We start from the raw sequence: 47,063 nt of genomic DNA, 5'->3' as shown, positions 1-47,063 counted from the left end.
CTGAGCGGCTACCTGCTGGCCAATACCTCGCCCGCCAACACCGTCACCTACGTTGCGACGATGACCATGATGGTGGCGCGCCTGCTGCGCGAAGAACGCTTCCTGTCCACCGACGTGCGCTATCGCGTCTACATGCGCCAGGTGAAGTACCGCCTGCTGCCTTTCATCTTCTGACATCCGGCCACCCGAACAAGGAGTACCTATCATGCCTGACACTTATCCAGAACGCAGCGACGGCGGCGGCATCGAGCCGGCGGCCAGGCGCGCGCCACGCACGGTCGAAGAAACAGGATTGCCTTTCCTGTTCCTGGTCGAACTGCTGGTCAAAATACTCTTCCTGCGCGGCCAGATCGGCCTGCCCGCCCTGTCGACACACGTCAAGCTGGGTGCCGGCGTGCTCGAGCCGCTGCTGACCTTCATGCGCGCCGAAAAGCTCTGCGAAGCGCGCCGCAACGGCGGCAGCGGCACCGACGCCGACCTGTATTACCTGCTGGGCGACCAGGGCCGCCTGCGCGCCGCCGAGTACATGCGCCGCAATGCCTACAGCGGCCCCGCCCCCGTCGCCCTGGCCGATTACAGCAACCAGGTGCTGGCGCAAAGCGTGGCCGACATGCAGGTCACACGCGACGAGGTACAGCGCGAGTTCCGCGACGTGGTCGCCAGTTCGGCCGTGCTCGACCAGCTGGGCGCGGCCATGAATTCCGGGCGCGCCCTGTTCTTCCACGGTCCCGCCGGCAGCGGCAAGAGCTACCTGGCCGAGCGCCTGAATGGCCTGCTCAGCGGTGCCATCGCCCTGCCGCATGCCGTGATGGTCGACGGCGAAGTGCTGCCGTTCCTCGACCCCATGCTGCATACCCTTTCGCGCAGCGGTTCCGTGCCGCCCGACCCACGCTGGGTACGCGCCGAGCGCCCCGCCGTGCTGACGGGCGGCGAGCTGACGCTCGACATGCTGGACCTGCAATTCGACCAGGGCACGCGTTTGTACCAGGCGCCGCCGCACCTGAAGGCCAACAACGGCATCTTCATCATCGACGACCTGGGGCGCCAGCGCTGCTCGCCAGTGGAGCTGATGAACCGCTGGATCGTGCCGATGGCACGCCATATCGACTACCTGTCGCTGCACACGGGCTACAAGTTCCCCGTGCCCTTCGATGTCATCGTCGTATTTTCCTCGAACCTGGCGCCGCAGCAGCTGGCCGACGACTCCTTCCTGCGCCGCATCGGCTACAAGATCCATGTTGGCCCCCTGAGCGCCTACCACTATCTGGCCGTGTTTCGCAGCACCTGCGCCCAGCTGGGCATCAATTTCGACGAAGCCTCTTACACCTATCTGCTGCACCTGCACAACCAGTACCAGCGGCCCTTGCTGGCCTGCTACCCGCGCGACATCCTGGCGCAGGTGTGCGACCAGGCGCGCTATGAAGACCACGCGGCGCAGCTGTCTCCGGAAGTGCTGCTGTGGGCCTGGAAAAACTATTTCGGCAGCGATGACGACCTTGCAAGCACACATAACGGACCGGTAGCGGTCCAGCACAAAGGGGAAGCAAAATGAGAAACGCACGCGCTCTGACGATGATGGCCATTGCGGTCATCCTGGCGTTCGCCGCGGTCATCGTGGCCGCGCGCTGGATCAATGCCCAAGCCTCGGGCAATATCAACAAGGTGGCCGTGGCCCAGGTCGACATCAGCCTGGGCGCGCGCCTCACGCCCGACATGGTACGCATGGTCGACTGGCCATCGAACGCGCTGCCACCGGGCGCCATCAACGATCCGAAACTGCTGGAAACGCGCGTCACGCGCACCAGCATCCAGCACGGCGAACCTATCATGGAAGGCAAGCTGGCGCCTCCCGGCACGCAAGGCGGCCTGTCGGCCGTCGTCGCCGAGGGCAAGCGCGCCATGACCGTGCGCGTCAACGATGTGGTGGGCGTGGCCGGCTTCGCCCTGCCCGGCAACTTCGTCGACATCCTCGTCAACACCCAGGGCGAAGGGGCACGCAAGACGCCGGACCGCGATCCGAATATTTCCAAGATCGTGCTCGAACGCATACTCGTGCTGGCCATTGCCCAGGAATCGAGCCGCGACGATACCAAGCCCAAAGTAGTCAATGCGGTGACCCTGGAACTGACGCCGGAACAGGCGGAAAAACTCGATCTGGCGCGCAGCGTGGGCACCCTGTCGCTGGTGCTGCGCAACCAGGTCGAGGACAAGCCCGTCAATACGGAAGGCGCCACCAAGTCCAGTTTGCTCGATGAAAAAGTCGCCATTGCAGCCCCCGCCGCCATGGTGCAAGCCAGGCCGCTGCCACGCCGCCGTCCTGCCGCAGCTGCGCCACAAGTCGGGCCACGCGTCGAAGTCATCAAGGGGCTGGAACGCAGCTCCCAACAATTCTAACCTGCACCAGAGGAGTCACGCCATGAGCACATATTGCACAGCAAGCGGAAGCCGGGTACTCAGCCTGGCGCTTGCCCTCGCCATGATCGGCGCCCTGGCGCCCCAGGCCCGCGGCGAACCCGTCGCCGCCACCGCCGTTGCCGCCGACACCGGCGCGGCGCGCAGCAGCCGGCCAGCCACCCGTCCCAAGTCCACGCCGCCGCAAAGCGAATCGCGCGCCGGGCGCACCGAGATGGCGCCGCAAATGAGCCTGGCCGAAGGCAAGTCGACCCTGATGCGCCTGCCGTTCGCCGCCAGCCGCATGTCCGTCGGCGATCCGCGCATCGCCGACGTCATCCTGCTCAATCCCAACGAGGTGTACCTGCTGGGACGCTCCGTCGGCACCACCAACCTGATCCTGTGGAACAAAAGCAATGACGCCACCATCATCGACCTGGCCGTCGGCATCGACAGCAGCAGCCTGCAGGCACGCATGGCCGAACTGCTGCCGAACGAAAAAATCCACGTCACGGTGGCAGGCGACACCCTGATCCTGTCGGGCATGGTCAGCGACGTCGTCAAGGCCGACCAGGCCCTGTCGCTGGCCAACGCCTATGTGCAGCGCAGCGCCCGCAGCGGCAGCGCCCGATGCTGGCATGCCGCGCGTGATCAACCTGCTGTCGATCGCCGCACCGCAGCAGGTGATGCTGGAAGTGAAGGTGGCCGAGGTGTCGAAGGTGCTGGTCGACCAGCTGGGCGCCAGCCTGGGCATCAACAAGACCATCGGCAGCTGGTCATACTCACTGCTGTCCAGCCTGCTTAGCAATAATCCCAGCGGCTTGAGCGGCGCCAGCAAGAATAACTTCTTCAATCTCGACGCGCAGAAGCGCGATGGCTTGATCAAGGTGCTGGCCGAGCCGAACATCATGGCCATCAGCGGCCAGGAGGCGAGCTTCCTGGCCGGCGGCAAAATCTTCATCCCCGTCAGCCAGACCAACAATGGCGGCGTGCCCACCATAACGCTGGAAGAGAAGGAATTCGGCGTGGCCGTGAAATTCACGCCCACCGTGCTCGAAGGGGGACGCATCAACCTGAAGGTGGCGCCGGAAGTGTCGGACCTGAACAAGGATGGCATCGGCATCACGGCCACCGGCATCTCGGCGACGGCCGTCCTGCCCTCGTTTACGACGCGGCGCGCCACCACCACGGTGCAGCTGTTCGACGGCCAGAGCTTCGCCATCGGCGGCCTGATCAAGAACAATGTGACCAGCAATATCAAGGCCCTGCCTGGCTTGGGCGAAGTGCCCGTGCTGGGCGCCCTGTTCCGCAGCACGGACTTCCAGACGGACCGTTCGGAACTGGTCTTCATCATCACGCCGCACCTGGTCAAGCCGCTGCCGGCCGACTACAAGCTGCCCACCGACGGCTACATCGAGCCGACGCGCGGCGACATCTTCATGCAGGGAAAAATGGAAGGCAGCGCGCCTGCTCCTGCTCCCGCAGCGCCAGCAGCGCCCATGCAGCCGCAAGCGGCCGCGCCCCAGTCCGCCGCCGGCTTCGACCTCAAATAGGAGAACACCATGAAAACCGCACATTGCCTGCCTTGCGCCGCCCTGCTGTCGCTATTGCTGCTGGCCGGCTGCGCCGCCACCACCACGCCCGTGCTCGATGCACACTTTGGCGAATCGGTGGCCTTGCTCAAGGCGCAGCAGATCATGTATCCGGACGCCTACCGCAATACCAACCCGGTCAGCGGCATCGACGGCAAGGCCGGCGCCAGCGCCTACCAGCGCTACCAGAAATCGTTCGCGGCGCCGGAACCGCAACCGAATGTCTTCACCATCGGCGTGGGCGGGCGCCAGTAGGCGCCAGTCCCACGATGCACTCCCCCCAGGCCACCAGGAGACAGCTATGAACACCGCATTTCGCAGGCACGACAAGCAGCAGGGCGCGATCGCCATCGTGCTGGGGCTGACCCTGGTGGTGCTGTTTGCCATGGGCGGCCTGGTGCTGGACCTGGGCCACCTGTACATCGCCAAGACGGAATTGCAGAACGGCGCCGACAGCTCGGCGCTGGCAGGCGCCGTGGAACTCAATCAAAGCGCCACCGGCATCGACAACGCACAGGCCAAGGCCATCGCCATCGCGCAAAAGAACCGCTACGATTTTTCCACCACGCTGACCCTGACGGCCGCCAACATCAGCTTCGGCCCCAGCCCCGACGGTCCCTGGTCGTCCGGCGCCAGCGCCCGCACCAGTCCCCAGGGCCAGACCTTCATCCGCGTCGACACGGGCAGCAAGACCTTCGCCACCTACCTGATGGGCATCGCCGGCATCGCCAGCACCAGCACCTCGGGCGTGGCCGTGGCGGGCCGCTTCGTCAACGACGTCACGCCGATCGGCGTGTGCGCCGTCGATCCGGCCAACAAGACGGCGCAATACACGTATCCGGCCGCGCCTGCCGGCACGGGACTGACGGAACTGGTCGAATTCGGCTTCCGCCGTGGCGTCACCTACAATCTGTTCGGCCTCAATCCGCTGGGCGGACCATCCGATCCCTACCTGATCAACCCCGTCGATGCGCCGCCCGGCAGCTGCAGCGCCTCGCATTCGAGTGCCGCCTCCACCGCGCCGTTCATGTGCACGGGCAGCAGCGCCGTCATCACCAGCGGCTCGGGACAGGTTTACACGAACACGGGACTGACGGCTTCGCTGGCCGCCTCGCTCAATTCGCGCTTCGACGACTACGGCGGGCCCTCCGTGTGCGACCCCGTGTCGGCCCCTCCGGATACCAACATCAAGGAATACCCATGCGTGGGCGGCGCGTCGCCCTGCGCCGCCAGCGCCGCCAACTCGCCACCCACCGGCTGGATGCAGCCGGGCGCCAGCACCCTGCCCAGCCAGCAGTCGGTCAGCCTGGCTGGCAACAAGCCGAATTACCAGCTGCCGCCCGCCGGCACGGTTCCCGCTCCCTCGGCCGCGTTCGCCCAGTTCGCCGGCTACGGCGTGCTGTGGTCCTACGGCCCCGCCTACCAAAGCAATGGCGCCACCCCGGCCAAGGCCGGCACGGCCTATAGCGTCACGGACGGCAACGCCAATCCCATGTACAGCACGGCCAAGGCGAATTACTTCGACACGGCCAGCTACCCCGTCAGCGCCGGCGCTGGCTTTCCTGCCAGTACGCCGCCTTCGCCGTACAACCAGACCAGCGGCCCCACGTTCCAGGCGCCGTCGGTGGCCCATCCGGGCCAGCGCAACCGGCGCATCCTGAACGTGGTGCTGGTCGATTGCCGCACGGCGCCCGTGGGACCGGCTTCGTGCGGCACCATGAACGCGGTGGGCATCGGCAAGTTCTTCATGACGATGAAAGCCGATTTCACCGGCGGCACCAAGCGCCTCGACGTCGAGTTCGCGGGCCTGATCGAACCGGTGCCGAATTCCGAAATCAAACTCTACAAGTGAGGCCGCCATGCATAAGCACCTGTCCCATGCCAGCCAGCGCGGCGGCGCCGCCGTCGAATTCGGCATCGTGCTGGCCCTGCTGGTCACCCTGCTGGCCGGCATCTTCGGCTTCGGCCGCGCCTTCTGGTACTACGACGCGCTGACCAAGGCCACGCGCGACGCGGCGCGCAATATGTCCGTCAAGGCCAAGGCCGGCATCGCTTCGCAGGGCGTGCCGGCGGCCCGGCAGACGGTGGTCGATGCGGCCACCAGCGCCGGCATCAGCAACTTCACCACGGCCAACGTGACGGTCACCTGCCTGGATGCGGCGTTCAACGACAGCAGCTGCACCGACGGCACTGCGCCGGGCGGCATCCGCGTCGAAGTCGTCAACTACACGCTGTCGGTGGGCCAGTACCTGCCCTTCGTGATCGGCGCGGCCAGCAGCTATGCCACGCCGCTCTCGCCGCGCACCACCATGCGCTACATGCTGTAAGGAGAACGCCATGCGCCACCGCCTTTCATCGCCCCCCACGAGCAGTCGCCAGCGCGGCGCCGCCGCCGTCGAATTCGCCCTGGTGGCGCTGCTGTTTTTCACCCTGCTGTTCGGCATCCTCGAATTTGGCCGCATGCTGTATCTGTACAACACGGTGCAGGAGGTGAGCCGCCGCGCCGCGCGCGAGGCGGTGGTGCGCTGGATCGACCAGGCCGACGCCGTCAAGACCCTGGCCCTGTTCGGCGGCGCGGCCCTGCCTGCGGCGCCCGAAGTCACGGCCGCGAATATCACCATCAGCTACCTGAACAAGAGCGGTGCCGAAGTGACCTTGCCGCCGCTGGACCCGGGCGACAACCTGTCGGCCTGTGGCGACAACACGCGCACGGCCAGTTGCATCGACAGCGTACGCGTGTCGATCGACAACGTCAGCTATACGCCGATGGTCAGCCTGTTCGGCTTTCTCAATATCGCCGTGCCCGCCTCGGTCGTGGTCATGCACGCCGAAAGCCTGGGCTTCCAGATCAACTGAACGCCTTTACCGGGGAGTACCAAGTGAATATCGTCATCGTCTCGAAAAATGAAGCCCAGCTCAAGCGGCTCACCCGCCTGCTGCGCGAACGCAGCGCGGCCGACCGCGTCGCGCTGCTGGCGAGCATACCCGATGTGTTCGACAACGGCGTCACGCCGGACTTGCTGCTACTGGAACAGGAGCAGACGGGCGAAGCAGAGCTGGAACGGCTGGAGCTGCTGGGGGGGCGCCATCCGCAACTGGCCATCATCGTGCAATGTCCGCAGCAAAGTCCGCAATTCCTGCTGCGCTCGATGCGCGCCGGCGTGCGCGAAGTGCTGCCGCCCGACGACGATGCGGCCCTGTGCGCAGCCCTGCGCCGCATCGAGGACAAGCTGCAGAAACAGGTCACGCGCAAGGGCCAGGTGCTGGCCTTCGTCTCGTGCAAGGGCGGCAGCGGCGCCACCTTCATCGCCGCCAATCTCGGTTACGCACTGGCTGCAGGCGAGCAGCGCAAGGTGGCGCTGCTCGACCTGAACCTGCAATTCGGCGACGCCGCCCTGTTCGTCTCGGACCACAAGCCGGCCACTACCCTGTCGCAGCTGTCGCAGCAGATCGTGCGCCTGGACGCGTCGCTGCTCAGCGCCAGCATGATACAGATCACGCCCTCGTACAGCGTGCTGGCCGCCGCCGACGATCCCGCCCATGCGGCCGACGTCGAAGCGGAGCATATCGACCGGTTGCTGACCCTGGCGCGCAGCCAGTACGACTATATCCTGCTCGACGTGGGGCGCGGCCTCGACCCCGTCAGCGTGCGCGCGCTGGACCGGGCCGACCTGATCTTCCCCGTGCTGCAGGCAACCTTGCCGTATGTGCGCGACGGCAAGCGCCTGCTCGACGTGTTCCGTGGCCTCGGCTACCGCGAAGACAAGATCCGCCTGATCCTGAACCGCTATGCCAGCAGCGACAACATCCGCGTGGCCGACCTGGAAGCGGCGTATGGCAAGCACGTCTACAAGTCCATCCCCAACCATTACGAGGCGGTGGCGGCCTCCGTCAGCCAGGGCGTGCCCATCCTCAAACTGACGCCGCACAATCCCGTTTCGCGCGCCCTGCAGGCACTGGCCGCCAGCCTGGCCGGCGAAACCCCGCCAGCCGCGCAAGGCTGGGTGGCGCGGCTGCTGGCGCGTGCCTGAGGCTCCAGCCAGATACCCCCCATTCACAGGAGACCGACCATGACTGCCGAAAAACTTACCCTGCGGGACCGCCTGGGCTATGCTCAGGATGACGCCAGCCTGAATGACGATGCCGCGCACCAGGGCGCAGCCAGCCAGAGCTACCAGCAACTCAAGCACCGCACCCACCAGGCGCTGCTCGACCGCGTCGACCTGGAAGGCATGCAGCGCCTGTCGCGCGAACAGATCCGCGAAGAACTGAAGATCCTCGTCAGCGACGTGCTCACGGAAGACAATGTGGTGATCAACGAGCTGGAACGGCGCTCGCTGATCCGCGACATCCAGGATGAAGTACTCGGCTTCGGCCCGCTCGAACCGCTGCTGGCCGATCCCGGCGTGTCCGACATTCTCGTCAACACCTGCAGCCAGGTGTATGTCGAGCGCCATGGCCGCCTGGAACTGAGCGACATCCGCTTCACCGACGACGCGCACCTGATGAAGATCATCGACAAAATCGTCTCGCGCGTGGGTCGGCGCATCGATGAATCGAGCCCCATGGTCGATGCGCGCCTGCCCGACGGTTCGCGCGTCAACGCCATCATCCCGCCGCTGGCCATCGACGGCCCCGTGATGTCGATACGCCGCTTCTCGGCACAGCCCCTGCGGCTGGCCGACCTGATGCTCAAGCACAGCCTGACCGAGGAAATGAGCACCACCTTGCAGGCGCTGGGCAAGGCCAAGGTCAACATCCTGATCTCGGGCGGCACGGGCAGCGGCAAGACCACCATGCTCAATGCGATTTCCGGCTTCATCAGCACGGCCGAACGCATCGTCACCATCGAGGACGCGGCCGAACTGCAGATGCAGCAGCCGCACGTGGTGCGCCTGGAAACGCGGCCCGCGAACATCGAGGGCAAGGGCGAAGTGACGCAGCGCGCGCTGGTGCGCAACGCGCTGCGCATGCGCCCCGACCGCATCATCCTCGGCGAGGTGCGCGGCGCCGAAGCGCTCGACATGCTGGGCGCCATGAACACGGGCCATGAAGGATCGATGGCCACCATCCACGCGAACACCCCGCGCGACGCGCTGACGCGGCTGGAGAACATGATCAGCATGGCCTCGGCGGGCCTGCCCGTCAAAGCCATGCGCCAGCAGATCAGTTCAGCCATCAGCGTGGTGGTGCAGGTGGCGCGCCTGACGGACGGCAAGCGCAAGATCATTTCGATCCAGGAAATCACGGGCATGGAAGGCGAGATGATCACCATGCAGGAAATCTTCACCTTCCGCCAGACGGGCATCGGCGAGGACGGCACGGTACAGGGACATTTCCATGCCAGCGGCGTGCGGCCGCATTTCCTGGAACGCCTGCGCGCCTTCGGCATCAGCCTGCCGGAAACCCTGTTCGATCCCGCCCGCCAGTACCACTAAGGGGAGCATCATGGACTATCTCTATTACGTATTCGCCATCTTCACCTTCATCGCCGTGGTGCTGCTGATCGAGGGACTGTACCTGGCGTGGAATACCTCGCGCGGCCCGGAAGCGGAAAGGGTCGCGCGCCGCCTGCGCATCATGTCGGCCGGCGCGCATGGCGCCACGGGCAGCTCGATGATCAAGAAGCGCCTGCTGAGCGACACCCCGGCCCTGCAGCGCGTGCTGCTCGGCGTGCCCCGCGTGCATGCGCTCGACCGCCTGCTGGAACAGTCGGGCCTGAGCTGGAGCGTGGCCAGCTTCGCCGGCGTGATGCTGGCCACGGCCGGCGCCGCGTTTTTTCTGCTCAGCTACTTCGGCGTGCCGTGGATGCTGCGCCTGCCGCTGGTGGCCGGCGCAGCCCTGTTGCCGCTGCTGGTGGTGTTGCGCGCCAAGACCAAGCGCCTGCAGCGCATCGAGCAGCAATTGCCCGATGCGCTGGACCTGATGGCGCGCGCCCTGCGCGCCGGCCATGCCTTTCCGACCGCCCTGAAAATGGTCGGCGATGAAATGAACGCGCCGCTGGCCGTGGAATTTCGCGCCACCTTCGACGAAGTCAATTTCGGCATCGCCATGCAGGACGCCCTGATGAACCTGGCCACGCGCGTGCCCAGCACCGACTTGCGCTACTTCGTCATCGCCGTGCTGATCCAGCGCGAAACGGGCGGCAACCTGGCGGAACTGCTCGACAGCATCAGCCGCATCATCCGCGAGCGCATCAAGCTGCTGGGACAGGTGCGCGTACTGTCGGCCGAAGGCAGGCTGTCGGCCTGGATACTGTCGCTGCTGCCCTTCGGCGCGGCGGCCATGATCCACCTGACCAATCCGCAATTCCTGGAAATGCTGTTCGTCGACCCGGGCGGACGCAAGATGCTCGCCGGCGCCCTGCTGATGATGGTGTGCGGCGTCTTTGTCATGCGCAGCATCATCCGCATCCGTGTCTGAGCCCGCAAGGAGAATCCTCATGAATCCCGTCCATTTCGCCTTTCTCGCCCTGCTCTTCATTGCCGTCTTCGGCACCGTGCTGGTGGCCATGCGCAGCCTTGCCCCCGATCCCTTGCGCCAGCGCATGGACAACGCCACCGGCAAGAGCACGGCAGCGCCAGGCGCCTCGGCACCCAGCCCCTGGCTGGCGCGCATGGTACGCCTGAGCGGCCCGCTGGCCAAACTGTCGCTTCCCGACCAGGGCTGGGAAGGCTCGGCGATGCGCCGGCGCTTCATGAATGCCGGCTTGCGCCAGGCCTCGGCGCCCATCCTGTTCTTTTCCGCCAAGACCATGCTGGCCATCGGCTTGCCACTGATGCTCTTCCTGGGACTGAGCGCCTCGGGCAGCCAGATGGCGGGCAAAGCTCTCCTGTTCTGGCTGCTGATCGTGGCCGCCATCGGCTACTACCTGCCCAACTTTGTCCTGCAACAAATGATCAAGCGGCGCCAGCGCGATATCTTCGAAAGCTTTCCCGATGCGCTCGATTTGATGACGGTGTGCGTGGAAGCGGGCCTGGCCATGGATGCGGCGCTGGCCCGTGTAGCGGCCGAGATCGCCCTGAAAAGCACGGTGCTGGCGGAGGAATTGCACCTGGTGATGCTGGAACTGCGCGCCGGCAACACCAAGGAACGGGCACTGCGCAACCTGGCCTTGCGCACGGGCGTCGAGGATGTCGACGCGCTGGTGGCCATGCTGATCCAGGCCGAGCGCTTCGGCACCAGCATCGCCGCCTCGCTGCGCGTGCAGTCGGACCAGCTACGCACGAAACGCCGCCAACTGGCCGAGGAAGAAGCGGCGAAGATCGCCCTCAAGCTGCTGTTCCCGCTGATCTTTTTCATCTTCCCTTCGCTGCTGGTCGTCCTGATGGGACCAGCCTTCCTGCAAATCTACCGCGTGCTCCTGCCCAGCATGGGCGGCGGCAATTGACCGGAGAACCGCCATGTCACAGCACACCACACTGATGCTCATGCTCGCTTGCGCCGGCCTGCTGCCCGCCTGCGGCCACCTGCCCGGCCCGGCCAGCCAGGGCGATCACCGGGCGCCACCTCAGGCGCGCATCGATGACAGTCCCGCCACCCGCACTGCGGCGTTCTGCAAGCTGGGCAAGCGCATGCAGGAACTGGGCGATCCGCGCGCGGCGCTGGCGGCCTACCGCGAAGCCCTGCTGCTGGACCCTGCTTCGACCGACGCGCGCAATGGCGCCGCCGTGCTGCACGCGCAGCTGGGCCAGCTGGAGACGGCGCGCAGCATGCTGCAGGCGCTGGCGCAAGAAACGCCGACGGCCAGGACTTACAACAATCTCGGCTACGTGCTGTATCTGCAGGGCGATTACGACAAGGCGGCAAGCATGCTGCGCCAGTCCTTGCAGCTCGACAATGGCCAACAGCCGGCGCGCGCCAACCTGGACCTGGCCATCGCGGCGTTGGCGCGCAGCGTCGGCACAGTCGATGCGGTCGATGGCAGCGCGGCAGCCGTCGCGCCCGACCTGGCGCCCGCAGCGCTGACAACAGCGACCGCCAGCCGCTTGCAGCTGACGCAATTGCAGCCGAATATCTTCGCGCTGAGCTGGCGCGACGCTCCTGTGGCGGCGCACGCCATGCCGGCAGCCTTGCCCGCCCCGGAAAAGCAGGCGCAGCAGCCGCCACGCCTGGAAGTCATCAACGGCAATGGCGTCACGGGGATGGCGGCGCGCATGCGCGACATGCTGGGCAGCATGGGCATCAGCGTGCGGCGGCTGGGCAACCAGCGGCCATACGGTGTCCAGGCCAGCAGCATCATCTACCGCCCCGGCCATGCGCAGGAGGCCGCCGCCCTGGCCCTGGCCCTGGGCGGCATGCCGCAGCTGCAAGCGACGGACGACAGCGGCATCGGCGCGGGTGCCGACCTGCGTTTATTGCTGGGCAAGGATGCGCCAGCCAGCCTGCGCGCGCCGGACGCGCGCCTGGCATCGAACACGACACCGTGACGCTGGCCTCAGCGCGGCAGCAGGCTGCGCTCGGCGGGGTTGATCAGGAAGCCCTGCAGTATTTCCTGCAGTTGCGGCAGTTTCGCCACGTAGGCGGGAATGCCCAGCTGGCGCGCGCCAAAGTAGTGGGCGATGATGTCGCCCTGCTGCTCCATGTTGAAGTCGGACAGGACGCCGCCCGCTTGCGCAGCGTAGCGGTAGGCCCGCTGCCGGATGTAGCCGCCGCTCAGCGCCAGCAGCACGCCATGCAGCAGCACGCTGTAGCCGAGTTGGTACTGCCACACATGCACCATCTCGTGGATGAAGAACAGCTTGCCGCTGTTGCCTTCGCGGGAAAAATCGTCGCGATACTGGGCCGGCATGAAGTGCATATTGCCGCGCGGCGTCATGGCCGTGTTCTGGTCCTGCAAGCCAAAGGGAAGAAAGGAGCCGCGCACGACGCGCACGCGCGCGTAGTCGATGGCGCCCTGAAAGACGCTGCGGGCCATGGCGGTTTCGCCGATGGTCAGGGGGCGGCGCAGCACGCGCATGGCACTCCGATACAAAAGAAACGCGGCAAGCATGAAAGCTTGCCGAATACGACAACTGCAAATAGCTGAAAGAAGCGCAGCGAGCGGCAGCGATTTGTGGCCAAGAAGCGCAACCGTACTATAGTACGGCGGGCATCGCAGGCCGCAAAGCGCGACGCGCAGTAGCGCATGTCAGGTACGACTACGCCGAGCGCAGGCCGCTGGCTGCTTTCGCGATTTCCGTGATGCGGTCCCAGTTGCCGGCCGCAATCGCGTCTTTCGGCGTCAGCCACGAACCGCCCACGCAGGCGACGTTCTTGCACGCCAGGAACTGCGACGCCGTCTCTTGCGAGATGCCGCCAGTCGGGCAGAAGGTGATGTCCGGCAGCGGGCCGTAGATGGCGTTGAGCATGCCGATGCCGCCCGCCGGCACGGCCGGGAACAGTTTCAGCTGCTGGAAGCCGTTTTCACGCGCCGCCATTACTTCGCCTGGCGTCATCACGCCTGGCAGCAAGGGCAGGCCGCTGCTTTTCGCCGCCGCCACCAGGGCGGAAGTAAGGCCTGGCGAGACGCCGAAGACGGCGCCCGCGTCGCGCGCTTGCGCGAATTCTTCGGGACGGGTCAGGGTACCCACGCCGACGATGGCGCCCGGCACGGCCGACATGGCGCGGATCGCTTCCAGGCCATGCTTGGTGCGCAAGGTTACTTCCAGCACGCGGATGCCGCCCGCCACCAGCGCGCGCGCCAGCGGTACGGCGTGTTCAGGATCGTCGATTGCAATCACGGGGATCACGCTCGAAGTGCGCATAATTTCCAGTAGTGTCATGGTCATCTCTTATTTCCTAGCCAAAAAGTCTTCATCGGAACCGGGCACAGTATCGCCGACATTGTCGGCGTCGTGCAAGGCGACGGTGGTGGGAATCGGCGACGGCAGGCCGAAGGTGGTGGCACCCTCTTCCGCCGCGCTGACGGTGGAACGGAACATGGAAAACAGCTCGCGGCCCATGCCGACGTGGTTCGGCGACAGGTCGGCCGTCACCAGCGAACGGGCGTGCCAGACGTCGGCCGGCACCAGCGCCTCGAGCACGCCCGTAAAGGCGTCTAGACGGATGATGTCGCCGTCGCGCACCAGGCCCAGCGGGCCGCCGGCAAGAATCTCTGGCGACACGTGGATGGCGGCCGGCACCTTGCCCGACGCGCCCGACATGCGGCCATCGGTAACCAGCGCCACCTGGCGGCCCGCATCCTGCAGGTTGGCCAGCGCGGGCGTCAGCGCATGCAGTTCCGGCATGCCGTTGGCGCGCGGGCCCTGGAAGCGCAGCACGGCAACGAAATCGCGGTCCAGGGTGCCGGTCTTATAGGCAGCCATGAACTCTTCCTGCGAATTGAACACCAGGGCAGGCGCTTCCACCGTGCGGTGCTGCGGCTTGACGGCCGACACTTTCATGACGGCGCGGCCCAGGTTACCCGCGACCAGGACCATGCCGCCGTCCGGCGCAAACGGGTTCGAGGCCGGACGCAGCACGTTTTCGTCGGCGCTGGTGGCCGGTGCCTCTCGCCAGAAGACCTTGCCGTCTTCGCCCAGGAACGGTTCCATGCAGTGCGCGCGCAAGCCGTGGCCCAGGATGGTATTGACGTCTTCGTGCAGCAAGCCCGCATCCAGCAATTCGCGGATCAAATAGCCCGTGCCGCCGGCCGCGTGGAAATGGTTCACGTCGGCGTCGCCGTTCGGATAGATGCGCGTGAGCATAGGCACGATGGCCGACAGTTCATTGAAATCGTTCCAGTCGATGACGATGCCGGCCGCCTTGGCGATGGCCACCAGGTGCAGGGTATGGTTGGTCGAACCGCCCGTGGCCAGCAAGCCCACGACGGCGTTGACGATACATTTCTCGTCAACGATATGACCGACTGGCAAGTAATTGGCGCTTTGCGCCGTGATGCCGGCGGCACGCTGGGCGGCGGCTCTTGTGAGCGCATCGCGCAGCGGGGTGTTCGGCGTAATGAAGGCGGCGCCCGGCAAGTGCAGGCCCATCACTTCCATCAGCATCTGGTTGCTGTTCGCCGTACCGTAGAAGGTACAGGTGCCGGCGCCGTGGTAGGCTTTCGATTCGCCTTCGAGCAAGTCTTCGCGCGTGGCCTTGCCTTGCGCATACAACTGGCGCACCTTGGCTTTTTCCTGGTTCGACAGGCCCGACGTCATCGGACCGGCCGGCACGAAGACGGCGGGCAAATGGCCGAAGTGCAGCGCGCCGATCAACAGGCCAGGCACGATCTTGTCGCACACGCCCAGGTACAGGGCCGCATCGAACATATTGTGCGACAGCGCCACAGCCGTCGACATGGCGATGGTGTCGCGCGAGAACAGCGACAGTTCCATGCCCGGCTGGCCTTGCGTCACGCCATCGCACATGGCAGGCACGCCGCCGGCGAACTGGGCTACGGCGCCCACTTCGCGCACGGCTTGCTTGATGATCTGCGGAAAGCCTTCAAACGGCTGGTGCGCCGACAGCATATCGTTGTACGAGGACACGATGGCCACGGACGGCTTCTTGTATTCCTTCAGCGACAGCTTGTCGTTGACGGGAAAGGCGGCAAAGCCGTGCGCCAGGTTGGTGCACGAGAGGGCGCCGCGCTGCACGCCCTGGATGCGGGCCGCATCCAGATGCGCCAGATAGGCGCCGCGCGAGGGCCGGCTGCGCGCGATGATGCGCGCTGTTACGGATTCGACTACTGGATGCAGCGTCATGGGATTTCCTTAAAAATGAGTATTTTGTGAAATTTTACTACAAAATGGTGAAGAAGAAGCACTCTTGCATGGGCCAACAACAGAAATAAGCCTCAGCTTGCGCTCTGTCAAAGCAAACCGGGCAAATATCGCGTACCAGCACTTACCAATATATCTCTTGTAACACGGGAAAAATCGCTAAAAAAAGCACAACAAAATCGCCTCCACGTCACAAACTGTAGTGAAATTACGTTTTTCTGATGTATTATTCTCACACCAACGCCGGATCTGCTGTTCGCCACCACGAACGCGCCGCGCTCCTTTCAACCGAGACAAGCACCCAAGCCGACCGCCATGCGCCAGCCAGCACCTACTCCTGCCATCACCGCCACCGCCAGTTTCCAGTCCCTGCAAGCGCATAGCGCCAGCCTGCGCGAGGTGCATCTGCGCCAGCTGTTTGCGCTCGACCCCGCGCGTTTTTCGACGATGACGGTCGATGCGGCCGGCCTGCTGCTCGATTACTCGAAGAACCGCGTCGACGCCACCGCCATGCGCCTGCTGATGGAACTGGCCCGCGAGCGCGGCGTGGAAGCGCAGCGCGAAGCCATGTTCACTGGCGAGAAAATCAATCTTACCGAACATCGGGCCGTTCTGCATACCGCCTTGCGCGCGCCACGCGGCACCAGGCTGGTGGTCGATGGCCAGGATATCGATGCTGACGTGCAAGATGTGCTGCAACGCGTGAAAGCGTTTACGGACAAGGTACGCAATGGCAGCTGGCTCGGCTACACGGGCAAGCCGATTTGCGACATCGTCAACATCGGTATCGGCGGTTCGGACCTGGGCCCGAAAATGGCTTGCCTGGCGCTGCGCTCCTACGCCAACCCCGGCCTGGAAATGCACTTTGTTTCCAACGTCGACGGGCACGACATGGAAGCGACCCTGTCCAAAGTCGATCCGGAAACGACGCTGTTCATCGTGGCATCGAAAACCTTCGTCACGGCTGAAACCATGCTCAACGCCAACACGGCGCGCGCCTGGTTCCTGCTCGAAGGCGAAGAAAAGGATCTAGCCCAACATTTTGTGGCCGTCTCGACCAACACGCAAGCCATCGTCGACTTCGGCATTTCGCCGGACAATATGTTCCCGTTCTGGGACTGGGTCGGCGGCCGCTATTCCGTCTGGTCCTCGATCGGCCTGGCCGTGGCCCTGTCGGTGGGTTTTGAATACTTCAGCGATTTCCTCGCCGGCGCGCATGCGATGGATCAACACTTCCGCCAGGCACCCCTGGAAAACAACATGCCCGTAGTGCTGGCCATGGTCGGTTTCTGGAACCGCCAGTTCCTCGATTGCGGTTCCGTTTCCATCGCGCCGTATCACCAGGACTTGAGCCGTTTTGCTGCCTATTTGCAACAGCTGGACATGGAAAGCAACGGCAAGCGCGTCAGCAAGGATGGCGTGCCCGTCGACGTGCCGACCGGCCCCGTCATCTGGGGCGATTGCGGCACGAATGCCCAGCATGCGTACTTCCAGTTGCTGCACCAGGGCACCGACATCACGCCCATCGATTTCATCGCCGCCCTGCGCGCCACGCACGATTTGCCGGGCCACCACGACGCCCTGCTGGCCAACTGCTTCGCCCAGTCGGAAGCCTTCATGACGGGCAAGACGGGCGAGGAAGTTCGTCTTGATTTGCAGGCGCAAGGCTTGCCGGAAAGCGAGATCGAGGCGCTGGTGCCGCACAAGACCTTCCCCGGCAACCGCCCCAGCAATACCATTTTGATGGACCAGCTGACCCCGACCACCCTGGGCGCCCTGATCGCGCTGTACGAACACAAGACCTTCGTGCAGGGCGTCCTGTGGAACGTCAACAGTTTTGATCAGTGGGGCGTGGAACTGGGCAAGGTGCTGGCGAAGAAAATCCAGGCCGAACTGACGGGCGAAGCCCGTCCCGACCACCACGACAGCTCGACCAATGGCTTGATTGCCTTGGCGAAAGCAGCAAAAGCCGCATATTAAAAAGAGATAGATGAATATTTACGAAATCAAGGTAGTCAGCGACAAAGCCATGCAAGTGGGCGAATGCCCGCTATGGCATGGCAAGGAAGCGGCCCTGTACTGGGTCGACATCGACGGCCGCGCCGTGCACCGCTTGCACCCGGCCAGCGGCCAGCATGACCATTGGAACATGCCGACGGAACCGTCGGCACTGGCCATCAATGCGGGCGGCGGCCTGATCGTGGCCCTGCGCAGCGGCTTTGCCCACCTCGACACGAAGACAGGCAGCCTGGCGGAAATCGCCCCGGCGCCGTTCGACATGGCCACCACGCGCTTCAACGATGGCAAGGTCGACCCTGCCGGCCGCTTCTGGGTCGGCACGATTTTCGAGCCGCGCAGCGCTGATGCGGCGGAAATGTTCGTGCTGGAAAAAGGACAAGTGCGCAAGGTCTGGTCCGGCGGCATGACCGTGTCGAACGGCCTGGGCTTCAGCCCTGATGGGCGCACCATGTACCACTCGGATACCACCACGCACCGCATCGACCGTTACGATTTCGACGCGGCCACGGGTGCCATTTCCGCGCCGCAACCGTTCCAGCGTTTTTCCATGGACAAGAAGGCCGCCGACTACGGCGGGCGCCCCGATGGTGCAGCCGTCGACAGCGAAGGCAATTACTGGTCGGCCATGTTTGAAGGCGGGAAGATTTTACGCTTCGCCCCCGATGGCCATTTGCTGGGTGAAATTAGCGTGCCCGTGCGCTGCCCCACCATGCTGACGTTCGGCGGCCCCGACCTGCGCACCCTGTACATCACCAGCGCCAGCCACAACAGGTCAAACGCCGAGATCGCCGACTACCCGTTGACGGGCCACGTGCTGTCCGTACGCGTGGACGTGGCAGGCCAGCCGGAACACCTGTATCAGGCGTAATCGTTTGCCAGCATGAAAAAGCGCCGGGCCCTCGCGGGTGCCGGCGCTTTTTAACATGCGTGCGCGCAGATTAACGCGACAGCACCTTGCGGATGGTTTCAGCCAGTTCAGCGGCCACAAACTTGGCCACATACCCATCGGCGCCCACGCCCTTGACGTGGTCTTCGTTAGTCGAGCCCGTCAGCGACGAGTGGATCACCACGGGGATGTTGGAGAAGCGGCCATCGTTCTTGATGTTACGCGTCAGGGTAAAGCCATCCATTTCCGGCATTTCCAGGTCGGTCAGCACCAGTGCGACCTTGTCCTTCGCCGTCTTGCCTTCGCTGGCAGCCTGGGCCGAGATCGCCTGCAAACGCTCCCACGCTTCCTTGCCCGTCTTGGTCATGATGAAGGGCACGCCCATCGCTTCGAGGCCCTTCTCGATCAGCGAGCGGGCCAGCGAGGAATCGTCGGCCGCAAGGATCACGGCGCCGGCAGGCAGGCGCACTTGCGGGCCGATGCTGTTCTCGTCCACATCCGGGTCGCCCGATGGCAGCACGTTGCGCAGGATTTGCTCCACGTCCAGCACTTGTGCCAGGCGCGTCTTGTCCGTATCGCCATCGAGGCGCGCAATACTCGTAACGAGACCGCCACCGACGCTCGATTCGGCCGACAAGACCTGGTTCCATTCGAGGCGCACGATTTCATCGACCTCTTCCACGGCAAACGCCTGTGTCGAGCGGGCAAATTCTGTCACCATCAGTATCTTCAAGCCATTGCTCTTGCAGCCGACCGCCATCGGCAAGTCGATCACGGGCACGATCTGGCCTCGGATGTTGACCACGCCCAGCATGTGCGGGTGCGAACCGGCCACCGCCGTAATGGCCGGCATTTCCATGATTTCACGGACCTTGAACACATTGATGCCGAACAGTTCGCGGCTGGTCGAGTGATCACTGGTACCCAGCTTGAACAGGAACAGTTCGAATTTGTTATTGCCTGTCAGGCTGGTGCGTTCATCGACATCTTGCTGCATTGAATTCATTGTGTCCCCTTGAGCCGTCTTGTAAAGTTAGTCGCCTGCCCTGAATGCCACGGGCAGTGCGGACTGCACATCGCATGGACGTCGGACGGCGGGTTCGGGGCATGGCCGGCGCTAGCGGTGCAGTGTAGTACAACCAATACAACCAATAGTTGCTATTGATTCGAGCTTGAATTATACGTTTTTTTACTTTCTTCAAAGCTACTTTACGCTGCCAACGGCGATACTGACAGCATTTCTTGATTTGCTTGTTGCTACAGCGCAAATGGTGACGGAGAGAAGCGAAAATTTCCCTGGCAACCATGGTTACTTTGAACAGCCCATGAAAAGCAGAACGCTGCGCCGGCGCCAGCGAACGGCATATAATGGCCATGCTCGCGCCGCTGGCATGCATACCGGGCAAAACTGCGACGGCAGCGGATGAAATGTAGTAAAATTTCTTGCAATTGCCCGTTCTACGTAGTAAATTTACACCACCGATTATAGTAGCGACAGACTGGCACTTCCGGTCGGCCTCCTCCCCGCTCCGGCCCTTTTACTTTTGCGACGACACTCACTTATGGCACTTACCGATTTTGACCTGGTCCTGTTTGGCGGCAGCGGCGATTTAGCAATGCGCAAGTTGTTGCCTGCAATGTATGCGCGCGACGTCGCGAACGATTTGCCGCCGACGGCGCGCATCATCTGTGTGGGCCGCCAGGACAGCGGCCAGGATGCTTTCCTGAAGATGGTAGAGACCAACTCGCGCCCTCACATCAAGGCCAGCACCCTGAATGCCGCCACCTGGAGCAAATTTTGCGCGCGCATCGTGTATGTGTCGCTCAATGCCAGCGATGCGGCCACATACGCGCCGCTGGTCGAAGCGCTGCGCGGCGATGCCGACCTGACGCGCGTCTACTATCTGGCGACGCCGCCGCATTTGTTCGCCCTCATCTGCGACAACCTCGAAGACAATGACCTGGTCACGCCGAATTCGCGCGTGGTGCTGGAAAAGCCGCTGGGCCGCGACCTGGCCAGCGCCAAGCAGATCAACGCCGAAGTGGGCAAGGTCTTCCAGGAATCGCAGATCTACCGTATCGACCATTACCTGGGCAAGGAAACCGTGCAGAACTTGCTGGCCCTGCGCTTCGGCAACATCCTGTTCGAACCACTGTGGCGCCGCGAATGGATTTCCGACGTGCAAATCACCATCGCCGAGAAACTGGGCGTGGGCAACCGCATGGGTTACTACGACACCTCGGGCGCCTTGCGCGACATGCTGCAAAACCATTTGCTGCAACTGCTGTGCATTGTCGCCATGGAACCGCCGACGTCGATCGCGCCGGACGCCGTGCGCGATGAAAAACTGCAAGTGCTGCGCTCGCTGAAAAAATTCACGCCCACCACCCTGGCGCAAAACATCGTGCGCGGCCAGTACCGTGCCGGCCACGTCGACGGCGCAACCGTGCCGAGCTACCGCGACGAGCCGGATGCGCCGGAACACTCGCGCACTGAAACCTTCGTCGCGCTGAAGGCGGAAATCGACACCTGGCGCTGGGCCGGCGTGCCGTTCTACCTGCGCACAGGCAAGCGCATGGCCGACAGCCTGGCCGAGATCGTCGTGCGCTTCAAGCAAATCCCGCATTCGATCTTCAACCAGCCCACCTCCAGCTTCCAGCCAAACTGCCTGGTGATCCGTTTGCAGCCGGACGAAGGCTTGCGCATGAACCTGATGGCGAAGACCCCGGGCGACGGCATGCGCTTGAAACCGGCGGAACTGGAACTCGATTTCCGCGAATCGTTCAAGACGCCGCGCATGGACGCCTACGAGCGCCTGCTGCTCGACGTCCTGCGCGGCCAGCTGACCCTGTTTATGCGCGGCGACGAACTGGAAGCGGCCTGGGAATGGGTCGAGCCGATACTCGACAGCTGGGAACAGAACGACAGTGCGCCGATTCCCTACACGGCCGGCACCTGGGGCCCGGCAGCCGCCAGCGCCCTGATCGGCCGCGATGGCTTGCAGTGGCGTGAAGAAGCATTACCAGAGGATTAACAGGCAAGACCAGGGCCTGCCCATGCATGGGCAGGCCAATCGCCTGCTTCCCACTCCTGAACACCTAGCCAAAAGACTACCCTGATGCTGCTTGACTCCATCCGCACCCAGCTCGATTCGCTCTCCAAGTCGGAGAAGAAGGTCGCCCTGGCCGTGCTTGACCAGCCTAACCAGACGGTCAGCCAGAACATCACGGCGCTGGCGAAAAGCGCACAGGTGTCGGAACCGACCGTGGTGCGCTTTTGCCGCACGCTGGGCTATGACGGCTGGCATGAATTCAAGCTGAAGCTGGCGCAAGGCCTGGCCCTGGCCATGCCGGGCGCGAACGAACAGCCGGCGCAGGACGACCTGGCGGCCGACCTGGTGAATAAAATCTGCAGCCGCTCGATCAACACCCTGCTCGACCTGCGCAACAACCTGAACCCGGAAGCGATCCAGCGCGCGCTCGACATCCTGTCGCGCGCCAGCAAGATCGAATTCTATGGCCAGGGCACATCGGGCATCGTGGCGGCCGACGCGCAGCACAAGTTCTTCCGCTCGGGCGTGCCGACGGTGGCTTACAGCGATCCGAACATCCACAGTATCGCCGCGGCCCTGCTGCGCGGCGGCGACTGCCTGGTGGCGATCTCGCAGCGCGGCAACAGCCCTGCCCTGGTGCGCTCCGTGAAACTGGCGCGCCGCGGCGGTGCCGACGTCGTCGTGCTGGCCCCATCGGGCACCCCGCTGGCCGACCTGGCAACGGTGCTGATCCCGATCGACCTGGTCTTCAACACCGACCCCTACACGCCGATTTCGGCGCGCCTGGCTTACTTGGTGGTGATCGACGTACTGGCCGTGGGCCTGGCCCTGCAGCGTGGACCTGAATTCCGCAAGAAAATGCAGAATGCGCAAAAAGCGCTGCAGGAATTCGACATGCAGTTCGACTCCTTCATCGGATAGAGCGCCTGAAAAGCGTCCATGGCGGCGCTGCACCTCCTTGCCCTGAACGTTTTGGCAGGCACTTTGCAGCAATGACAATAAAGAGCACGGGCGGACTGGCCGGATTATGTACAATAGCCTGGCAAGCCCTTTCACTCTTTCCTGTGCAGCCATGAACCAACTCGAACAACTGAAGCAATTTACTACCGTGGTGGCCGACACCGGCGACTTCCAATCGATCCAGGCTTACACGCCGCGCGATGCGACGACGAATCCGTCGTTGATCCTGAAGGCTGTGCAAAAGGATGAATACAAGCCGCTGCTGGAAAAGGCCGTGCGCGACCATCCGAACGCCTCCACCGCCGAAATCATCGACCGCCTGCTGATCGCATTTGGCGTGGAAATCCTGCAAACCATCCCCGGCCGCGTCTCCACCGAAGTCGATGCACGCCTGTCGTTCGACACGCAAGGCACGGTGGCCAAGGGCCGCGACCTGATCGCCCTGTATTCGAACGCCGGCATTGCCCGTGAGCGCGTACTGATCAAGATCGCCTCCACCTGGGAAGGCATCCGCGCCGCCGCCATCCTGGAAAAGGAAGGCATCCGCTGCAACATGACCCTGCTGTTCTCGCTGGCCCAGGCGATTGCCTGCGCCGAAGCGGGCGCACAGCTCATTTCGCCCTTCGTCGGCCGCATCTACGACTGGTACAAGAAATCGACGGGCATCGACTACGTCGGCGCGGAAGACCCGGGCGTGCAATCGGTACGCCGCATCTACAATTACTACCGCAAGTTCGGCTACAAGACCGAGGTGATGGGCGCGAGCTTCCGCAACACCTCGCAAATCCTCGAACTGGCCGGCTGCGACCTGCTTACCATCAGCCCCGACCTGCTGCAAAAGCTGGCCGACAGCGAGGCGCCGGTGGAGCGCAAGCTGAGCGCCGAAGCGGCGCCATCGACCAACATCGTGCAGATGTCACTGAACGAAGAAGCCTTCCGCTTCATGATGAATGAAGACGCGATGGCGACGGAAAAACTGGCCGAAGGCATTCGCGCCTTCTGCGTCGATTCCGGCAAGCTGAAACAGATGATCGCAGCGTTGCGCTAATTGCGACGGGCATGAAAAAAGCGGCGCCGTGCATTGCACGGACGCCGCTTTTTTCATGCCCGCACGATCAGGAGCAACGGAACGTGGCCACGCCCTGGTAATTGGCGCCATTTGCCAGTTGCGCCTTGTAGGCGGCGATCAGCAGATAGCGGCCAGCGCCGCCGTCGGCCAGCACCAGCTGCGCGCCCGTGCCGCCCGACAGGTAGCCGCCAACGATGCTGCTCGACCCGGCCGAAGCCATGCTGCTCGAGGCGCTCACCTTGCCCGTGCTGCCACCGGCGCTGGTATCGATGGACAGCACGACCTTGGCGCCGGAGGCATCGAACGACACGCTGGCAGTGCCGCTGGCCGTGCCGAAGTTGGCAGCCGGGGAGACGCTGGCGCCACCCATGTAGGCGGGTGCCGTGAATGTACCCGCATCGCAGGTCGGTGTGCCGGTGGCCGGCAGCGCAGCGAGGGAATTGTAGACAACGTAATGGGCGCTGGCGTTATTGCCAGTCAGGCTGGTGGCGCCAAAGGCGTTGCTAAACGTCCCCTTGAACCAGCGTCCCTGCGCAAAAGACGCGTCGCCGCTGATTTCGCGCGTGACCGCCGGATTGCCGGTGAAGACGATGCCGTTGATGTCGCTCAGGGCGCCCGAAGCGTCCTGCACCAGCGTGCCGGCCTTGCCATTGCTCTGCAAGCCGATCGACACAAAGACAAAGCGGGCACTGTCGCCCTTGACAAAGCGCGCGCTGACGGCGCCCGTGTTTTCGCCCGTGGCCGTCGGCACGACGGGCGTGACCGGCGCGACCGGCGCCACCGGATCGGCAGGCTTGTCGGCATTCACTGCCACCTTGACATCGGCAGGCGAGGAGGAACTACCGCCGCCACAAGCGGCAAGGGAAGCGGCGATGAGGGTCAAAACAAAAGCGTGATTCAGTTGCATACCATTCCCATAAAAAAACAAGACATAAGGAATCCTTGGCACATGCCAAAAATTCAACGTCCGATATTATGCAACATTTCTCATGAGAATGGTTGCCTTAAAGAAATTTATTAATACCAACACTGCGCGTATTGCGAGCACGACTGTGTCGTGGCGCCGCGCTGACGGTAAAATACCTTTCTACAGGCCGCCAACGACTCCGCATGCAATCACCGATCACCATCCGCCTGGGCCGCCGCGCCCGGGCACGCATCGCCGAAAATGGGCTGCGCGCGCTTGACGTCGCCATCGTCCCCGCCGCTGCGGGCGGACCGAAAGGCTTGATCCTGCACCAGCTCGATTGCTGGCTGTTCGGCCAATTCCTGCCGCAGGCGCCGCGTCCGCGTCACTTCGTCGGCGCCTCGATCGGCGCCTGGCGCATGGCTGCCGCCCTGTTCCCCGACCCGGTGGCCGCGCAACGCCGCCTGGTGCGCGAATACGTGGGCCAGCGCTATCCCGACAAACCCGGGGCAGCGCACGTCAGCCGCAGTTGCCGCGCCCTGCTCGATGCCGTCCTCGATGGCCAGGATGCGCAATTGCTGCGGCATGCGCACCACAGCCTGTCGGTGCTGGCCGTGCGCGGCATCGGCGCACTGGCGCAGCCGGGCAAGTGGCGCGACCGGCGCGGCTTCCTGCTGGCGGCTGCCGGCAACGCCGTGGCGCGCGCGCGCCTGGCAGCCTCGCTGGAACGCGCGGTGTTCCATGCCGGGCCGGATGGCGCCAGCTGGCTGCGCTCGCGCTTCGACGCCTTTGATTCCCATTTCGTGCCGCTGGCGCAGGACAACCTGCGCGACGCGCTGCTGGCCTCCGGCTCCATCCCGCTGGTGCTCGACGCCGTGACGGACATCGCCGGCGCACCGCCCGGGCGCTACTGGGATGGCGGCCTGGTCGACTACCATCTGCACCTGCCTTACCAGCGCGAACCGGACCTGGTGCTGTACCCGCACTTTGCCGACCATATCGTGCCGGGCTGGCTGGACAAGGCCATGCCCTGGCGCCGCGCGCGCAGCGGCGACGGTGCACTCGCCAACATGATCCTCGTCTCGCCCTCGCCCGCCTTCGTGGCCAGCCTGCCCAACGGCAAACTGCCGGACCGGCGCGACTTTCCCCATTACGGGCAAGACCACGCAGGGCGCATGCGCGACTGGCGCCGCGCCATCGCGGAAAGCGAACGCATGGCGGCCGCCTTCGCCCGCTGGGCCGAGCAGCCGGACTTGCGCCAGGCGGGCGATCTGTAGCACGGGCGTGGCTGCAACACTCAGCAGTACAGGCGATTTTTCCGCTTACCTCTTGGTCACTTATCAGTGCATACTATGTCGCACAGGCAACCCTCAACCCCTTTGAGACAGGAGTTCAGACCATGTACGCCCTTTCCCACCTTCGTATCGGCACGCGTCTGGCTGCAGGCTTCGCGCTGGTGCTGCTGCTGTCCGTGATCTCCACCTCGTACGCGCTGTACAGCGCCCGCGTGAATACCGAAGCGACGCGGCAAATGATGGAAAAACCGCTGGCCAAGGAACGCCTCGTATCGGACTGGTACGTGCTGATTTACTCGGCCATCGCGCGCACCTCGATGATCGCCAGGAGCACCGATGAAACCCTGTCGAGCGTGTTCGCCGACACCATCGCCGACAGCACGAAACAAGGCGGCGAACTGCTGAAGAAAATTGAGGCGCTGCTCGACAGCGACGAGGAAAAAAGCATTTTCAAGGCGTCCATTGCCGAGCGCGTCAAGTACCAGGATGCCAAGACTCTGGTGATGAATGCGCGCAAGGCCGGCAACGCGGCGCTGGCGGAAAGCACCTATCGCGACAGTTTTGCGCCCGCCGCCACCAAGTACCAGAACAACGTCAAGGCCCTGCTGTCGCAGCAGCGCCAGGCCATCGACGCCACGGCGCAAGCAATAGAAGCGGCCAACAAGCGCAGCTTCACCCTGTTGCTGACCCTGTGCGTGCTGGTGGTGGCGCTTGGCAGCGTCTGCGCATGGCTGATCACGCGCTCGATCACGCAGCCGTTGAAGGCCGCCGTGAAGGTGGCCGAAACGGTGGCCGACGGCGATTTGCGCACGCATTTCGGCACGCCCGCCAGCGATGAAATCGGCGACTTGATGCGCGCCCTGCAGGGCATGAACGAGGCGCTGCGCAAGGTAGTGTCGGAAGTGCAGACGGGCACCAATGCCATCGCCACGGCGTCGGGAGAAATCGCCGCCGGCAACCAGGATCTGTCGGCGCGCACGGAGCAGCAGGCCAGTTCGCTGGAAGAGACGGCGTCGTCGATGGAAGAATTGACCAGCACCGTGAAGCAAAATGCGGACAATGCGCGCCAGGCCAACCAGATGGCGGTGGCCGCCTCCGGCGTGGCCGAACGGGGCGGCAGCATCGTCAGCCAGGTGGTCGACACCATGGGCGCCATCGACACGGCATCGACAAAAATCGTCGACATCATCGGCGTCATCGACGGCATCGCCTTCCAGACAAATATCCTGGCCTTGAACGCGGCCGTCGAAGCGGCCAGGGCCGGCGAGCAGGGGCGCGGCTTTGCCGTCGTCGCCACGGAAGTGCGCAGCCTGGCGCAACGCTCGGCGGCGGCGGCGCGCGAAATCAAGACCCTGATCGGCGACTCGGTGGAACAGGTCAACAACGGCACGCGGCTGGTGCAGCAGGCCGGCAACACCATGGGCGAAGTGGTCGACAGCGTGCGCAGAGTCACCGACATCATGGCCGAAATCACTGCCGCCAGCGCAGAGCAAAGCATGGGCATCGACCAGGTCAACCAGGCCATCGCGCAGATGGACCAGGTGACGCAGCAGAATGCGGCGCTGGTGGAAGAAGCGGCGGCGGCCGCCGAAAGCATGCAGGACCAGGCGGCGCGCCTGGCGCAAGTGGCGGCCGGCTTCCAGCTCGACCACATGGCCACGGTAGCGCCGGCACGCAGCGCGCGGCCGGTGGCGCGCCCGCTGGCCAAGCCGGCGGCCAGAAATAGCAGCGCCAGGCAGCCAGGCATCGCGGCCAGGAGCGCGCCTGCTGCGCACAAACCCCAGGCGCAGGTGGCTGGCGGGCAGGATTGGGAAGAGTTTTAAGGCTGGCAACAGGGCCGCTCAGAGGGTTTGACAGCACCCCGACGCGGGCGGATACTTGTTGCAGGTGGCATGGCGCACCACCGGCAACAAAACGTGTTGCGCCTGACATCGTTCTGCGGGAGCACGAACATGAAATCTGTCAGCGGCATTAGCGAACAGCTGTGCCTGGGCCTCCTGTCCCCCTTGCTGCTGTGTGCAGCCCTTGCCGGCTGCGCCACGGCACCCGCCACCCCACCGCCGCCCGACCTGTTCAACGATGCCAGCTTTGCTGCGCCGACGGCGCCGGTCGAGCCGCAACAAGCCTTCGCCGTGAGCGAGGCCATGCGGCACTACGTGCGTGTCGATATCGCGCGCGAGGCACGCGGCAAGAATCCCCGCCGCGCCCTCGCCGATGCCTTGCGCAACCGCGCCGGGCTGCAGCTGGAATATGATGCCGCCATGACGCGCACGGCGGCCCAGGCGTTCGACGCGCGCAGCGGCAATTGCCTGTCGCTGGTGCTGATGACGGCCGCGCTGGCCAAGGAGATGGGACTCGATGTGCACTACCAGGTGGTCCTGGGAGAAGAAAGCTGGAGCCGCAGCAGCGGCATGTATTTTGTCGCCGGCCACGTCAACCTCACTCTGGAACGCCGCCCCGTCGGCAATACCGTCGGCTACGAGGCCGATGCCATCCTGCTCATCGACTTCCTGCCTGGCGAAGACCTCACCGGCCAGCGCACGCTGCAAATCGGCGAGGCGACCATCCTGGCCATGTACCTCAACAATCGCGCCGCCGAAAGCATGGCCAGCGGCGAGCTCGATCAAGCCTACTGGCTGGCCCGCGCCGCCATCCTGCAAGACCCCACGTTTGCGGGCGCCTTCAATACCCTGGGCATCATCCAGCTGCGCCACGGCGACATCGAACCGGCGCGGCGCACGCTCGCTTACGCACTCGAACGCGCGCCATCGAATACCGTGCTGCTGTCCAACCTGGCGCAGGCACTCGATGGCCTGGGACGCGCCGACCAGGCGCAACTGCTGCGGCGCACACTGCTGGCCCTGCAGCCCGAGCCGCCTTTCCACTTTTTCAACCTGGGCCAGCGCGCCATGGAAAACGCCGACTACCAGGAAGCGGCGCGCCTGTTCAAGCGCGAGATCGCGCGCGACCCCTACTACCATGAATTCCACTTCTGGCTGGCGCAAGCCTATGCGCGCATGGGCCAACTGGCGCAGGCCGACAAGCAGCTGGAACTGGCGATGGATAACAGCACCACGCCCAGCCAGCACGGGCTGTACGCGGCCAAGCTGCAGCGCCTGCGCGCCGCCACCGCGCATTAGGCAGCGTCAGTCTTCCAGGAACATCTGCTGCAGGTCATTCAGGAAGCGCAATCCCAGCGCCGTCGGGACGATGACCTGGTGGTCGCGGTACAGCAAGCCTTTCGCTTCGGCCGCATTCAGCGGCTGCTCGATGGCATTGAGGGCCAGACCTGTGCGCTCGGCGAACAGGTTCGGCGAAAAGCCCTGCGTCAGGCGCAGGGTATTGAGCATGAATTCAAAACCCATTTCCTCGCGCGCCAGTTCGCGCTCTTCCTGCACCGGATTGCCGGCCAGTACCGCGTCCATGTAGGCGCGCGGCTGCTTGTAGCGGGCCTGGCGCAGCACGCGGTGCGGAAACGATATCTTCGAATGGGCGCCCGCGCCTATCCCCAGGTAGTCGCCGAACTCCCAGTAATTGCGGTTGTGCTTTGCCTGGCGGCCCGGCTGCGCATAGGCCGACACTTCGTAGCGGCCGTAACCGGCCTGCGCCGCGCGCTCGGCCACCATGTCGGCGATGTCGGCGCTCTCGTCGTCGTCCGGCAGCACGGGCGGGTACTTGGCGAACAGGGTGTTCGGTTCCAGGGTCAGGTGGTACAGCGACAGGTGCGGCGGCGCGAACGACAGCGCCGTTTCCAGGTCCTGCTGCGCCTCGGCCAGGGTTTGCGTGGGCAGCGCGTACATCAGGTCGAGATTGAAGTTATCGAAATTCGCATGCGCGATCTCCACCGCGCGGCGCGCTTCCTTGTCATCATGGATGCGCCCCAGCGCCTGCAGGTGGCGGCCATTGAAACTCTGGATGCCGATCGACAGGCGGTTGATGCCGCTGGCCCGGTAGGACTTGAACTTTTCCGCTTCAAAGGTGCCCGGATTGGCTTCCATGGTGATTTCGCAATCAGGCTCCAGGGGCAGCAAGGTGCGTACGTCCGACATCAGCTGGTCCAGCCCAGCCGCCGACATCAGACTGGGCGTGCCGCCGCCAATGAAGATGGTGTGGATCTTGCGGCCCCAGATCAGCGGCAGCGCCATCTCCAGGTCCAGCCGCAGGGCCGCCAGGTATTGCGCTTCCGGCAAGTCACCGCGCACCTCGTGCGAATTGAAGTCGCAATACGGGCATTTTTTCACGCACCACGGGAAATGGATGTACAGCGACAGCGGCGGCAGGGCCGTCAGGTTCAGCGCACCCGGCTGCAGGTATTTCAGGGCCGCCCCGGCGGCGCCGGAAATGCCATCCTGCGGCGCGGGCCTGGCTGCCGGCTTCGCTGCAGATTTGGCAACGGCGCCCACCAGTTTGATCGGGATCATCGCAGGGTCCGCAGCTTGTCGACCAGCGCGCGCAGGGCCTGGCCACGGTGCGACAGCGCGTTCTTTTCATCGGACGTCAGTTCGGCCGCGCACTTGCCCAGTGCAGGCAGGTAGAAATGCGGATCGTAGCCGAAGCCGCCGTTGCCGCGCGCAATGGCGATCATTTCGCCATTCCAGCGGCCGTCGGCGATCACCGGCTGCGGGTCATCCGCATGGCGCACATACACCAGCACGCAATAGTAATACGCGGACTTGTCTGCATGTGCCTCGAGGTCGGCGATCAGTTTGGCGCTGTTGGCGACATCCGATTTCGGCTCACCCGCATAGCGGGCCGAATACACGCCGGGCGCGCCACCGAGCGCATTGACGCATACGCCGGAATCGTCGGCCAGCGCCGGCAAGCCCGTCAGGCGCGCCGCGTGGCGCGCCTTTTGCAGGGCGTTTTCAACGAAGGTGTGGAACGGTTCGTCGCTTTCCGGCACCGCGTATTCGCCCTGGGCATGGACGGAAAAACCGATGGTCGAGAGCAGCTCGTTGAATTCCTTGAGCTTGCCGGCGTTATTGGAGGCGAGGATGAGGCGTTGGGTCATGTCAGTAGTCCGGTTGAAGTGCCGACATTGTAAACCTTTTGTGGCCCCCTTACCTCGCTCCGCCGCTGCCGAAAAAAAACGGCAGCGGCAGGCTTTGTGCCCGGCGCAGCGGCAAAAAAGATGTAAATCCGTGTAAAGATTACAGTCCCAGCGCCTGCTTCTGCATGACGATCAGGTCGGCGATGCCACCCTGCGCCAGGTCCAGCAAGCGGTTCATGCCGGCGCGGTCGAAGGCAGCGCCTTCGGCCGTGCCTTGCACTTCGATGAAGTGGCCCGCTTCGGTCATCACCACGTTCATGTCCGTGTCGCAGCCGGAGTCTTCCACGTAGTCCAGGTCGAGTACCGGCATGCCCTGGTAGACGCCCACCGAGATGGCGGCGACAAAGCTTTTGACGGGAATGGCGGTAATCGCGCCACGCGCCTGCAACTGCGAAAACGCGTCATACGCGGCCACCATGGCGCCCGTGATCGAGGCCGTGCGCGTGCCGCCATCGGCCTGAATGACGTCGCAATCGAGGTGCAGGGTGCGTTCGCCGAAGGCTTGCAAATCAAACGCCGCGCGCAGCGAACGGCCGATCAGGCGCTGGATTTCCTGCGTGCGGCCGGACTGCTTGCCGCGCGCCGCTTCGCGGTCCATGCGCGTGTGCGTCGAGCGGGGCAGCATGCCGTATTCGGCCGTCAGCCAGCCCTGGCCCTTGCCTTTCAGGAAACCCGGGACCTTGTCTTCGATGCTGGCGGTACAGATCACCTTGGTGTCGCCGCACTCGATCAGCACCGAGCCCTCGGCATGCTTGGTGTACTGGCGGGTGATGCGGATGGCGCGCAGCGCGTCGACGGCGCGGCCGCTCGGGCGGGATTCAAATGTCATGGGGATGTCCTGTGTGATTGGGGTTGCGGCAGCGATTTTACCACCGCGCGCCCGACCATTTGCAGTCATGCAACAGCGCAGGACGCAATGGCGGGCGGCGCACACATGATCCCTACAATCCTGCCCCGCCAAACACAATTTTCTTTACAATGCCGTAAAACGCACACTATTCAGCAATTTTCAGGCCATCAGAGCATGTGGTTCTGTTTTTGCGGCGCGGGCGGTATTGCCTGCGCTGGCTGATTAAGTGTATAAGTGACTGTATACAAGACCAAATCGGGGAATCCTTTGAGCATTTCAAGCATGACAGGCTACGCGGTTGCCACCAGCGAAGGTGCTGCAGGCACACTGACAATTGAAATCAAGAGCGTCAATTCACGCTTTCTCGACCTGCAATTCCGGATCAATGACGATCTGCGGGCCCTGGAGCCTGACTTGCGCGCCGCCGTCATGTCCGCCATCACGCGCGGCAAAGTCGAGGTACGCCTGAGCTTTGGCCGCAAGGCCGCCACCGCCGGCACGCAGGCGCTGAACGTGCCCCTGCTGGCCGAACTGGCGCGCCTGCAAAACGAAGTGGGCCAGCATTTTGTGTCCGCTCCCGTCATGACGGTGGCCGAACTGCTGCGCTGGCCTGGCGTCATCGAAGAAGCGCAAGTGGGGCAAGAATCCCTGCAGGCGGACGTCGGCGCGCTGACCAAACGCACCGTGGCCGCCTTCGTCGACAGCCGCAAGCGCGAAGGCGCGGCGCTCGAAGCGGTGCTGGTGTCGCGCATCGAAGCAATGGAAGCCATCGTCAAGCGCATCACGCCCCTGATTCCGCAAGTGGTGGCAGCCTTCCAGCAAAAAGCCATCGAACGCATGCAAGATGCGCTGGGCCTGGCCAGCCAGGGTTCGAATTCAGCCCTGTCGCGCCAGGACGCCATGGAGCGCATCCGCCAGGAAGTCATTTTGTATGGCATCCGCATCGACGTCTCGGAAGAACTGGCGCGACTGTCGGCCCACCTGGGCGAAACGCGCCACATCCTCACCAAGGGCGGGCAAGTGGGCAAGCGCCTCGACTTCATGATGCAGGAATTGAATCGCGAAGCCAACACCCTGGGCGCCAAGGCGTCCGTCAAGGAACTCGCCGACGCCTCGATGGACTTGAAGCTGCTGATCGAGCAAATGCGCGAACAAGTGCAGAACCTGGAGTAAGCGATGGCCACGCCACGCCCATGGATACTCGCCAGCGCCGCCCTGGCGCTGCTGGCAGCAGGCGCGCAAGCGCAAACGGCGCAGCAGCCATCGCCGTACGCGATCGAAAGCTGCGCCTCCGGCTGCTTCGTGCTCAAGGAGCGCGGCGCCGCCATCTACACGGGCGCCGATCCTGCCTCTTATCGCATCTGCTCGCGCAGCAGCCTGGGCGCGGAAGTGTCCGTCGACACCACCGTCGTGCGCCTGAGTAACCGCGACTGCACCGATGTGAATGGCCGGGCCATCATCCTGAATGCGGGTGAAATCGCCGTGGGCCGGCTGCCCCGCTGAGGCGGCTCCGGACAGTTTGTTTTTTGTCATGCCGCCGGCAGGGACTGGCTCAGCGCCTTGCCTCTTGGTAAAATACCGGATTGGGCGCCGCCTGCGCAGGCATCGGCGCCGACAACACGATTATTGAAAGATCCGCATGAGCCACCCTACCGCCTTCTCCGGCAGCCTGTTCGTGGTCGCCGCGCCATCGGGCGCCGGCAAATCGACACTGGTCAATGCATTGCTGGCGCAAGAGCCCGGCATCAAATTGTCGATCTCGACCACCACGCGCGCACCGCGTCCGGGCGAGCAGCATGGCCGCGAGTATTACTTCACGACAGCGGCAGACTTTGTCGCGCGCGCCGACCAGGGCGAATTCCTGGAATGGGCGGAAGTGCATGGCAATTACTATGGCACCTCGCGCATCATGGTGGAACAGCAAATGCTGGCCGGTACCGATATTTTGCTGGAAATCGACTGGCAGGGCGCGCGCCAGGTCCGCAAGCAATTCCCCCGCGCGGCCGGCATTTTCATCCTGCCGCCGTCAATCGATGCACTGGAAGAACGCCTGAACAAGCGCGGCCAGGACGAGCCGCACGTGATCACGCGCCGCCTGCTGGCGGCCGGTGGCGAAATCGCACACGCTCCCGAGTTCGAGTATGTTATTATCAATGAAGAGTTTACGGTCGCTTTGTCCGAACTGAGCGCGATCGTGAGAGCGGCCCGTTGCCGGTTTGCGCAACAAGCGGCCCGCAACGCATCGCTATTCGCCCAGCTGGGCCTGCACGCAGAGTAATCAGTCTGCACGCCAGTTCACACAGCGCCACGCACCACGCATAAAATTGAGGAGTTACTATGGCCCGTATCACAATCGAAGATTGCCTGAAACAGATCCCTAACCGTTTCCAGCTGACCCTGGCTGCGACTTATCGCGCACGTCAGTTGTTGCAAGGCCACACCCCAAAGGTGGAAGCCAAGGACAAGCCTACCGTTGTCGCACTGCGCGAAATCGCTGCCGGTAAAGTCGGTATCGAAATGCTGAAAAAGGTCCCGATGTAAGTGGGAACCCGCGTGCCGGAACAGTGCTGACCCCTGGTTCTACCGTATCCATTATTCACACTGTGAAGCAACGCGACGTTTTATGAGTCTGACCCCAGCCGACACGACTTCCGCAGCACTGCCGCCCCTGGCCTCGCGCCAGGCGGCAAAATCGCAGGGCGCTTCCGCGCCCGGCACCGGCACGTCCGCCAGCAACATCCCCGCAGTACCGCCTGCGCCTGCATTGGGCGTAGCCTCCGTCAGTCACCTGGCCGACAAGCTGGCAGAATACCTGTCTCCCGCCGACCTGAAAAAAGTCAAGGAAGCCTACCGCTTCTCCGACGAAATGCACCTGGGCCAGATGCGCCGCTCGGGCGAGCCCTATATTTCGCATCCGATTGCCGTTGCGGAAATCTGCGCCGAGTGGAAGCTCGACGCGCAAGCCATCATGGCGGCCCTGCTGCATGACGTGATGGAAGACCAGGACGTCAAGAAGGATGAATTGATCGAGCGTTTCGGCGCGCCCGTGGCGCACCTGGTCGACGGCCTGTCGAAACTGGAAAAAATCGAATTCCAGACCCAGATCGAAGCGCAGGCGGAAAACTTCCGCAAGATGCTGCTGGCCATGGCGTCCGACGTGCGCGTGATCCTGATCAAGCTGGCCGACCGCCTGCACAATATGCGCACCCTGGACTTCATGACGGCGGCAAAAAAGCGCCGCATCGCCAGCGAGACCATGGAAGTGTACGTGCCGATCGCACACCGCCTCGGCCTGAACAATATTTACCACGAGCTGCAAGACCTGTCGTTCTCGCACCTGTACCCGATGCGCTACCGCACCCTGGCGAAAGCCGTCAAGGCGGCGCGCGGCAACCGGCGCGAAGTGGTCAACAAGATCATGGAAGCGGTGAAAAGCACCCTGTCCATGGCCGAACTCGAGGCCGACGTCACGGGCCGCGAAAAGACCCTGTACGACATCTATAAAAAGATGCGCAGCAAGCATTTGTCATTCTCGCAAGTGCTGGACGTATACGGCTTCCGCGTGGTGGTGGGCAGTTTTGCCGACTGTTACGTCACCCTGGGCACCCTGCACAGCCTGTACAAGCCGATGCCGGGCAAGTTCAAGGATTACATCGCGATTCGCAAGCTGAACGGCTACCAGTCGCTGCACACGACCGTCATCGGCCCGTACGGCACGCCCGTCGAATTCCAGATCCGCACGCAGGAAATGCACCGCACGGCAGAATCCGGCGTGGCGGCGCATTGGCTGTACAAGAGCGGCGAATCGAACCCGTCCGACCTGCAGCAGCGCACGCATGCGTGGCTGCAATCCTTGCTCGACATCCAGCAACAGACGGGCGACTCGGCCGAATTCCTCGAACACGTCAAGGTCGACCTGTTCCCCGATTCCGTCTACGTATTTACGCCGAAGTCGAAGATCATCGCCCTGCCGCGCGGCGCCACGGCCATCGATTTCGCCTACTCGATCCACACGGGCATCGGCGACCAGACCGTGGCCGTGAAGATCAACAACGAAACCTCGCCCTTGCGCACCGAGTTGCACAATGGCGACATCGTGGAAATCATCACCGATTCCTCGTCGCGCCCCAGCCCGACGTGGCTATCGTTCGTACGCACAGGCAAGGCCCGTTCGGCCATCCGCCACCATTTGCGCACGATCAACCTGCCTGAATCGATCGCCCTGGGCCAGCAATTGCTGTCGCAGGCGCTGCAAACCCTGAACATCGACGCCGACCTGCCGCTGCCGCTGGTCGAACGCCTGCTCAACGAATCGAGCGCCAATTCCATGGACGAGCTGTACGCGGACATCGGCATCGGCAAGCGCATGGCCACCCTGGTGGCACGCCACATCTTCGGCTTGATCGGCGGCGAAGCGGCCAGCATGCCGGTGGAACACAATAGCGGCGGCGAACTCGACCCCGTCACCATCTGCGGCACCGAAGGCGTGTCCGTGCAGCTGGCGCCCTGCTGTTTGCCGATTCCCGGCGACCAGATCATCGGCCAGCTGCGCCGCGACCAGGGCTTGCTCGTGCACACGAGCGACTGCTCGCAAGCCAAGCGCCAGCGCGCCAAGGAACCGGACCGCTGGATCGCCGTACGCTGGGGAACCGAACTGAACCGCCGCTTCGACTGCCGCATCAAGGTACTGATCAACAGCGAGCGGGGCATCCTCGCCCGCGTAGCCGCCGAAATCGGCGAATCCGACGCCAACATCATCTATGTGGGCATGGACGAAGACAAGGACAACGTCCTCGACCAGCTACGCTTCACCGTGCAAGTCAAGGACCGCGTCCACCTGGCCGCCCTGCTGCGCAATGTGCGCCGGGTCGCCGGGGTCAACCGCATCTTGCGCGAACGCAACTAAAATTAGTGGCAAAGGGCTGGGGTCAGACCCGTCGGGTCTGACCCCGGTTTTCCGCTGCGGACTGCCGGCTCAGTTCAGCAACTCGCCGTAAAAACACTTAGTCGCCTACCGCAAATTCACCGTTGACTGCTTCTCGCAGTTGTCCGATGCAGCGCTCCCCCAATTCATCCTGAAATAACGATTGGTATATTTTTTGCCGTTCAAACCCATCATTTCCAAGCATCAAATACAAGGAATGCGGAGACAGCAAATCATCATGCATACCCTGCGCATTGCTCCGATAGCTGGACCAGCAATATTGCCCAGGTAATGCCACGATACCCGCCCTGACAGGATTGAGTTCGATATAGCGCTGGCAAATCAATAAATAACGTTCGCCCTGCACCAAACAAGATTTGTAGCGACCTTCCCACAAGCTACCGGTGCGGCCATAACGCCAGTTGAAATATTGCCCATAACGCTGGTTCAGCATTTTCATCAGCGACGACAGGGAGGCTGTGCTTTGTGTAGAGAGCAAGAGATGCACATGATTGCTCATCACCACATACGCATGCAGATAGCATGGTGCAAGCGCTAAACAACTACGCAGATAGTCAACATAGCGCTGCTTATCCTGCCCATCAAGAAAGCATGCTTGACGGTTCACTCCACGCTGCACCACATGCAGCGGAACACCGGGCAAGACAAGCCGAAGGCGGCGGGGCATGGCACCTCCTGACACCGACTAAATGATCAGTGTACCCGCGCCTGCCTCAGGCACCCTGCGTCAACGCAAACTATCCCTCACCCGGCGCCGGATACGTCACTTCCAGCAATTCCAGTTCCTGCTCGCCCAACGGCGTGGTGAGGGTGATCACGTCGCCTTCGCGCGCCTTGGTGATGGTGCGGGCCATGGGCGAGACCCAGCTGATCTTGCCGTTCAGGGGATCGAATTCATCGATGCCGACGATGGTGATGGTGTGCGTTTCACCGTCGCTGGTGCGATAGCTGACCGTGGCGCCGAAAAACACCTGGTCGTTGCCATGGTGCACGCTGGGGTCGACGATGGCGGCCAGATCCATGCGCTTGGTGAGGAAGCGGATGCGGCGGTCGATCTCGCGCAGGCGCCGCTTGCCGTAGATATAGTCGCCATTTTCCGAACGGTCGCCATTCGAGGCCGCCCAATGGACGATGCGCACCACTTCAGGACGGTCGACGTCGATCAGTTGCAGCAGCTCTTCCTTGATGCGCTGGTAACCGGCCGGCGTGATGTAGTTCTTCGCGCCGGGGGGAATCGCCAGCGCCAGCGCAGCCGCTTCTTCATCGTCGTCGTTGTCGGATTCTTTTACAAAGGCTTTATTCATCTGCCTATTGTAGCCCCGCCTGAGAGCCGCAGGCACACCGGATGCGGGGGCAAACGGGCTTTTTTGACGTATCATCGGGGCAATCGCGGCAAACCGGCGCCGCACACGGAAACGGATGAAAAAATTCTACAGAGTCAGGCGCTGGCTGTTCGCGCCGCTGGTCTACCTGGCCGCCATCTTCCTGCTGATCGAGGAATGGCTGTGGGCGACGGGTGCGCGCATCATGCAGGTGATCGCGCAATTTCCGCCCCTGCATGCGCTCGAAGCGTGGATCAAGCGCCTGCCGCCGTACTGGGCGCTGGCCGTCTTCGTGCTGCCCGCCGTGCTACTGTTTCCCGTCAAGCTGCTGGCCCTGCTGGCCATCGCGCGCGGCCACGCGTTTTCCGGCATCGGCGTGATCATCATTGCCAAGCTGGGCGGGGCGGCAGCCGTGGCCCGCCTGTACAGCCTGACGCGCCCCACCCTGCTCAGTTTGCCATGGTTTGCGCGCTGGCATGGCTTCTTCATGGAAACCAAGGACCGCTGGATCGCCCGCCTGCGTGCCACGCGTCCATGGCGCCGTGTCAGCCGCCTGTCGTCCGCGCTGGGCCGCGCCCGCCGCGCCTGGTGGCAGCGCTTGCGCAAGGGCACGCCAGGGCGCCATAATTCCCGCCCAGCAAGAGTGCTGCGCCGCTTCGCCGCCTTCTGGCGCGCCCGCCGCTGATGAAAAAAGGCCATTCCATGCACGACACTCCCCGGCTGGCGCCCGCCATGCGCGCGGCAGCGCCGGAAATCTACCTGTACGACGCGGCCAGCTTGCAATTGCTGGACGCCAACGATGCCGCCTGCGACAACTTGCAGTACACGCGACAGGAATTGCTGGCGATGACGCCCTTCACTTTGGCGCCGCAACTCGACGCGCAGCAACTGGCCGCCGTGCTGGCGACATTGGACGACAGCATAGGCGCGCAAGCCCGGCTGCATGTACAGCAGCGGCGCCGCGATGGCAGCCTGTATTCGCTCAGCCTGCACCTGTCGCGCGCCAGTCGCCGGGGGCGCGCCCTGCTCCTGGCCGAAGGCGAAGACTTGCACACGCCGCAGGCGACGGCCGCCGCCCTGGCGCAGGTGCAGTCGCGCTTCAACGCCATCGTCTCGAATACGCCGGGCCTGGTGTACCAGTTCTGTCTGCATGCTGATGGCCGCGCCGCCTTCCCCTACCTGAGCGATGGTTGCCAGGCCCTGCTGGGTTTGGCTCCGGCGCAGCTGCACGCGCGCCCGGAACTGTTTTACCAGTTGATCCTGGCAGACGACCGCGCCGCGTATCTCGAATCGATGCAGGCCTCAAAAAACGCCTTGTGGAGTTGGAACTGGGAAGGCCGCATCTGGATCGATGCCTGGAAGGATGTGAAATGGATCAACTTGCGCTCCACGCCGCGCGCGCTGGCCGACGGCACGGTGCAGTGGGAAGGCATCATGACGAATATCACGGAAAGCCGGCTCGAACAGATCGAAGTGCGCCAGTCGCGCGCCCGCCTGGCCGAGCTGACTGCGCACATCGACAAGGTCAAGGAACATGAACGCACGCGTCTGGCGCGCGAATTGCACGATGACCTGGGCGGCAATTTGACGGCGATCAAGATGGCGCTGGCCATGCTGGCGCGCCGCTTGCCGCCGGACGACCCGCAGCTGCAAGAAAAGGCTGACTATGTCGATGCCCTGGTCGACCGCAGCATCGACGCCGTGCACCGCATTTCGCTGGACTTGCGCCCCTCCATGCTGGACCTGGGCCTGGTTGCCGCGCTGGACTGGCAAGTCAAGGAGTTCGCGCGCCAGGCCGGCATCGAATGCCAGTTCATTTCAAACTGTCAGCACATCGATCTGGAGCTGGACCAGGCAACCAGCCTGTTCCGCATCGCCCAGGAAGCGCTGACGAATATCGCCAAGCATGCGCAGGCGAGCAAGGTCACCGTGCGCCTGGCCCGACAGCGCCAGCATATCAGCCTGTCGATCGCCGACAATGGCGTCGGCATGCGCCTGTCCGACCGCGCCAAGCCGCAATCGTTCGGCATCCGCGGCATGGCCGAACGCGCCAGTGCGCTGGGCGGCACCCTGAGCCTGATGGACGGGCCGGACGGCGGCACTATCCTGAGCATAAAAATCCGGCTAAGCAATCCTCAAGAAATTATTGTTAATTTATGAAGAACAGAACCGTATGCGATGCAAGGCGCCCACTGCTAGCAGTGGGCAACGCCTCAGAGCGCCGGTTATGGAAGTCAGAAATAACAATAATTTACTGGGGGTTACTTCAGCACGCCGCGAGAGGCGATAATAGCGGCTGCAGCCAGCGCACCAGCGCAAAGCGGTCCGGCGTAAGGCCACAGGGTCGCCGCAGGGCGCTGGGATTCAGATAGGAAACAACGCAGTCATGAAAGAAAAAGCCACCATCCGGGTATTCATCGCCGACGATCATGCGATCGTGCGCGAAGGCTTGAAGCAAATCCTCGCCGATACAAAAGACATCATCGTGGCTGGCGAGGCTGAAAATGGCCACGATGCCATCAAACTGTTCCGTGGCTCGAAATGCCAGGTGTTGCTGCTCGACATCTCCCTGCCCGACCGCAGCGGCATCGAGGTGCTCAAGCAGATCAAGAAGGAAAAGCCGGAACTGGCCGTGCTGATGCTCTCCATGCACCGTGAGGACCAGTACGCCATCCGTTCGCTCAAGGCGGGCGCCGCCGGCTACCTGACGAAGCAGAGCGCGCCGCGCGAACTGGTCACGGCCATCCGCCAGGTGGCGCAGGGATTAAAATATATCAGCGCCTCGCTGGCGCAGGAACTGGCCAACACGGTGGGCGAAGACCACGAAACGGCCTTGCACGACACCCTCTCGGACCGCGAATACCAGACCCTGGTCATGATCGCCTCGGGCAAGGCGGTGGGCGCCATCGCCGAAGAGCTCAAATTGTCCGTGAAAACCGTCAGCGAATACCGCGCCCGCTTGCTGGTCAAGATGAAACTCAAGAACAGCGCCGAACTGACGCATTACGCCATCCGCAACCAGCTGGTGGATTGACGGCAAAGCGGCATGCCCGCTGGCATCGGGCGAATTGACAGGACTTTTCCTTGCTTCTCGCACAATAAGTTCTTTGCCAACTCGCCTATCATGGGGATAATGAGAAATATCTGAAAAGGCTGTGCCTACATGTCCAGTAAATTGCCATCCTCACCAGCAAGCGCGCCCGCTGGCACCACGACTACCGCCGCCACTGCGGCGATGAATCCGGCCGATATCGCCCGCGAGGCGTTTCGCCGCCTGGCCACGCGCCGCATCGCCCCGACGCCCAGCGCCTATCGCGACATCTACAATGAAATCGCCGGCATCAGCGAACCGGCGGAGACGCCAGGTGCACCTGCCGCAGTGCTGGCCGCCAGCGCCAATGTGGATGAGAGTGGCGCGGAAAACGTCCTGACGCAGTTTGCCGCCAAGATGAGCGAATCGGCGGGCGAACTGGGCGACTTTGGCCGGCGTTTCCAGCGCGCCCTGAAAGCGCGCGACTGGGACAGCTATGCGCGCACCCTGGCGCAACTGGCGGAAAAACAGGTCAAGAAAGGCGGCGGTATCGAATTGCCGCCCCTGCCGGACGGCGAACAGACGCGCACCCTGCGCGAATTGCTTAGCCGCACCCTGGGCTTCGCCGTCGCCACCTTGCTGACGGGCACGCCCGCGCTGGTGGAAGAGGCGGAATCGCTGGGCGCGGCCATCAAGCTGGCCCACACGGAAGATGCGCTGAACGAAGCGGCGATGCGCCTGAAGCAGCTGTGTTACCAGATTGAATTGAAAAGCGGCGACACGGCCGAGCAGCAGGAATTGCTGCTGCGCCTGTTCAAGTTGCTACTCGATAACGTCAGCCAATTGCTCGACGACGACAGCTGGCTGCGCGGCCAGGTCGATGCCGTGCAAAACCTGATCGCCGGCCCGCTCGACCAGCGCGCGCTGGAAGACGCCACGCGCAGCCTGAAAGAAGTCATCTACAAGCAAGGCCAGCTCAAGCACAGCCTGTCCGACGTCAAGCTGACAGTCAAGAACATGATGATGACCTTCATCGACCGCCTGGGGCAAGTGGCGGCCAGCACGGGCGACTTCCATGAAAAGATTGGCGGCTATTCGGAAAAGATCAGCCAGGCGGAAAATATCAGCGAACTGAACAGCGTTCTCGACGAAGTCTTGCGCGAAACGCGCATGGTGCAGACCGAGGCCTTGCGCGCACGCGACAACATGGTGCTGGCGCGCCAGGAAGTGCAGGATGCGGAACAGCGCATCCACACGCTGGAAGCGAAGCTCCAGCATATGAGTGAACTGGTGCGGGAAGACCAGCTGACGGGCAGCCTAAACCGACGCGGCCTGGACGATGTGTTCGAGCGCGAGACGGCCCGCTCCGATCGCCGCGGCACGCCGCTGTGCATCGCCATGCTGGACCTGGACGATTTCAAGCGCCTGAACGACACCTACGGCCACCTGGCCGGCGATGCCGCCTTGAAACACCTGGTGAAGATCGTCAAGGAAACCCTGCGCTCGATGGATGTCATCGCCCGCTTCGGCGGCGAGGAATTCCTCATCCTGCTGCCGGAAACCACGGTCGAGGCCGCCTCGTCGACGATGACACGCTTGCAGCGCGAACTGACCCGGCATTTCTTCCTGCACGACAACGAAAAAGTCTTGATCACCTTTTCCGCCGGCGTGGCCCTGCGCCTGCCCAACGAAGATCAGGCCGAACTGGTCAAGCGCGCCGACCGCGCCATGTACCAGGCCAAGCAGACGGGCAAGAACCGGGTGGTAGTGGCGGACTGAGCCTTGCCGCTGCGCCATTGCCGTCCCGCCACCCGGCCGGACGGCATTTTTATTTGCAAAACAACAATATTTTCCTCCGCCCAGTCCTCCGTGAGCCTGCGCGCGATAGGAAAATAAAACTATTTTTACCCTCAAGTTTCTCTAAATCATGTCGTCTAGCGCGCGGCCAGCGACAAACTGAAGGGCTAAAAATTAAAATTTAAAGCACTTTCCGCCATAAATTTTCCCGCAGAGCAACCGTTACCCTAAACAACAGCGGCTTGATTGTCCCGGAACAGCGGGGCAGGCCAAAGTGAATAGCACATAGCGCAATGTAGTATCTGTCTGGAGAATTATCATGGCTGCAGTAATTAACACCAACATCGCTTCCCTGAACTCGCAACGCAATCTGTCGACCTCGCAGTCGGCCCTGACCACCTCGCTGCAACGTCTGTCTTCCGGTATGCGCATCAACAGCGCCAAGGATGACGCTGCTGGCCTGGCGATTTCCGACCGTATGACGTCGCAAATCCGCGGCATGACGCAAGCGACCCGCAATGCAAACGACGGCGTCTCGCTGGCGCAAACGGCCGAGGGCGCATTGTCCACCTCGGGTGACATCCTGCAACGCATCCGCGAACTGGCCGTGCAATCGTCGAACTCGACCAACACCGCCAGTGACCGCCAAGCCTTGCAAACAGAGGTCGGCCAACTCGGTTCGGAACTGAACCGCGTCGCCCAAACCACCCAGTTCAATGGTCAGAATTTGCTCGACGGCACCATGGGCACCGCCAACTTCCAGGTCGGTGCGAACGCCAACCAATTGATCTCGGCCAGCGGCGCCAACTTCCTGACCAACACCTATGGCGACAACCGCGTAGAAAACGATGCTGTAGCCGTTATCGCTACCTCAAACGTGACTGCCGGCTCGGTCAAGGTGGACGGTTCGCTGGGTAGCGCGACAATTACCACAGCGACCACCGACACGGCGAAATCGATCGCGGCCAACGTCAACAAGGCAACGGCGACCACCGGCGTCACGGCAACGGCAAAAACCGATTTGTCGCTCAAGTTGGGTGCCTCGGAGTCGTATTCGTTCACGATCGCCTCGGACAATACGGCAGCAAACGCCACTACCGTTTCCTTCTCCATGGGCGCCGGCACCACGGCTAGCGATTATGCATCAGGCATCAATGCAATCAATGCCCAGACGTCCAAAACGGGTGTTACGGCACAGTATGACGCCACGAATAGCGGCATCAAATTGACCAATGCCTCTGGCAATGATATCAATCTGGTCAATACAAAAGCTACGAACAACACGGTATTCACCGCATCGACCTATAAAGTCGACACGCCAACAGTGAAAGACGCGCTGACGACCTCGTTCACAGGACTGAACGTGGCAAACGCCACGGCAGTCGCAAACGGCCGCCTGACGTTCGACTCGGAAAAAAGCTACCAAGTCACGGACACCACGTCGGGCCTGTTGCCTGCAGGTACAGGTGGCACCAAGGGCGCATCCGTGTTGAAAGACGTGGCATCGTTGGATGTGACAACCTTCGACGGCGCGCAACTGGCCCTGAAAATCGCCGACGCCGCGCTCGCTTCGGTGAACAGCCAACGCGCGCAGTACGGTGCTTTGCAATCGCGCTTCAGCTCGGCGATCTCCAACTTGCAATCGACCACGGAAAACCTGTCCGCCTCGCGTAGCCGCATCGTCGATACCGACTTTGCATCGGAAACGGCCAACATGACCCGCGGCCAGATCCTGCAACAAGCTGGTACGGCCATGCTGGCGCAAGCGAACTCGCTGCCAAACGGCGTCCTGAGCCTGCTGCGCGGCTAATCTCCGATTAGTCAGGCAACAGCGTAGGACTCTGATTCCCCTGCCGGATTTTTTCGGCAGGGGAATTTTCACTAGGAGAGCACCATGACTATCGACACACTGGCGGCCGCCTCTGCGGCGAGGATAGACAAGAGTTATGTGTCTGCGGATACTTCGGCAGCACGCCCGGCAACGCCACGCAGCGCCACAGAAGGCGGCACGGTTGCGCCACAGCAAGCTAGCGATGAGCCCAGCCGGGAGCAGTTGAATAAGGCAGTATCGGAGCTGAATCAGTCCTCGAAAATGAAAACGCAAGGCATTGAGTTTTCCATCGATGAAGACAGCCAGCGCACGGTCGTCAAGGTCATCGACCAGGAAACCAAGGAAGTACTGCGCCAGATACCCACCAAGGAAGCCCTGGAATTGGCCAAGGCATTTGACTCGGTCAAAGGCTCCCTGATCAGTCAAAGGGCATAGCGATGGCATTGCTCACGAACGTGCAGTATCGTGACAGTATGCATCGGCATGACCACGGGGCCCGATAGCCTGGCTATCCGGCCCGTTTTTCATTGCAACTCAAGCAACACCCCCTGCCTCTTCCCCGATTTTTTGCTCCCGCTGAAAACAGCGCGGTAATTCCCCCTCTCAAGTCTTGATTGATTCTGCCGATAACAGCTTATATTAGCGTTTTCCTAGGAGCATTCAGTGGCCATCACACCTACACTATCATCCGTTGGCATCGGCGCCGGCGCCAGCGGCCTGGACGTTGGCGCCATCATCGACAAGCTGATGACGGCTGAAGCGGCGCCCCTGGATACCTTTGACAAAAAAACGGCATCCTACCAGGCCAAGCTCAGCGCACTGGGTACGCTGAGCGGCGCCGTCAGCACCTTCCAGGGCTCGCTGTCGGCGCTGACCAATTCAAACAACTTCCGCGCTGTCAGCGCCACGCCGTCCGATCTGCTGGTTCTCTCGGCAAGCGCCGGCGCCAAAGCTGTGGCCGGCAGCTACAACATCAACGTTTCACAGCTGGCCCAGGCGCAGACGCTGACGTCGGCCGGTATGGCAAGCAAGCTGTCGACCATCGGCAGTGGCGCCAAGACCACGGTTTCCTTCCAGCTAGGCTCGCTCGCTGGAGGCACCTTCGGCGTAACGGGCACGACACTGAGCGGCAGCACCCTGCTCACGGGTATAAGCAACGGCTCCTTGAACATCAACGGCACGGCCATTCCGACGGATGCCAGCACCAAGAGCGCGCGTGCACTGGCAGAAGCCATCAATGCCAAGAGCAGCACTACAGGCGTAACCGCCACGGCCCAGCCAACGGTCAGCAACGCCACCATGTTCAGCGGTTTCGGCAATATCGCCACCGGCGCGGACGGCACCTATTCGCTGTCGGTCGGCGGCATCGAGATCGTTACCCAGGGTAACGGCGTCGCCGCAGGCGGCGGCATCACTGCCGCCTCGCTCGATACGACGCTGGCAGGCCCGAATGCCATCTCGAATGCGCTGGCTGCGGCAAATATTACCGTCACCGGCAAGGCCGCCGACGGCAACTTGCAATTCACGCGTGCCGATGGCTCCAACCTCGGCATCGAAGAAGTGGTCACAGGCAGCGTCATGGGTGGGATCGGACACGCCGCCAATGCCGTCAATGATGGTTCGAATGTCACGCTTGCCAGTTCGATCACCCTGGCCTCGGGCAACGCCAGCCCCATCACCGTCGCGGGCAGCAATCCTGCGGCAACCGGGCTGACCGCAGGCACGGGCGGCAGCTACATGAACACAGGCTTCACCCAGGATGGCACGCAGGCAACAGGTTCGGTGGTGATCGACGCCACCAACAATAGTTTGCAAGGCATCCGCGACGCCATCAATAATGCCGGCCTGGGCGTCACCGCCAGTATCGTTTCCGACGGCACAGACAAACCATATCACCTGGTGCTCAGTTCAACCAAGACGGGCGCCAATTCGGCCATGAAAATTTCGCTGAGCGGCAGCGATGGTCAGCCAGCCGACAGCGCCTTGAACGATCTGCTGTCCTACGATGCTTCCGGCACGCAAAACCTCAAGCAAAACAGCGCCGCGCAAAACACCAATTTCAGCGTCAACGGCATTGCCATCACCAGCAGCTCGAACAGCGTCGATTCGGCCATCGAAGGCGTCACCTTGAGCATTACAAAGATAGGTAATTCCAGTTTATCGGTAGCCAAGGATACAACAACGGTCAAGACCAGCATCACCGCCTTCGTCAAGGCCTACAATGATCTGAACACCTCGATTGGCAAGATGACGGCCTTCAACCCCGAAACCAAGAAGGGTGGCGTCTTGCTGGGGGACTCGACTGTTCAATCGATCCAGAGCCAGTTGCGCAGACAACTGGGCGCACCGATTACCGGCTT

General features: G+C 63.1%; 43 protein-coding genes. 33 read left to right on the top strand and 10 right to left on the bottom strand.

The window, feature by feature from the left end:
* Window positions 1-205 precede the first annotated feature (205 nt).
* From K0F85_RS04800 to K0F85_RS04745, 13 genes are read left to right on the top strand one after another with little or no spacing between them, the layout of a single operon-like run.
* On the top strand, window positions 206-1,552 hold the full coding sequence (locus K0F85_RS04800) for an ATP-binding protein (RefSeq protein WP_219114776.1): 1,347 nt from the start codon (window positions 206-208) through the stop codon (window positions 1,550-1,552).
* Window positions 1,549-2,394, top strand: a complete 846-nt coding sequence (gene cpaB / locus K0F85_RS04795) for a Flp pilus assembly protein CpaB (RefSeq protein ID WP_219114775.1) — start codon at window positions 1,549-1,551, stop codon at window positions 2,392-2,394. Before K0F85_RS04800 ends, cpaB begins: the two co-directional genes overlap by 4 nt.
* 22 nt (window positions 2,395-2,416) lie before the next feature.
* Window positions 2,417-3,196, top strand: a complete 780-nt coding sequence (locus tag K0F85_RS28600) for a pilus assembly protein N-terminal domain-containing protein (protein ID WP_257572525.1) — start codon at window positions 2,417-2,419, stop codon at window positions 3,194-3,196.
* Window positions 3,078-3,944: a type II and III secretion system protein family protein gene (locus K0F85_RS28595; protein WP_306983218.1), complete on the top strand. Its 867-nt coding sequence runs from the start codon at window positions 3,078-3,080 to the stop codon at window positions 3,942-3,944. The genes K0F85_RS28600 and K0F85_RS28595 overlap by 119 nt, the downstream gene beginning before the upstream one ends.
* Window positions 3,945-3,953: 9 nt before the next feature.
* Window positions 3,954-4,238 (top strand): pilus assembly protein, encoded by a 285-nt coding sequence (locus K0F85_RS04785; RefSeq protein WP_219114774.1) that lies wholly within the window; start codon window positions 3,954-3,956, stop codon window positions 4,236-4,238.
* A 46-nt stretch (window positions 4,239-4,284) separates the two neighbouring features.
* The gene (locus K0F85_RS04780) at window positions 4,285-5,835 is read left to right on the top strand and encodes a Tad domain-containing protein (RefSeq protein ID WP_219114773.1); all 1,551 of its coding nucleotides are present in this window, start codon (window positions 4,285-4,287) and stop codon (window positions 5,833-5,835) included.
* A 7-nt stretch (window positions 5,836-5,842) separates the two neighbouring features.
* Window positions 5,843-6,310, top strand: a complete 468-nt coding sequence (locus K0F85_RS04775) for a TadE/TadG family type IV pilus assembly protein (RefSeq protein ID WP_219114772.1) — start codon at window positions 5,843-5,845, stop codon at window positions 6,308-6,310.
* 10 nt (window positions 6,311-6,320) lie between these two features.
* Window positions 6,321-6,839 (top strand): TadE/TadG family type IV pilus assembly protein, encoded by a 519-nt coding sequence (locus tag K0F85_RS04770; RefSeq protein ID WP_219114771.1) that lies wholly within the window; start codon window positions 6,321-6,323, stop codon window positions 6,837-6,839.
* Window positions 6,840-6,862: 23 nt separating this feature from the next.
* Complete coding sequence (locus K0F85_RS04765; protein WP_219114770.1) at window positions 6,863-8,014, top strand: AAA family ATPase; 1,152 nt, start codon at window positions 6,863-6,865, stop codon at window positions 8,012-8,014.
* 39 nt (window positions 8,015-8,053) lie between these two features.
* The gene (locus K0F85_RS04760; RefSeq protein WP_219114769.1) at window positions 8,054-9,421 is read left to right on the top strand and encodes a CpaF family protein; all 1,368 of its coding nucleotides are present in this window, start codon (window positions 8,054-8,056) and stop codon (window positions 9,419-9,421) included.
* Window positions 9,422-9,431: 10 nt separating this feature from the next.
* Window positions 9,432-10,406: a type II secretion system F family protein gene (locus K0F85_RS04755; protein WP_219114768.1), complete on the top strand. Its 975-nt coding sequence runs from the start codon at window positions 9,432-9,434 to the stop codon at window positions 10,404-10,406.
* A gap of 19 nt (window positions 10,407-10,425) precedes the next feature.
* Window positions 10,426-11,373 (top strand): type II secretion system F family protein, encoded by a 948-nt coding sequence (locus K0F85_RS04750; protein WP_219114767.1) that lies wholly within the window; start codon window positions 10,426-10,428, stop codon window positions 11,371-11,373.
* 13 nt (window positions 11,374-11,386) lie between these two features.
* Window positions 11,387-12,412, top strand: a complete 1,026-nt coding sequence (locus K0F85_RS04745) for a LytR C-terminal domain-containing protein (protein WP_219114766.1) — start codon at window positions 11,387-11,389, stop codon at window positions 12,410-12,412.
* Between the two features lie 8 nt (window positions 12,413-12,420).
* Here the strand turns inward: K0F85_RS04745 and K0F85_RS04740 are convergent, their stop codons facing one another.
* The 3 genes from K0F85_RS04740 to edd form a co-directional block, all read right to left on the bottom strand.
* Window positions 12,421-12,942 (bottom strand): Rhs element Vgr protein, encoded by a 522-nt coding sequence (locus K0F85_RS04740; protein ID WP_219114765.1) that lies wholly within the window; start codon window positions 12,940-12,942, stop codon window positions 12,421-12,423.
* A gap of 181 nt (window positions 12,943-13,123) precedes the next feature.
* Window positions 13,124-13,753, bottom strand: coding sequence for a bifunctional 4-hydroxy-2-oxoglutarate aldolase/2-dehydro-3-deoxy-phosphogluconate aldolase (gene eda / locus K0F85_RS04735; RefSeq protein ID WP_070260457.1), 630 nt, complete (start codon window positions 13,751-13,753; stop codon window positions 13,124-13,126).
* Window positions 13,754-13,756: 3 nt separating this feature from the next.
* Window positions 13,757-15,670, bottom strand: a complete 1,914-nt coding sequence (gene edd, locus K0F85_RS04730; RefSeq protein ID WP_219114764.1) for a phosphogluconate dehydratase — start codon at window positions 15,668-15,670, stop codon at window positions 13,757-13,759.
* Between the two features lie 333 nt (window positions 15,671-16,003).
* Between edd and pgi the strand changes: the two genes are divergently transcribed.
* Together pgi and K0F85_RS04720 are read left to right on the top strand one after the other, a co-directional pair.
* Entirely contained in the window at window positions 16,004-17,668 is a 1,665-nt protein-coding gene (gene pgi, locus K0F85_RS04725) for a glucose-6-phosphate isomerase (RefSeq protein ID WP_219114763.1), read from the top strand.
* Window positions 17,669-17,678: 10 nt separating this feature from the next.
* Window positions 17,679-18,575 carry an SMP-30/gluconolactonase/LRE family protein gene (locus K0F85_RS04720; protein WP_219114762.1) on the top strand — a complete coding sequence of 299 codons (897 nt, stop codon included), beginning with the start codon at window positions 17,679-17,681 and terminating at the stop codon, window positions 18,573-18,575.
* A 70-nt stretch (window positions 18,576-18,645) separates the two neighbouring features.
* Here K0F85_RS04720 and K0F85_RS04715 read toward each other — a convergent pair whose 3' ends face one another.
* Window positions 18,646-19,599, bottom strand: a complete 954-nt coding sequence (locus K0F85_RS04715; RefSeq protein WP_219114761.1) for a chemotaxis protein — start codon at window positions 19,597-19,599, stop codon at window positions 18,646-18,648.
* 556 nt (window positions 19,600-20,155) lie between these two features.
* On the opposite strand from K0F85_RS04715, the gene zwf reads away from it, so the two are divergent.
* The 3 genes from zwf to tal all read left to right on the top strand — a co-directional run bounded on the left by zwf (window position 20,156) and on the right by tal (window position 23,654).
* Window positions 20,156-21,628 (top strand): glucose-6-phosphate dehydrogenase, encoded by a 1,473-nt coding sequence (zwf, locus tag K0F85_RS04710; protein ID WP_219114760.1) that lies wholly within the window; start codon window positions 20,156-20,158, stop codon window positions 21,626-21,628.
* A gap of 84 nt (window positions 21,629-21,712) precedes the next feature.
* Window positions 21,713-22,567: an SIS domain-containing protein gene (locus K0F85_RS04705; RefSeq protein WP_034750862.1), complete on the top strand. Its 855-nt coding sequence runs from the start codon at window positions 21,713-21,715 to the stop codon at window positions 22,565-22,567.
* A 151-nt stretch (window positions 22,568-22,718) separates the two neighbouring features.
* Window positions 22,719-23,654: a transaldolase gene (gene tal / locus K0F85_RS04700; protein WP_219114759.1), complete on the top strand. Its 936-nt coding sequence runs from the start codon at window positions 22,719-22,721 to the stop codon at window positions 23,652-23,654.
* 67 nt (window positions 23,655-23,721) lie between these two features.
* Here the strand turns inward: tal and K0F85_RS04695 are convergent, their stop codons facing one another.
* Window positions 23,722-24,582 carry a hypothetical protein gene (locus tag K0F85_RS04695; protein WP_219114758.1) on the bottom strand — a complete coding sequence of 287 codons (861 nt, stop codon included), beginning with the start codon at window positions 24,580-24,582 and terminating at the stop codon, window positions 23,722-23,724.
* A 203-nt stretch (window positions 24,583-24,785) separates the two neighbouring features.
* On the opposite strand from K0F85_RS04695, the gene K0F85_RS04690 reads away from it, so the two are divergent.
* From K0F85_RS04690 to K0F85_RS04680, 3 genes are all read left to right on the top strand, one after another.
* Window positions 24,786-25,859 (top strand): patatin-like phospholipase family protein, encoded by a 1,074-nt coding sequence (locus K0F85_RS04690; protein WP_219114757.1) that lies wholly within the window; start codon window positions 24,786-24,788, stop codon window positions 25,857-25,859.
* 122 nt (window positions 25,860-25,981) lie between these two features.
* Window positions 25,982-27,700, top strand: coding sequence for a methyl-accepting chemotaxis protein (locus K0F85_RS04685; RefSeq protein WP_219114756.1), 1,719 nt, complete (start codon window positions 25,982-25,984; stop codon window positions 27,698-27,700).
* A 129-nt stretch (window positions 27,701-27,829) separates the two neighbouring features.
* Window positions 27,830-29,017: a tetratricopeptide repeat protein gene (locus tag K0F85_RS04680; protein WP_219114755.1), complete on the top strand. Its 1,188-nt coding sequence runs from the start codon at window positions 27,830-27,832 to the stop codon at window positions 29,015-29,017.
* Window positions 29,018-29,023: 6 nt separating this feature from the next.
* Here the strand turns inward: K0F85_RS04680 and hemW are convergent, their stop codons facing one another.
* The 3 genes from hemW to rph all read right to left on the bottom strand — a co-directional run bounded on the left by hemW (window position 29,024) and on the right by rph (window position 31,756).
* Window positions 29,024-30,298: a radical SAM family heme chaperone HemW gene (gene hemW / locus K0F85_RS04675; protein WP_219114754.1), complete on the bottom strand. Its 1,275-nt coding sequence runs from the start codon at window positions 30,296-30,298 to the stop codon at window positions 29,024-29,026.
* The gene (rdgB, locus tag K0F85_RS04670) at window positions 30,295-30,888 is read right to left on the bottom strand and encodes an RdgB/HAM1 family non-canonical purine NTP pyrophosphatase (protein WP_219114753.1); all 594 of its coding nucleotides are present in this window, start codon (window positions 30,886-30,888) and stop codon (window positions 30,295-30,297) included. Before rdgB ends, hemW begins: the two co-directional genes overlap by 4 nt.
* A 139-nt stretch (window positions 30,889-31,027) precedes the next feature.
* Window positions 31,028-31,756 (bottom strand): ribonuclease PH, encoded by a 729-nt coding sequence (gene rph / locus K0F85_RS04665; RefSeq protein ID WP_219114752.1) that lies wholly within the window; start codon window positions 31,754-31,756, stop codon window positions 31,028-31,030.
* 303 nt (window positions 31,757-32,059) lie between these two features.
* Between rph and K0F85_RS04660 the strand changes: the two genes are divergently transcribed.
* The 5 genes from K0F85_RS04660 (at window position 32,060) to K0F85_RS04640 (ending at window position 36,683) form a co-directional block, all read left to right on the top strand.
* A complete protein-coding gene (locus K0F85_RS04660; RefSeq protein ID WP_219114751.1) occupies window positions 32,060-32,950 on the top strand; it encodes a YicC/YloC family endoribonuclease in 891 nt (296 codons plus the stop codon).
* 3 nt (window positions 32,951-32,953) lie between these two features.
* Window positions 32,954-33,280 (top strand): hypothetical protein, encoded by a 327-nt coding sequence (locus tag K0F85_RS04655; RefSeq protein ID WP_219114750.1) that lies wholly within the window; start codon window positions 32,954-32,956, stop codon window positions 33,278-33,280.
* A 136-nt stretch (window positions 33,281-33,416) separates the two neighbouring features.
* Window positions 33,417-34,055 (top strand): guanylate kinase, encoded by a 639-nt coding sequence (gmk, locus tag K0F85_RS04650; RefSeq protein ID WP_219114749.1) that lies wholly within the window; start codon window positions 33,417-33,419, stop codon window positions 34,053-34,055.
* 59 nt (window positions 34,056-34,114) lie between these two features.
* Window positions 34,115-34,318, top strand: a complete 204-nt coding sequence (gene rpoZ / locus K0F85_RS04645) for a DNA-directed RNA polymerase subunit omega (RefSeq protein WP_010400723.1) — start codon at window positions 34,115-34,117, stop codon at window positions 34,316-34,318.
* Between the two features lie 82 nt (window positions 34,319-34,400).
* Window positions 34,401-36,683, top strand: coding sequence for a bifunctional (p)ppGpp synthetase/guanosine-3',5'-bis(diphosphate) 3'-pyrophosphohydrolase (locus tag K0F85_RS04640; RefSeq protein WP_219114748.1), 2,283 nt, complete (start codon window positions 34,401-34,403; stop codon window positions 36,681-36,683).
* Window positions 36,684-36,780: 97 nt separating this feature from the next.
* On the opposite strand, the gene K0F85_RS04635 is transcribed toward K0F85_RS04640, so the two are convergent.
* Together K0F85_RS04635 and greB are read right to left on the bottom strand one after the other, a co-directional pair.
* On the bottom strand, window positions 36,781-37,389 hold the full coding sequence (locus tag K0F85_RS04635) for a transposase (protein WP_219114747.1): 609 nt from the start codon (window positions 37,387-37,389) through the stop codon (window positions 36,781-36,783).
* 70 nt (window positions 37,390-37,459) lie between these two features.
* Window positions 37,460-38,026: a transcription elongation factor GreB gene (gene greB, locus K0F85_RS04630; RefSeq protein WP_219114746.1), complete on the bottom strand. Its 567-nt coding sequence runs from the start codon at window positions 38,024-38,026 to the stop codon at window positions 37,460-37,462.
* A 115-nt stretch (window positions 38,027-38,141) separates the two neighbouring features.
* Here greB and K0F85_RS04625 point away from each other — a divergent pair, with 115 nt between their 5' ends.
* From K0F85_RS04625 to fliD, 7 genes are all read left to right on the top strand, one after another.
* Window positions 38,142-38,729 carry a hypothetical protein gene (locus K0F85_RS04625; protein WP_219114745.1) on the top strand — a complete coding sequence of 196 codons (588 nt, stop codon included), beginning with the start codon at window positions 38,142-38,144 and terminating at the stop codon, window positions 38,727-38,729.
* Between the two features lie 17 nt (window positions 38,730-38,746).
* Entirely contained in the window at window positions 38,747-40,204 is a 1,458-nt protein-coding gene (locus tag K0F85_RS04620; protein ID WP_257572524.1) for a histidine kinase, read from the top strand.
* A 226-nt stretch (window positions 40,205-40,430) separates the two neighbouring features.
* Window positions 40,431-41,078 carry a response regulator transcription factor gene (locus tag K0F85_RS04615; protein ID WP_034753998.1) on the top strand — a complete coding sequence of 216 codons (648 nt, stop codon included), beginning with the start codon at window positions 40,431-40,433 and terminating at the stop codon, window positions 41,076-41,078.
* A gap of 201 nt (window positions 41,079-41,279) precedes the next feature.
* Complete coding sequence (locus K0F85_RS04610) at window positions 41,280-42,854, top strand: GGDEF domain-containing protein (protein ID WP_219115005.1); 1,575 nt, start codon at window positions 41,280-41,282, stop codon at window positions 42,852-42,854.
* A 337-nt stretch (window positions 42,855-43,191) separates the two neighbouring features.
* Window positions 43,192-44,682: a flagellin gene (locus tag K0F85_RS04605; protein ID WP_219114744.1), complete on the top strand. Its 1,491-nt coding sequence runs from the start codon at window positions 43,192-43,194 to the stop codon at window positions 44,680-44,682.
* A gap of 84 nt (window positions 44,683-44,766) precedes the next feature.
* Window positions 44,767-45,138, top strand: coding sequence for a flagellar protein FlaG (locus tag K0F85_RS04600; RefSeq protein WP_219114743.1), 372 nt, complete (start codon window positions 44,767-44,769; stop codon window positions 45,136-45,138).
* A 228-nt stretch (window positions 45,139-45,366) separates the two neighbouring features.
* Window positions 45,367-47,063 (top strand): flagellar filament capping protein FliD (gene fliD, locus K0F85_RS28590; protein WP_257572523.1); only part of this gene is annotated, 1,697 nt, incomplete at its 3' end.

Origin of the sequence: Janthinobacterium sp. UMAB-56 (genome assembly GCF_900095265.1) — a bacterium.
In the GTDB taxonomy this organism is placed as follows: Bacteria; Pseudomonadota; Gammaproteobacteria; order Burkholderiales; family Burkholderiaceae_D; genus Janthinobacterium.
Note: the sequence above shows the minus strand (reverse complement) of the source record. Positions and strands in the feature narration are given on the sequence as shown.

Excerpts from the sequence above, each read along its gene's own strand:
- K0F85_RS04800 (WP_219114776.1), top strand. The coding sequence starts at position 206 with ATGCCTGACACTTATCCAGAACGCAGCGACGGCGGCGGCATCGAGCCG.
- cpaB (WP_219114775.1), top strand. The coding sequence starts at position 1,549 with ATGAGAAACGCACGCGCTCTGACGATGATGGCCATTGCGGTCATCCTG.
- K0F85_RS28600 (WP_257572525.1), top strand. The coding sequence starts at position 2,417 with ATGAGCACATATTGCACAGCAAGCGGAAGCCGGGTACTCAGCCTGGCG.
- K0F85_RS28595 (WP_306983218.1), top strand. The coding sequence starts at position 3,078 with ATGCTGGAAGTGAAGGTGGCCGAGGTGTCGAAGGTGCTGGTCGACCAG.
- K0F85_RS04785 (WP_219114774.1), top strand. The coding sequence starts at position 3,954 with ATGAAAACCGCACATTGCCTGCCTTGCGCCGCCCTGCTGTCGCTATTG.
- K0F85_RS04780 (WP_219114773.1), top strand. The coding sequence starts at position 4,285 with ATGAACACCGCATTTCGCAGGCACGACAAGCAGCAGGGCGCGATCGCC.
- K0F85_RS04775 (WP_219114772.1), top strand. The coding sequence starts at position 5,843 with ATGCATAAGCACCTGTCCCATGCCAGCCAGCGCGGCGGCGCCGCCGTC.
- K0F85_RS04770 (WP_219114771.1), top strand. The coding sequence starts at position 6,321 with ATGCGCCACCGCCTTTCATCGCCCCCCACGAGCAGTCGCCAGCGCGGC.
- K0F85_RS04760 (WP_219114769.1), top strand. The coding sequence starts at position 8,054 with ATGACTGCCGAAAAACTTACCCTGCGGGACCGCCTGGGCTATGCTCAG.
- K0F85_RS04755 (WP_219114768.1), top strand. The coding sequence starts at position 9,432 with ATGGACTATCTCTATTACGTATTCGCCATCTTCACCTTCATCGCCGTG.
- K0F85_RS04750 (WP_219114767.1), top strand. The coding sequence starts at position 10,426 with ATGAATCCCGTCCATTTCGCCTTTCTCGCCCTGCTCTTCATTGCCGTC.
- K0F85_RS04745 (WP_219114766.1), top strand. The coding sequence starts at position 11,387 with ATGTCACAGCACACCACACTGATGCTCATGCTCGCTTGCGCCGGCCTG.
- K0F85_RS04740 (WP_219114765.1), bottom strand. The coding sequence starts at position 12,942 with ATGCGCGTGCTGCGCCGCCCCCTGACCATCGGCGAAACCGCCATGGCC.
- eda (WP_070260457.1), bottom strand. The coding sequence starts at position 13,753 with ATGACCATGACACTACTGGAAATTATGCGCACTTCGAGCGTGATCCCC.
- edd (WP_219114764.1), bottom strand. The coding sequence starts at position 15,670 with ATGACGCTGCATCCAGTAGTCGAATCCGTAACAGCGCGCATCATCGCG.
- pgi (WP_219114763.1), top strand. The coding sequence starts at position 16,004 with ATGCGCCAGCCAGCACCTACTCCTGCCATCACCGCCACCGCCAGTTTC.
- K0F85_RS04720 (WP_219114762.1), top strand. The coding sequence starts at position 17,679 with ATGAATATTTACGAAATCAAGGTAGTCAGCGACAAAGCCATGCAAGTG.
- K0F85_RS04715 (WP_219114761.1), bottom strand. The coding sequence starts at position 19,599 with ATGAATTCAATGCAGCAAGATGTCGATGAACGCACCAGCCTGACAGGC.
- zwf (WP_219114760.1), top strand. The coding sequence starts at position 20,156 with ATGGCACTTACCGATTTTGACCTGGTCCTGTTTGGCGGCAGCGGCGAT.
- K0F85_RS04705 (WP_034750862.1), top strand. The coding sequence starts at position 21,713 with ATGCTGCTTGACTCCATCCGCACCCAGCTCGATTCGCTCTCCAAGTCG.
- tal (WP_219114759.1), top strand. The coding sequence starts at position 22,719 with ATGAACCAACTCGAACAACTGAAGCAATTTACTACCGTGGTGGCCGAC.
- K0F85_RS04695 (WP_219114758.1), bottom strand. The coding sequence starts at position 24,582 with ATGCAACTGAATCACGCTTTTGTTTTGACCCTCATCGCCGCTTCCCTT.
- K0F85_RS04690 (WP_219114757.1), top strand. The coding sequence starts at position 24,786 with ATGCAATCACCGATCACCATCCGCCTGGGCCGCCGCGCCCGGGCACGC.
- K0F85_RS04685 (WP_219114756.1), top strand. The coding sequence starts at position 25,982 with ATGTACGCCCTTTCCCACCTTCGTATCGGCACGCGTCTGGCTGCAGGC.
- K0F85_RS04680 (WP_219114755.1), top strand. The coding sequence starts at position 27,830 with ATGAAATCTGTCAGCGGCATTAGCGAACAGCTGTGCCTGGGCCTCCTG.
- hemW (WP_219114754.1), bottom strand. The coding sequence starts at position 30,298 with ATGATCCCGATCAAACTGGTGGGCGCCGTTGCCAAATCTGCAGCGAAG.
- rdgB (WP_219114753.1), bottom strand. The coding sequence starts at position 30,888 with ATGACCCAACGCCTCATCCTCGCCTCCAATAACGCCGGCAAGCTCAAG.
- rph (WP_219114752.1), bottom strand. The coding sequence starts at position 31,756 with ATGACATTTGAATCCCGCCCGAGCGGCCGCGCCGTCGACGCGCTGCGC.
- K0F85_RS04660 (WP_219114751.1), top strand. The coding sequence starts at position 32,060 with ATGACAGGCTACGCGGTTGCCACCAGCGAAGGTGCTGCAGGCACACTG.
- K0F85_RS04655 (WP_219114750.1), top strand. The coding sequence starts at position 32,954 with ATGGCCACGCCACGCCCATGGATACTCGCCAGCGCCGCCCTGGCGCTG.
- gmk (WP_219114749.1), top strand. The coding sequence starts at position 33,417 with ATGAGCCACCCTACCGCCTTCTCCGGCAGCCTGTTCGTGGTCGCCGCG.
- rpoZ (WP_010400723.1), top strand. The coding sequence starts at position 34,115 with ATGGCCCGTATCACAATCGAAGATTGCCTGAAACAGATCCCTAACCGT.
- K0F85_RS04640 (WP_219114748.1), top strand. The coding sequence starts at position 34,401 with ATGAGTCTGACCCCAGCCGACACGACTTCCGCAGCACTGCCGCCCCTG.
- K0F85_RS04635 (WP_219114747.1), bottom strand. The coding sequence starts at position 37,389 with ATGCCCCGCCGCCTTCGGCTTGTCTTGCCCGGTGTTCCGCTGCATGTG.
- greB (WP_219114746.1), bottom strand. The coding sequence starts at position 38,026 with ATGAATAAAGCCTTTGTAAAAGAATCCGACAACGACGACGATGAAGAA.
- K0F85_RS04625 (WP_219114745.1), top strand. The coding sequence starts at position 38,142 with ATGAAAAAATTCTACAGAGTCAGGCGCTGGCTGTTCGCGCCGCTGGTC.
- K0F85_RS04620 (WP_257572524.1), top strand. The coding sequence starts at position 38,747 with ATGCACGACACTCCCCGGCTGGCGCCCGCCATGCGCGCGGCAGCGCCG.
- K0F85_RS04615 (WP_034753998.1), top strand. The coding sequence starts at position 40,431 with ATGAAAGAAAAAGCCACCATCCGGGTATTCATCGCCGACGATCATGCG.
- K0F85_RS04610 (WP_219115005.1), top strand. The coding sequence starts at position 41,280 with ATGAATCCGGCCGATATCGCCCGCGAGGCGTTTCGCCGCCTGGCCACG.
- K0F85_RS04605 (WP_219114744.1), top strand. The coding sequence starts at position 43,192 with ATGGCTGCAGTAATTAACACCAACATCGCTTCCCTGAACTCGCAACGC.
- K0F85_RS04600 (WP_219114743.1), top strand. The coding sequence starts at position 44,767 with ATGACTATCGACACACTGGCGGCCGCCTCTGCGGCGAGGATAGACAAG.